Genomic DNA, 57,671 nt, shown 5'->3' on the forward strand with positions numbered 1-57,671 from the left:
CACCGGCGGGATGGGCGTGCCGGCCGGTCCGTTGAAGCTGGATGCGACCGGCCCGAGGATCACCACCGCTTGCCGGCACGAGAACGCGCCGTCGGCCATCGGCGCGTTCCCCGCGCGCAGGTTGGCGATGTGGATGTCCGACACGGCGGTCGGGCGCGTGCGCACGGCGTCGTCGCCGGCCGCGTAGTCGCAGTCGATGGTGACGATGGCGCCGCCGCCGGTGGCGATGCCCGGGCGCGGGCGCGCGTCGACGCCGTTCGGCACGGTCACGTCGCGCACGTACAGGTGGCGCAGGAAGCCGCCGCGGTTCATGTTGGCCTTCAGGCGGATCGCCGATCCGAGCGGCTCGGTGGCCCAGTGCGCGTTGCGGAACTCGATGCGCTGCGCGTACACATGCTCGATCCCGCCCGCCATCTCGCTGCCGAGCGTGATGCCGCCATGGCCGCTGTTCATCACGCTGTCCTGGATGACCACGTTGCGCGTGGCGCCGTATTGCGTGTCGCGGTTCTTGCCGGACTTGATGGCGATGCAGTCGTCGCCCGTGTTGAAGGTACAGCGGTCGACCAGCACCGTATCGCACGACTCGGGATCGAAGCCGTCGTTGTTCGGCCCCAGGCTTTCCATGTTCACCCGGCTGATGCGCAGGTTGCGGCACGCGACCGGGTGGTGCTGCCAGAATGGTGCGTCGACCACCTGGTAGTTGTCCAGCAGGACGTCGCTGCAGCCTATCAGCTCGATCATGCAGGGCCGCAGGTAATGGCCGATGCCGAACACGCGGCGCGCGACCGGGACGCCCGCTTCCGACAGCGCGGGCAGGTAGCGCGGATCGCCGTTCCAGCGCGGATGCGTGCCCTGGACCAGCGCGCGCTGGTCCGCCGTCAGCCAGGGTGCGACCTTCTCCAGCGGCGCGTTCAGCGGATTCACGGTGGCCGCGTTGACCCGGCCTTCCTTGCGGTCGACCCAGTCCCACCACGGACCCGTGCCGGCGCCCACGTCGACGCCGGCCTGGCCGTTCAACACGCTGGTCCAGTCCGCGCCCGTCAGCGCGATATTGGTCTGGTTGAAGGCGTACACCAGCGGCGAATAGTTCAGGAGGTCGTTGCCCTGCCAGCGCGACAGCACCAGCCGGCCCGCCGGGCCGCAGTCGATGTCGCCGTACTTCGCGTAGTCGGCCGGGTCGGCGCTGAAATAGATCTGCGCGTTCGCCGCCAGGTGCACGTGCACGTTCGAGCGCAGCACGATCGGCCCCTTGCAGTACCAGCTGCCGGCCGGGACCAGCACGCGGCCGCCGCCCGCCGTGGCGGCCGCGGCGATGGCGGCGGCGATCGCCGGGTAGCAGTCGGCGGCGCCGGGCGCGGGCGTCAGCACGTCTCTGCGCCTGCTGCGCCAGGCGGATGTTGCCGGCACCAGCGCGCAGGGCTTCGCGCCGAACGCGGTGATCGGAATATCGCGGTCGGGGAAGACGAGGGGACGCATGCAGCGCTCGACGATCCGTTGCGCGCGCTGCCACGGATCGTCCGGCGCCGGCGCCGGCGTGGCCGCCGCGGCGGCGCGGGAGGCCAGCAGCGCGCCGGCGGCCGTCGCGCCATGCAGGAAGCGGCGGCGTCTCATGGCAGCGGCTTGAAGCCTTCGGCCCGCACGACCCAGCTGCCGTCGGTGGGGAAGCCCGGCGCCGGATGCGCCGGCGCGCCGTCCCAGCCGCCCGCCATCATCGCCACGGCGGCCAGCAGCGCGCCGTTGCCGGGCAGGTAGACCGGGAGTTTCGTATTCGGATTGTGGCCCGCCTGCGTATAGCCGTTGTTCGGGCCGTCCGACTTGAGCAGCACGCCGACCGCCGCTTCCGGTTCGCCCAGCCGCGCCGCCGTCATCGCGATCATCGGGTAGTCCCAGCCCCAGATCTTGGTCTTCCAGTCCCAGCTCGCGAGCACCGCGTGCAGCGTGCGGCGCATCGTTTCGCGGTCGACGCCGTCGCCCGGCAACTGGCCCAGCGCCATCAGGAAGGACGGGTGGTCGTGGCGGCTGTCGACGTTGTCCCAGGTGTCGGGATGCGATTCCAGCGCCACGTACTTGCCGTCCTTCTGCGGCAGCGCGGACAAGTGGGTGCGCTTGTTTTCCCAGTCCGGATCGCGCGCCAGGCCGAGGCGCTCGCGCCATTCCTGCGCGATCTCCAGCCCGCGCGCCCAGTAGCTCAGCTCATACGTCGGATTCATGCTGGTGCGCTGGTCGTAGATCTCCTGCGCGATCCACAGCGGCGGCCCGAGCACGTAGCGCTTGTTGGCGGCGTCCCAGTGCAGCATCGACGCCATGCACTGCGCCGTCTCGAACACCAGGTCGCGGTAGCGCTCCAGCGTCGCGCGCGTCGGATTGTCGCGGTACAGCAGCTCGGCCAGGTGGATGGAATGGGGCTGGTTCCACACGATCAGCGGATTCCCGCCCGGACTTTCGCGGCCTTCGGGGCCCGTCATCTTCATCCAGCGCGCCCCTTGCAGGCCGCGCTCCTGTGCGACGGCGCGCGCCTGCGGGAGCGTGCGCCGGAACCAGTCCAGCGTACGCGCCGTGAATTCGGGCCGGCCCCACAGCGCGAAGTGGGCCGTGTGCCACCACACCATCTCGGTATGGTGCTTGCCGTACCAGGTGGACGTCGTCAGCCCGCTTTCCGACGCGGGCGTCGTGTCGCCCAGCTGGATCGCCGTCAGGTATTGCGACAGCACGACGCGGCGTTCCAGTTCCGCCGCGCGCGGGTCGGTGCTGCCGCTGAAATCGACCGCTGCGCCGCTGCGCCAGAAGCGCTCCCAGTACGCCCCGCTGGCCTGGACGACGGCGGCCGCGTCGTGCGCGGGCGGGCGGCCCTGCTGCGCGAAGGAGATCGTCAGCTCGAGCGTGTCGCCCGACCGGGGCATGATCTCGAACACGTGGGCGCCGGGATGCGCGATCGTCAACGGCGTGCCGCTCGCCAGCGTCAGCGCGTAGCGCGCGGCGTCGCGCACGTGTTCGAGCACCAGCGTGCGGTCGGTCTGCGCCAGCACCCGGGTGCGGTGCCCGTCCGGGTGCGACCAGTCGAGCGGCGGGTTGTGGTGGTCGGCCATCGTGTAGCCGTAGGGCAGGGCGATGCGCACCGCGATGCGGCCGCTGGCCAGCAGGGGCGACCGGATGCGCAGCGCGAGCGTATCGCTGTCCGGATCGACGGCGCTGCTGACGCTCACGGGCTGGCCCAGCAGCCGCACGCGGCTGTCCAGGCGGCCGCGCCACATGTCGAGGCGCTGGTCGACGCCGGTCACGTCGGCGGCGGTCAGCTTGCGCGCGCCGGCGCCCGCGAGCACGAAGCCGATCTGCGGCAGCGGTTGCAGGTGGGGGTTCTCGCGCAGCCACTGGCCGGCCGCAGTTTTCGTGTTGGTCGGGTAGCCGACGGTACGGCCCCAGGCCGTGTAGTCGCGGTTCGCATCGGCCAGCTTGTAGCCGTGCGGGTTCGGGTCCTCGTGCCAGGACCAGCGCGCCTGGGTCTCGGTCGGCGTGCCCTTGTCGTGGTACAGGTCCGGCAGCGATTGCAGGCCCGTCACGTCGGCCGTGAACGCGAAGCGGCCGTTGCCCACGCTGAGCGGCGCCATCGGGTCGATCGCCGTGAGGTGCGGATCGTGGCGTTCGACGAGGGCGCGGCGGTCGATCGGGGCCGACGCCGACGCGGCCGCCGCCGCCGCGTGCGCGTGCGCGTCCACCAGGGCAAACAACAGCGCCATGCCGGCGACTTTCGTGATGGACCGGATCATCCCTGCTTCTCCTGTGCGGCGACGGTAAAGGAACCCGGCGGCAGGCCGTCCACGCGGCTGTCGCGGCCCAGCGCCACGGGCGCATCGGCGGGCAGGCGCAGCGTCGTGCGGGAAAAGCGCCAGTCGCGGGCGTCGCGGATGTAGCCGCCGCTCGCGGCTTCGATGTCGATGCCGTCGAAGCTGAAGCGCTGCAGCGGCGCCTGCGCGAACGCGGCGATCTCGAACGCGGTCTTGGCGCCTGCCGCCTTGACGTTCCAGATCTTCACGTCGTGGAAGCGCGCGATGCCTTTGTCGGGCGGCACCGGCGTCGCCATCACCTTCCAGTGCGCCGGCACGTCCTTCACGTCGGGCGGAATGCTGGCGTAGCTGTACGCGGGGTTCCAGTTCATGTTGACGCGCATGACGACCGGCGTGCCCTGCATCGTGATGTCGTGCAGCCGGATGTCCTCGCCCCAGCCGCCGCGCGTGTGCGCGGACTTGAACAGGATGCCGACCGGCGTGTGCTGGTCGAACGCCAGGTTGTACGCCTCGATGTTGCGAAAGCCCCCCGAGGTCTCGCTGCCGAACACGATGCCGCCCTTCGAATAGCGCACCTTGACGTCGTGGATCACCACGTCCTCGGTCGGCCGGTTCACGCGCAGGCCGTCGGCGTCGCGGCCCGCCTTCAGCACCAGCGCATCGTCGTTGACGGTGATGTCCGCGTTCGCCACCACCACCTTGCGCGAGGAATCGATGTCGATGCCGTCGGTGGACGGCCCGTGGCCTTCCGCGTTGTTGTCGATCGTGACGCCGTCCACTGTCACGTCGTTCGAGTAGCAGACGTGCACCGTCCAGAAGCCGGAGCGGCGCAGCAGCAGGCCGCCGCCGACCTTCACGGCGGACGAGTCGTACACCTGCACGAGGCGCGGCCGGCCCGCGTCGTAGTCCGACGCCCAGCGCAGGCCGCGCGGCTCGTAGGCCTTGCGCAGCGCCCAGTAGCGCTCCCAGAACACCTTGCCGTCGCCATCGATCGTGCCCGCGCCGACGATCGCCGCGTGTGTCTGCCGGTAGATATTGACGAGCGCCGCCGGCCAGCGCATCTCGATGCCGGCGATCCGCGACGGCAGTACGGGATAATCGTCGAGATTGCGCGACCCCAGCAAGGTGACGCCCTTGTCGAGCTTCAGCGTCACGCCGGATTTCACGAAGATGGCGCCGGTCAGGTAGGTCCCGTCCGGGAACACGACGGTGCCGTGCTGCGCCGCGGCCGCGTCGATCGCGCGCTGGATCGCGCCGGTGTTCAGCGTCACCCCGTCGCCCTTGCCGCCGTAGTCGCGGACGTTGAAGTCGGCCGCGAGGCCGTGGGTGGTCACGAATGCGAGGGCGGCGGCGATGAGCGCTGGCTTCATGGTGGATTCCTTGGCGGGGACTGGGACGTCCGCGTGCGGTCTTTAATAAATTGTGAACGCAGTGTAATCGCGTTCTGCGGCGGTGGCGCAAAAAAACCGTTTTGCTCACGAAGGTGATCGGTTGGCGTGGCGGCGTAGCCCGCGCACATGCCTTCAGCGCGGCGCCGTGTTCTTTCCGGCCGGTCCTTCGCTAGCCCGGCGCGCGGCCGCCATGCTCGTGTGCTTCGCCAGTGCGAGAAAATTGTTCACCTTCGCCGACGCATCCGCTTCGCGCGACGCCAGCGCCAGTTGCGTGACGGCCTTGGCGTCGGTGATGTCGACGTACACCGCGCCTTCCGCGTGGATCTGGCCGACCGACGCCGGCACGATCGACACGCCGAACTCCGCGGACACGAGGTTGACCACGGACGACAGCTGCGGCGCCTGCTGGCCCAGCAGCGGTTCGAATCCGGCCTGGCGGCACGCCGACAGGACTTCATCGTGCAGCATCGGGCTCGCGATCCGCGGGATCAGGATGAACGGTTCGCCGGCGAGGGCCGACAACGGAATCCTGCGCCGCTTTGCCAGCGGGTGCGCGACCGGCAGCACGGCCTTGAACTGTTCGCTGGCGATCTGGTGCAGCGCGACGCCCGCGAACGAATGCGTGCCGGGGCGCAGCAGCGCCAGATCGAGCCTGCCGTCGGCCAGCAATTCCAGCAGTCGCGCCGACCTGTCTTCGGTGAGCGTGAGGCCGACGCCGGGATAGGCGCTGCGGTACGCGCGGATCAGCGACCTGACGATCGGGTGGAAGGTCGCGGACGCGGTCAGTCCCAGGTTCAGGTGGCCGGTCTCGCCGCGCCCCGCGCGCTGCGCATTCAGGAACGCGTCCTGCGCGTCGTTCAACAGGCGCTTGGCGTCGATGAGCAGCGTCTTGCCCGCTTCGGTCGGCACGACGCCGTGGCCCGTGCGGTGAAACAGCTGCACGTCGAGTTCGCGCTCGAGCGCGATGATCTGCTGGCTCAGCGGCGGCTGGCCGATCCCGAGCCGCTCGGCCGCCCGGGTGACGTTGCCTTCCTCCGCGACCGCGATGAAATAACGCAGGTGTCGTAGTTCCATGCCGGTATCTGTTTTAGATATGGATTCAAAACGATCCATATATTGGACAGTATAGCCGTTCTTTACGATAATGAGTGTTTCATCCCTCCAACCCACCATGGAAGCTGTGCCAATGTCCGAAGCTTTGCAAAAACGAAGGCAGCCGATCCGTAATGTGAGCATTACGGACATCACGATGAATTACAAGCAGCCGCCGTCGGCCATCGTGTCGATCCTGCACCGTATCAGCGGCTTCGTGCTGTTCCTCTTCCTGCCGTTCCTGCTCTACCTGTTCGAGCAGAGCGTGCGTTCCGAGATCTCGTTCGCGCACTTCGCCGGGATCGTCAGCCATCCGTTCACGAAGATCGTCATCCTCGGCCTGTCCTGGGGTTACCTGCACCACTTCTGCGCCGGCATCCGCCACCTGTTCATGGACAACCACATGGCCCTCGACAAGGACGCCGCGCAGCGCACCGCGCGCTACGTGCTGATCGTGAGCCTGGTCCTGACCCTGCTGGTCGCCCTCAAACTGTTCGGAGTGTTTTAATTATCATGGCTACCCCCAACAACATCGGACAGCGCCGCCTCGTCGTCGGCGCGCACTACGGCATGCGCGACTGGCTGGCGCAGCGCGTCACCGCCATCGTGATGGTCGTGTTTACGGTCATCCTGCTGGTCTCGTTCCTGACCGGGCAAAACTTCACCTACGAAGGCTGGGCCGGTCTGTTCGCCCGCCAGTGGTTCAAGCTTTTCACGATGGTCACGTTCTTCGGCCTGTTCTACCACGTGTGGGTCGGCATCCGTGACATCTGGATGGACTACGTCAAACCGGTCGGCATCCGCCTGACCCTGCAGATCGCCACGGTGCTCTGGCTGCTCGCCTGCGCCGCCTGGACTGTGCAAATTCTCTGGAGCGTGTAATCGTGGCAGCAATCAAACCCGCAATCCCCGTCCGTCATTTCGACGTGGTCATCGTCGGCGCCGGCGGATCCGGCCTGCGCGCCGCACTGCAGTTGTCCGAAGCCGGCCTGAATGTGGCCGTGCTGTCGAAAGTCTTCCCGACCCGTTCGCACACCGTCGCGGCGCAGGGCGGCATCGGCGCCTCGCTCGGCAACATGAGCGAGGACGACTGGTACTGGCACATGTTCGACACCGTGAAAGGTTCGGACTACCTGGGCGACCAGGATGCCATCGAATTCATGTGCCGCGAAGCGCCGAAGGTCGTGTACGAGCTCGAACACTTCGGCATGCCGTTCGACCGCAACCCGGACGGCACGATCTACCAGCGTCCGTTCGGCGGCCACACCGCCAACTTCGGCGAGAAGCCGGTGCAGCGCGCCTGCGCCGCCGCCGACCGCACCGGCCACGCGCTGCTGCACACGCTGTATCAACGCAACGTCCGTTCGCGCACCCACTTCTTCGTCGAGTGGCAGGCGCTGGACCTCGTGCGCAATGCCGACGGCGACGTCCTCGGCGTCGTCGCGCTGGAAATGGAAACGGGCGACGTCATGATGCTGCAGGCGAAAACGACCGTGTTCGCCACGGGCGGCGCGGGCCGCATCTTCGCCGCGTCGACCAACGCCTTCATCAACACCGGCGACGGCCTGGGCATGGCGGCGCGTGCCGGCATCCCGCTGCAGGACATGGAGTTCTGGCAGTTCCACCCGACCGGCGTGGCCGGCGCGGGCGTCCTGATCACGGAAGGCGTGCGCGGCGAGGGCGGCATCCTGATCAACTCGAACGGCGAACGCTTCATGGAGCGCTACGCGCCCACGCTGAAAGACCTGGCGCCGCGCGACTTCGTGTCGCGTTCAATGGACCAGGAAATCAAGGAAGGCCGCGGCGTCGGCCCGAACAAGGACCACGTGCTGCTCGACCTGCGCCACATCGGTGCCGATACCATCCGCAAGCGCCTGCCGTCGATCCTGGAAATCGGCCACAAGTTCGCCAACGTCGACGCGACCAAGGAACCGATTCCCGTCGTCCCGACCATCCACTACCAGATGGGCGGCATCCCGACCAACATCCATGGCCAGGTCGTCACCCCGGACGGCACCGGTTCGCAGAAGGTCGTCAATGGCCTGTACGCGATCGGCGAATGCTCGTGCGTGTCGGTGCACGGCGCGAACCGCCTCGGCACGAACTCGCTGCTGGACCTGGTGGTCTTCGGCCGCGCGGCCGGCAACCACATCGTCGCGCAGAACCTGAAGGAGCAGGGCAACCGCGCGCTGCCGGCGGACTTCGCCGACTATGCGCTGGGCCGCCTGAATCGCCTGGAGAATTCGAGCGGCGGCGAGAAGGTGCAGGACGTGGCCAACGCGATCCGCGCCACGATGCAGAAGCACTGCGGCGTGTTCCGCACGCAGGCGCTGATGGACGAGGGCGTGCGCGAGATCATGGCGCTGGACGAGCGCCGCAAGCACGTCTCGTTCAAGGACAAGTCGAAGGTGTTCAACACGGCGCGCATCGAAGCGATCGAACTGGACAACCTGATCGAAGTGGCCAAGGCGACCGTGGTGTCGGCGGCGGCGCGCAAGGAATCGCGCGGCGCCCACGCCCACAGCGATTTCGAGCACCGCGACGACGAGAACTGGATGAAGCACACCCTGTTCTACTCGGAAGGCAATCGCCTCGACTACAAGCCGGTCGTGACCAAGCCGCTCACCGTCGACACGTTCAAACCGAAGCCCCGCACGTTCTAAGAACCTGTCTCGGTATGCGCGAACCGGTAGGGTGGGCTCCCCGAGCCCACGCGGAAGCTGGCAGATCGCAAACGTCAGGCGTGGGCGGAGGGCCGCCCACCCGACGATTTAAGAATATGAGGTAACACATGGCACGCACAGTCCACCTGAAAATCTACCGCTACGATCCTGACAAGGATGCGAAGCCCTATATGCAAGACGTCACCGTCGAGCTGAAAGACACCGACAAGATGCTGCTCGATGCGCTGCAGCGCATCAAGGCCGACGTCGACGACTCGCTGGCGCTGCGCCGCTCCTGCCGCGAAGGCGTGTGCGGTTCGGACGCGATGAACATCAACGGCAAGAACGGCCTCGCTTGCACGACGAACCTGAACGAGCTGGCGCAGCCGATCGTGCTGCGTCCGCTGCCGGGCCTGCCGGTCATCCGCGACCTGATCGTGGACATGACCAACTTCTTCAAGCAGTACCACTCGATCAAGCCGTACCTGATCAACGACTCGATCCCGCCGGAGAAGGAGCGCCTGCAATCGCCGGAAGAACGCGAGGAGCTGGACGGCGTGTACGAGTGCATCCTGTGCGCGTGCTGCTCGACGTCGTGCCCGTCGTTCTGGTGGAATCCGGACAAGTTCGTGGGCCCGGCCGGCCTGCTGCAGGCCTACCGCTTCATCGCCGACTCGCGCGACGAAGCGACCGCCGAGCGCCTGGACAACCTGGAAGACCCGTACCGCCTGTTCCGCTGCCATTCGATCATGAATTGCACGGACGTGTGCCCGAAGGGTCTGAATCCGAACAAGGCCATCGGCAAGATCAAGGAATTGCTGGTGCGCCGGGCGATCTGAGCCGGTCGTCCATGCATGACGTCCGGGTGGGCACCCCGTGCCCACCCGGCGGTATCAAACGCCGCTGACGAACGCTTCGACCAACCGGTTGAATTCCGCCGCGTGCGTCACGTTCATCCCGTGCGAGGCGCCCGTCATGGTGCGCGCCTCGGCATCCGCCATCCACTCCGCAAGCGTCTCCACGTTCTGGCGATACACGCGCGGACTCTTCGCCCCGGCGATCAGCAACGTCCTGCACTTGATGCTTTCCGCCGCGGCCTGCGTGTAGGCCGGCAGCGGGTCGCGGAACTGCTTCGGCAGCGTGGCCGCGTTGTCGATCGCCATCGTGCGGAACGGCGCGGGGCTCTTGCGCCAGATGCCCGGCATGCTGACCGAGTCGACGAACAGCTCCAGGCCGGCCTCGACGTCGCCGTGCCCGATCAATTCCGCCGCCTGCGCGCGCAGCGCATCGGTCGCCGGTGCCGTCGGCGCTTCCGGCATGCCGTCGATGTGCAGCGGGCCGCCCGGATCGGCGAGCGTCAGCGATTTCACGAGGTACGGGTATTCGCGCGCCAGGTGGAAGGCGACGCAGCCGCCGCGCGAGTGGCCCACGAGGTGCACCGGGCCGATGTCCATCGCGGTGATGAATTCGGCAAGCTCCGCGACGTGCGTGCTCCAGCTGAACGTGCCCGTTATCGCGGTGTCGTCGGCCGGCCAGTAATGACTGAGGCTGACGGACACGCACAGGAAGCGTTGCGACAGTACGTCGGCCTGGCCGTTCCAGTAGCGGTAGTCGCACAGCGAGCCGTGGACGAACAGCAGCGGTGCGCCGGAGCCGCGCGCCACGTACGGCATGCGCACACCCGAGGGCAGGGTGGCAAAGTATGTTTCCGGCGTGGCGAGGGCTTGTTGATCGGTTCGTGCGTTCATGATTGGGCTCCTTTCCGCTACTATGCACCACACCCAATCCCAAGAAAATCGCATAATATTGATCGAATCAATCAGATTTTCTGATACCAATGAAAACACTCGATCTCGACGTCCTGGCCATGATCGTGGCCGTGGCCGATACCGGCACCATCAGCCGCGCGGCCGAAGTGGTGCACCGCTCGCAATCGGCGGTGAGCATGCAGATCAAGACGCTGGAGACGGCGCTCGGCAAGCCGCTGTTCGTGCGCGGGCCCCGCAGCGTCACGCCGACGCAGGACGGCGAGGTCCTGCTGACGTACGCCCGGCGCATGCTCGCGCTGCGCGACGAAGCGTGGGCCGCCGTGGTGCGGCCGGACATCACGGGGCGCGTCGTCATCGGCGTGCCGGACGATTACGCGTCGTCGCTGCTGCCCTCGATTCTCAAGAAGTTTTCCGCCACCTATCCGAAGGTGCAGATCCAGGTGGTGGGATTGCCGAGCGTGGCGCTCGCGCCGATGGTCAAGGACGGGTCGGTCGACCTGGTGTGCGCGACGCGCGTGAAGGGCCTGGCGGGAGAATTCATCCGCTTCGAGCCGATGGTGTGGGCCGCGCCCCCCGGCGCCCGCGCCATCTGGAGCGAACGCCCGCTGCCGATCGCCGTGTTCTTGCCCGGCAGCGTCGCGCGCGAGAACGCGATCCGCAGCCTCGAACGGGCGAAGATTCCGTATCGGACGTCGTACGAGAGCCCGAGCCTGATGGGGCTCCTCAGCATGGTCGAAGCGGGGCTGGCGGTGGCGCCCCTCGCGCGCTGCGCGGTGCCCGCCCACCTCACCCTGCTCGGCCAGGCGCAAGGGCTGCCGGAAATCGACCCGCTCGAAGTCATCCTCGCGCGCAGCACCAAATCGAAGCGGCCGCCGTGCGACTTCCTGGCCGAGAAGATCATGTCGGAACTGCGGCGCTGACCGTATCCGGAGGCCAGGCCGTGTAGACGGCACCCGCATCGCGATCGCCGGGCGAGCCGCCTGGGTGCGCGACCGGCGCGGGCAATCCGGTCAGGTCGGTGCCGCCGCGGCGCCCGCGCTGGATACGGGTACCGTGCGGGACGATCGGACGAGATCGTCCCGCAGGCAGACGACCGCGCGATTATTGCTGGGTAGCCTGGTAGATCTGGTAGCTGTTGCCGCCGACGCCTTTGACGCTGTAGATGAAAATCGCCGGCAGCGCCGTGCCGCGCCACATACGCGACCGCGCGGGCCATGCGTTCGAAGGCATCGTCGGGCAGGGCGCTGAATTGCATCAGGCCGCCGTCGTCGACGAACACCTTGCCCTCGTAGATGGCAGGGAGCGCCAGCGCGTCCATGCGGGCGACGATCTCCTTGCGCATCCGCCACGTCGCCGCCGAGGCCCCCACGATGAGTGCGTCCACGCGGGCTTTTTCCAGTCCGGCCAGTACCGCCCGCAACCGGGCGGCGTCGGCCACGTCGTAGTCGATCAGCGTGATGCCGCGCTGGCGCGCGTAGCGGTGGGCACGCGCGTTGCAGCCGCCATCCGGCGCGCTGCCGTCGTGCAGGAATCCCATCCTGCGCGCCGCCGGCAAGGAGTCGGCCATGAGTTCCACGAGCTTGTCGTCGAGGCAGCGATAGGTCGTGACGCCTGTGACGTTGCGGCCCGGACGGGCGTAGCTGGCGATGAGGCCGCGCGTCAGCGGATCGTCGTGGGCCCGGAACACCACCGGGACCGCCACCGCCGTCCGCGCGGCGACGACAGCGCTGGCGGCATCGAAATCGAAGCAGACGATCAGGTCGGGCCGGCGCCGGTCGAGGTTGCGCGCCAGCTGGCGGAGCCGCGCGGGGTCGAACGAGGCGAAGTCTTCGGTGAAGCGGGCGTTGGCCGTCAGCGCCGGATCGATGCGGACGAGCGCGGCACGCAACGCCGGCAGCAGCGCGGCGTCCGGCGGCGGCGAGGACAGACAGGCGATGTCGACCGGTGTCCCGGCGCGCACCCCGAACGGCAGCGCCCCCAGCGCCAGGCTGGCGAGGAAGGTGCGGCGCGGCATGGCGACAGGTAGGCTGGCCATCGTCGATGTCTCCTGGGGCATCGGCCAGGTGGCCAATGCATTCGGCCTATTGTCACCTTAACTTAACAATGTTTCAATACATTCACTTTTTTCGTTACACAACCTTCGTCGGGAGATCACCATGTTGCAATGCTTCATACAACGGCTCTGCGCGCTGGCACTGGCGTGCACCGCCGCGCTTTCCATCGCGCCTACCACCCCCGCTGTCGCCCAGCCCATCATCGACGAGGGTTTGTCGGCCGATTGCAGCAAGGGCTTGAAGGGTCCCGTCGTGAAACCGACCTCCGACAGCAAGATCACCCACCAATACATGTTGCTGCTCGTCTTCAAAAAAGGTACGGGGAGCAAGTATTTCGGCAACCCCAAGCCGGGGCAGTACGGTTGCATCCCCAACGCCGACGGCAAGCATGATGCGGACGGAAAGTTGCACGTCGAGGCCACGGGAACGCAGCTGATGGTCGCCACCTGTCCGAACGACTGCTCGTATCCGTTGGGGAAGCATGAAGCCATGAACGACGGTGCCGATCCGCTTGGATTGAATGCATGGGGCATCGCGTCGGCCGTCGATTCGGCGCCGCCCGGAGGCGGTCCGGACCGTCATATCGAAGTCTGGGAAGTCCCGGTATTCAACGCGTGCCATGCGCGCAGCCTGTATGCGTTCAGCACCGAGAAGGGCAGCGGATTATTGACCCACGCCTACGCGGCCGGCGACATGCTCGGCGAAATGCTCGTCGGTTACAGGAGCGGCGAGCACGGCATGCCGATTTTTACCTGCCCGTGACTGCCGTGCTCAAGCCGGCGCCGGCGCCAGCGCCGGCCCCACGGGCTCCAGCCCGCGCAGGCGCAGCGCGATCATCAGCGCGGCGCCGAGCAGCACGCCCAGCAGCGCCACGACGCCGCCCCAGCCGCCGTGTTCCCACAACACGCCGCACAGCCAGCCCACGAGACTGGAGCCCAGGTAGTAGAACGATAAATACAGCGCCGACGCCAGCGCCTGCTGCGTGCGGGCGCGCCGGCCCACCCAGCTGCTGGCGATCGAGTGCGACGCGAAGAAACCGAACGTGAACACGGCCATGCCGGCCACGATGACGGCGAGATTGTGGGCCAGGGTCAGCAGCAGGCCCGCCAGCATCGTCCCCATGACGGTCCACAGGACGTGGCGGCGGCCCAGGCGGTCGGCGCGGCGGCCGGCCCAGACCGAGCTGAAGATGCCGAGCAGGTAGAGCAGGGAGATGCCGCCGACGACGCTCTGGCGCAGTCCGAACGGCGCGCCCAGCAGGCGAAAGCCGATGAAATTGTAGGCGCTCACGAAGCAGCCCATCAGCAGGAACGACAGCGCGAACAGCCAGGGCAGGCCGGCGTCGCCGAAGTGGCGGCGCAGGCCGGAGAGCGTCGCCGCCAGTCCGCCCGACGCCGGCCGGAAGTTGCGCGATTCGGGCAGGCTGCGCCAGAATTCCCACGCCGCCAGCAGGCCCGCGACGCCCATCACGGCGAGGGCCACGCGCCAGGACAGGAAGTCGGACAGGATCGCCGCCAGCATCCGCCCGACCATGCCGCCGAACGCATTGCCGCTGATGTACAGCCCCATCGACACGCCGAGCGACGCCGGCTCGATTTCCTCGCTGAGATACGCCATCGCGACGGCGGGCATGCCGCCCAGCGCGAAGCCCAGCAGCGTGCGCGCCGCCAGCAGCTGCGGGTAGTTGCGCGCGAAGGCCGCCGCCACGGTCATGATCGCGGACACGACCAGGGCGACGACCATCATGTTCTTGCGCCCGAGGCGGTCGGACAGGACGGACGACAACAGCAGGGACACGGCCAGCGCGGCCGTCGCCAGCGACAGCGACAGGCTGCTCTGCGCCGGCGTCAGCGCGAACTCCTGCGCCAGCAGCGGCATCAGCGGCTGCACGCAGTACAGCAGCGCGAAGCAGGAAAAGCCGCCGAAGAACAGCGCGCGGTTGGTACGGCGGTAGGCGGGGACGGGAGGGGACATGGCGGTACGGAGCAGGATGCGATGTCCCATCCTAGGATTGCCGAAACTGACTGTCCAATATATATTTGTGGCGTTACTTATCGTTTAAACAGATAACATGGAACTCAGGCACCTGCGTTACTTCGTGGCCGTGGCGGAAGAACTGAGTTTTACGCGCGCCGCCGAGCGGCTGCACATCGGCCAGCCGCCGCTGAGCCAGCAGATCCAGGCGCTGGAACACGAGATCGGCGCCCGGCTGTTCGAACGCAACAAGCGGCGCGTCCTGCTGACGGAAGCGGGGCGCCTGTTCCTCGTGGACGCGCGGCGCATGCTGGCGTTGTCCGAACAGGCCAAGGAAACGGCGCGCCGTGCCCACCTGGGCGAGGCGGGCGAGCTGCGCGTCGGGTTCACCTTCTCCACCCCGTTCACGCCGCTGTTCGCCAAGGTCGTGCGGCGCTACCGCCAGCAGTATCCCGGCGTGCTGCTGACGTTCCAGGAGATGGCCACGCTGCCGCAGCTGGCAAGGATCGAGGCGCGCGAGCTGGACGTGGGCTTCGTGCGGCCGGCCTCCATGCCCTTGCCGTCCACGGTGGCGGTGACGATGCTGCGCCGCGATCCGCTGCGGCTCGTGCTGCCGGCGGACGGGCCGCTCGCGCGGAAAAAGTCGATCACCGTGAAAGACCTGGCGGACCAGGCGTTCGTCGTGTTTCCCAAGGAAGCCGGCACCGGCATCTATCACCAGATCCTCGACATGTGCCGCGCCGCCGGCTTCGCGCCGACCATCGCGATGGAGGCGGGCGAGCCGTCGACGATCATCGGCCTCGTCGCCGCCGGCTGCGGCATTTCCGTCCTGCCCAGTTCCTTCGAAGGGATCCACATGGACGGCGTCGTCTACCGGCCGCTGGTCGACGCCGCGGCCACGACGTCGATGCTGCTCGCGCGGCATGCCGACGGCGGCGGTCCGCTGGTGGACGCGTTCGTCGCCATTGCGCAGGCTGCCGTGGAATGACAGCCGGCGACGCCATCCCTAGTCCGCATAGCTGATACGGTCACGGCCTTCATTCTTCGACCGGTACAGCGCCTGGTCGGCGCGGTCGACCAGTTCGAGCGGATCGCGGCGGGTCCCGGGCGTAAAGCCGACGACGCCGAAGCTCGCGGTGACGGGCAGTGTCTTCCCCGTGCCGATATCGACCGGTTCGGCGCGCACGATCCCGCGCAACGCATCGATCCGGCCCGAATCGGCCGGCAGCGTCAAGCCGGGCAATACGATGATGAATTCTTCGCCGCCGTAGCGCCCGACCGCGTCGTAAGGCCGCACGGCCGACTTCAGGCGGCGCGCCGTTTCCACCAGCACCGCGTCGCCCGCCAGGTGTCCATGCGTGTCGTTGACCCGTTTGAAGTAATCCAGATCCAGCAGCACCAGCGCGAAACTCTCGCCCGAGCGCAGGCATTTCTCGATCTCGCGCTCGACGATTTCCATCGTCGCGCTGCGGTTCCAGCAGCCGGTCAGCCCGTCCTTCAAGGCGCGTATGCGCATCTCCTCGCGCGACAGTTCCAGCTCGTGCGTTCTTTCCTGCACCAGCGCCGCCAGCCTGGTTTCGCGCCGCGTCAGCGCGCGCAGGCGGACGCGATGGAAACCATAAAACGCACCCAGCGTGGCGACGACGCACAGTCCGTAGAAAAGGCCGCTGCGCCACCAGGGCGGGGTAATCGAGAAGGCCAGTTCGGCCGGTGCCGACTGCTGCCCGGTTTCATTGTCGACGGCGACGAGCTGGAAGCGGTAATCGCCGCCCGGCAGGGCCGCATAACGCACTTCCGGCTGCACCGTTTCATTCCACTGATCGTCGACGCCGAGCATGCGGAATCGATAATGGAATCCCTGGCGGTCCTCGTATTGCAGGTTGGCGAGGTGGAATACAAGCTGGTCCGCCGTCCACGGCAATGCCGCGGCGCCTGCCGCCAGGGGGCGGCCGCCGCGGATCGCCGCTTCGATTACCGGCTTGCGTGCCGAGGCATCGAACAGGCGTTCGGGATGCAGGACGTGCGACAGGCCGTTGCTGGTGATGAGCCACATCGAGCCGTCACGGTCTTCGTATGATGTGTAGCCGTTCGAATCGTTCCATGCCAGGCCGTGCGTCTGGTTCAGCAGGCGCCAGCGGTTGCGGTTCCATACCGCGAAGCCCACGTCCAGGCCCACCCAGATCCAGCCGCGGCTGTCTTCGGCCAACGAATGGATGGCGCGATCGCGCAACACCGGCGCATCGATACGCGTGGCGCGCGGGACGCCGCGGGGATGAAGCTGCCACAAGCCTTCGTACGTGCTCGCCAACAGCGTACCGTCGCGCGTGCAAGCGAATGCCACGATGTCACGGCCATGCAACGCTGCGCCAAACGGCAAGACCTCCCACTCATGGCCGTTGAAATGCAGGATGTCGGCCACGCTCGCGAACCACAGGTCGCCGTGCCGGTCCGCGCAGCCGAAGGTCACCGGATTTTGCGGGTGACGGCCGGCGACGGCGGGAATGGGCGCCGCTTGCGGTTGCGCGCCGGCCGGCGCGGTCTCGGACAGTACGCGCAGGCCGTTCGCGGTCGCCATCCAGATTCGTCCACGGTCCGCCAGCACGTGGCTGATCAGCGGCTGATGCGCGATCAACGTCGTTCGCGCGGCGCGGTCGCGGCGCAGCAGCAGGCCCGAATACGTGCCGGCCCATAACCGGTCCTGCGTGTCGATGTCCATGGCTACCCACTGGTGTCCGGCAAAGGCCGCCGGCCCGGCGTCGGCCGTGAACCGGCGCTCGCCCGGGGCTTGCGAGGCATGGCCCGAGCGCGTGCCGACGTGCAGGGTGCCGTGGCGGTCCCGCTGCACGGAGATGACGACGTCGTCCGGCAATCCCTGGGACGCGGTCCAGTTTTCCAGATTGCCATAGCCGAGCCAATGCACCAGGCCTCGTCCCAGGGTGCCCAGCCAGATGCCGTGCTCGTGGTCCTGCAGGATGGCCGTGACGCCCCCGCCGGCATGCAGATCCTGGTCGTTGCCGAAGGATTCCCATCCGCCCTCATGCCAGCGCACCAGGCCCGAGTCGGCATTGGTCATCACCTTGCCATCCGCGTCCACCTGCAGTTCGGTGCGCAGGGAATGCTTGCGTATCTCGTCCGGTGTGCGCTCCTCGAAGCGGCCGGCGCCTGCCGGCAGTGCGAAGACGCGTGTCGCGCTGCGGATCCACAGCGTGCCGGCGGCGTCGCGCGCGATGCTGGTCCATTTATCCGCGGGCAGGCCGGCGTCGCGCCCGTCGACGACGACACGGCCATGACTGACGGTGCACAAGGATTGCATGCATCCCATCCGCAGGCTGCCGTCCGCATCGACGTGGATGCTGGCGATTTTTGCCAGTTCCGGCTGGGCCCGTATCTGCGCGGGGGTGAAGTAATTGCGGACGCTGGTGTCGCCGCCGTGCCGCGCGATCGCCAGCAGGCGACCCTCCGTGACGAGCAGGACGTCCTTGTCCGGTCCCTCGGCGCCGACCTGTCCCGGCCAGACCGCGATCGGCTTGCCCTGGTACAGGACGACGGACAGCCGCCCGCCGTCGAGGCGGTAGAAATTCTCGTACGTGCCGACCCAGGTTCCCGCGGCGCGGCCGGCGAACAGGGCGGTCACATCGGTATCCGCGAGGCCGTCCGGCGCGCCGTAGCGGCGGAAATCCGCGCCATTGAAACGGAACAGACCGTTTTCCGTGCCGACCCAGAGATAACCCGCGCCATCCTGCGCCAGCGCCGTGACGGCCAGATTGCCCAGTCCTTCACCCTGGCCAAATTGCTTCAGTGATAATTGCTGGGCAGACGCCTGAATGACCAGACAGGTAAGGGCAAGCCCGGAAAGGCGTTGGGTCAACTTCGGATTCATGACATGGAGATAAATATGGCGTTACATTGTCCGATCTTACCTTATATTGCGTGATAGCAATATTGTTGTTGCCTCTTCATGTTGCAGCGCAGCGCAGCAAACTATCGTATGTTTTCAATTTATAGAATACAATTGGCGTACTACTCCAGTCAGCAGTAAAGGATCGTCATGTCCAGCACCACCCCAGCACAGGCCGGCAGCCTGCTGCTCATGTCTCGCGAGGACAACTGCCTCATCGCCCGCGTCGACCTCAAGGCCGGCGCCACGGTCGTCATCGACGACCGCGCCGTGGTCCTGCCCGGCGACGTCCGCCTCGGCCACAAGCTCGCGCGCCGCGACCTCGCGCCCGGCGACAAGGTGCTGCGCTACGGCGCCATCATCGGCACCGCCACGGTACCCATCGCGATCGGCGCGCACATCCACACGCACAACCTGGAAAGCGACTACATCCCGACGTACACGCTCGACCAGGACGGGCACCACTTCATCGGAAGCAAAGCACATGACCACTAACTCTACATTGGCCGACGCCCCCCTGGCGGGCTATCCGCGCGCGGATGGGCGCAAGGGCATCCGCAACGTCGTCGTCGTCGCCTACCTGGTCGAATGCGCGCACCACGTCGCGCGGCTGATCGTGAACGCGTTTCCCGGCCAGCCGGTGCACCTGATCGGCTTCCCCGGCTGCTATCCGAACGAATACGCGGACGCGATCATGCGCCGCGTGCTGACGCACCCGAACGTGGGCGCGGCGCTGCTGGTGTCGCTCGGCTGCGAAAGCTTCGACAAGGGCGGCGTGGCCCAGGCCGTCGTCGACAGCGGGCGGCCCGTGCACACGGTCACGATCCAGGACGTGGGCGGCACGCGTTCCGGCGTGAAGAGCGGCGTGGAATGGGTGCAGTGGGCCGTCGAGGACCTGGCGCGCCAGGAGCGCGTGCCGATGCGGCTGGACGAACTGGTCGTGGCCACGATCTGCGGCGGCTCGGACAGCACCAGCGGCATCACGGCCAATCCGGCCGTGGGCGCGGCGTTCGACCAGCTGATCGCGGCGGGCAGCGCCTGCATATTCGAGGAAACGGGTGAGTTGGTCGGCTGCGAATTCCACATGAAGCGCCGCGCCGTCACGCCCGAGCTGGGCGACGAGATCGTGCGCACGGTCGAGAAGGCGTCGCGCTACTACACGATCATGGGCCACGGCAGCTTCGCGCCCGGCAATGCGGACGGCGGCCTGACGACGCTGGAAGAGAAGTCCCTGGGCGCCTACGCCAAGAGCGGCGCGTCGCCGATCAGCGGCATCCTGAAGCCCGGCGACCTGCCGCCGGGCGGCGGCCTGTACCTGCTGGACGTCGTGCCGGACGGCGAGCCGCGCTTCGGCTTCCCGAACATCTCGGACAACGCCGAGATCGTGGAGCTGATCGCGTGCGGCGCGCACGTCACCCTGTTCACGACGGGGCGCGGTTCGGTGGTCGGGTCGGCCATTTCGCCCGTCATCAAGGTGTGCGCCAACCCGGCGACGTACGAGCGCCTGGAAGAAGACATGGACGTCAACGCCGGCCGCATCCTGACGGGGCACGCCAGCATCGAGGAGGTCGGCACGGAGATCGTCGCGCTGGTCGCCGGCGTCGCGAACGGGGCGTGCACGAAGTCGGAAGACCTGGGCCACCAGGAATTCATCCTCACCTATAAACAGTTCGAGCCGATCGGGCCGGGCTGCCTGCCGTTGAAGGTCGCCTGAGATGGAGATCAACGACACGGACGCCAGGCACGCGAAAGGCCTGCCGTTCACGCCGCTGGGCCTCGGCTGCGCGCAGCTGGGCGGCCTGTACGATCCGATGGCGGAAGCCGACGCGCTGGCGCTCGTCGATGCCGCCTGGGACCTGGGCATCCGCTATTTCGATACGGCGCCGTACTACGGCTTCACGCTGTCCGAGCGCCGGCTCGGCGCGGCGCTGCGCGCCCGCCCGCGCGACGCCTGCGTGATCAGCACGAAGGTGGGGCGCCTGATGTGGCCCGATGCGAACGTGCGGCCGGGCGAATGCGGCTGGGCCGCGCCGCTGCCGTTCCGGCCGCATTACGACTACACGCACGACGGCATCATGCGCTCGCACGAGGACAGCCTGCAGCGCCTGGGACTGGACCGCGTCGACATCCTGTACGTGCACGACATCGGCCGCGTCACCCACGGCGAGCGCCATGCGCATTACTGGAAACAGCTGACCGAGGGCGGCGGTTTCCGCGCGCTGGAGCAGTTGCGCGCCGAGGGCGCGATCAAGGCGTTCGGCCTCGGCGTCAACGAGTGGGCAGTGGTGGCCGATGCGCTGGACGTGTGCACACTCGACTGCGTGCTGCTGGCCGGGCGCTACACGCTGCTGGAGCAGGCGTCGCTGGCGCCGCTGATGGATCGCTGCGCACGCGCGGGGACGGCCGTCGTGATCGGCGGGCCGTTCAACTCCGGCATCCTGGCGGGCACGAACAAATTCAATTACGAGGACGCCCCGGCCGCCGTCGTCGAGCGGGTGCGGACCATCGCCGCCGTGTGCCGCGAGTTCGACGTGCCGCTGCAGGCGGCCGCGCTGCAGTTCCCGATGGCCCATCCGGCCGTGGTGTCGTGCATCCCCGGCGCCCAGAACATCGCCCAGCTGCGCCAGAACGCGCACTGGTTCGACCAGCCGCTGCCGGCATCGCTGTGGGCGGCGCTCAGGCAGGCCGGCGTGCTGGACCCGAACGCGCCCGTCCCGGCGGCGTAACCATTTAATGCAACCCGTACCAAAGGAATGACATGAAATTGCTTCGATTCGGCCCCAAGGGCGCCGAGAAACCCGGTCTGCTGGACGCCGGCGGCGTGATCCGCGACCTGTCCGGCGTGGTGCCCGACCTGACCTCGGCCCAACTGGCCGGCGGCCTGCTGGCCCGCCTGTCCGACGTCGACCCGAGCCGCCTGCCGGCAGTCGCCCAGCCGGTGCGCTACGCGCCCATCGTGGCCGACATCGGCAAGCTGATTTGCGTGGGCCTGAACTATTCGGACCACGCGGCCGAATCGGGCATGGCCGTGCCGGCCGAGCCGGTGCTGTTCACGAAGGCCACCAGCTCGATCATCGGCTGCAACGACCCGGTGGTCCTGCCGCGCGGATCCGTCAAGAGCGACTGGGAAGTGGAACTCGGCGTCGTCATCGGCAAGCGCGCCCGCTACGTCGACGAAGCCGATGCGCTCGACTACGTGGCCGGCTACTGCGTCGTGAACGACCTGTCCGAGCGCGAGTACCAGCTGGAACGGGGCGGCCAGTGGGACAAGGGCAAGGGCTGCGACACGTTCGGCCCCGTCGGCCCGTGGCTCGTGACGGCCGACGAAGTACCGGATCCGCAGAACCTGGACATGTGGCTGGAAGTGAACGGCAAGCGCTACCAGACGGGCAACACGCGTACGATGGTGTTCACGGTCGCGCACCTGGTCAGCTACATCAGCCGTTTCATGACCTTGCAGCCGGGTGACGTCATCAGCACGGGCACGCCGCCGGGCGTCGGGCTGGGCCAGAAACCGGATCCCGTCTACCTGGTGCCGGGCGACCGCATGCGGCTCGGCATCGCCGGACTGGGCGAACAGGAGCAGACCGTCCACGCCTGGAACGAGGCGCTGATCGACGGCTGACCGGTAGGGTGGGCACCCTGTGCCCACGCGTGACGTATGCGGGCTGTTGGCACTACGCGTGGGCACGGTGTGCCCACCCTACAGCCCAGCGTGATACAGGCCAGGCGCCGGCGTGATACAGGCCAGGCACCGGAACGGAGACTTAGCAGACATGACGGACCCCTCGACGCGGCAGTACCGGTTTTCCCTCGTGATGATCACCACATTGTTTTTCATGTGGGGGTTCGTCCATAATCTCGACCCGATCCTGATCCCGCACCTGCGGCGTTCGTTCAGCCTGTCGGTGCTGCAGTCCGCCCTCGTGGATTCGGCCGTGTTCATCGCGTACTTCGTGATGGCGCTGCCGGCCGGGCTGCTGATCCGGCGCGCCGGCTACAAGGCCGCCATCATCTGCGGCCTGCTGCTGTTCGCCACCGGCTCGCTGATGTTCATCCCGGCCGCGAACACGCAGCAGTACGTAGTGTTCCTGGCCGCGCTGTTCACCATCGCGTGCGGCCTGACGATCCTGGAGACGGCGGCCAATCCGTACGTGACCCTGCTGGGCAAGCCGGAACGGGCGGCCCAGCGCATCAACCTGGCCCAGTCGTTCAACGGCCTGGCGGCCACGCTGGCGCCGATCATCGGTGCGCGCCTGATCCTCGTGCATGGGGCGAACGACCAGCAACTGGCCGCGATGCCCGAGGCGGCACGCCAGGCCGCGCTGGCGGCGGAAGCGGCCAGCGTGAAGGGGCCGTACATGGTGCTGGGGCTCGTCATCCTCGTGCTCGCCGTCGTGTTCTACTTCCTCAAGCTGCCGGAGATCGGCGGCAGGTCGGGCAATGCGCCGGCCAAGAGTTCGGTCGGCGCGGCGCTGCGGGTGCCGTCCATCCGCCGCGGCGCCATCGCGCAATTCTTCTACGTGGGCGCGCAGGTCTGCGTGTTCAGCTTCTTCATCCTGTACGCCACGCGCTCGGCGGGCGTGTCGCCCGTCACCGCGGCCGATTACCTCGGGTGGGGCTGCGGCATGGCGTTCATGGTCGGGCGCTTCGTCGGCACGGCCCTGATGCGCGTCGTGGCGCCGGCGCGGCTGCTGTGGCGGTATGCGCTGGCCTGCACCGTCCTGGCGGCGGTGGCGATGCTGGCGCACGGCCTGGCCAGCATCGCGGCCGTGATCGGCATCGCCTTCTTCATGTCGATCATGTTCCCCACCATTTTCTCGCTGGGCCTGAACGGCGCCGGCCACCATGCCGACATGGGGAGTGGCCTGATCATCATGTCGATCGTCGGCGGCGCCTTGCTGCCGCTGGTGTTCGGCTTCGTCAGCGACGTGACGCACAACGTGCAGTTCGGCTACGCGGTGCCGCTGCTGTGCTTCGTCGTCATCGCCTGGTTCGCGCGCGCCGCGCTGGTGCAGGACAGCCGTGACGCCCACGCGGCGGCGCCATCTTCAATAGGAGTTACGAAACGTGTTTAGACTGAGCGACAAGACGGCCGTGATCACGGGCGGCGGCAGCGGCATCGGCAAAGCGATCGCCCAGTTGTTTGCCCGGCAGGGCGCGCATGTGCACGTGGTCGACCTGAGCGACGCCGCCTGCCTGCAGGTCGTGCGCGAGATCCGCGAGGAGGCCGGCCGCGTCACCTCGCACGCCTGCGACGTGGCGCGCCAGGCCGACGTGGAGGCGCTGATGGCGGCCATCGGCCCGATCGACATCCTCGTCAACAATGCCGGGATCGCCCACATCGGCAAGGCGGACACTACGAGCGAAGAGGATTTCGACCGCGTCATGAACGTCAACGTGAAGGGCGTCTACAACTGCCTGCACGCCGCGATCCCGCAGTTGCGCGCGAACGGCGGCGGCGTCATCGTCAACATGGCGTCCGTCGCGGCCTGGGTGGGCATCAAGGAGCGCTTTGCGTACTCCACGGGCAAGGGCGCCGTGATGGCGATGACGCTGTCCGTCGCCAAGGACTACCTGCAGGACGGGATACGCTGCAATTCCATCTCGCCGGGCCGGGTGCATACGCCGTTCGTGGACGGCTTCCTGGCGCGGACTTATCCGGGACGCGAAGCGGAGATGTTCGAACAGCTGTCGAAGACCCAGCCCATCGGCCGCATGGCCAAACCGGAGGAGGTGGCCGCGCTGGCGTTATACTTGTGCAGCGACGAAGCGGCCTTCATCACCGGCACCGACTATCCGATCGACGGCGGCTTCATCACCCTGAACTCTTGAGCCCCGCACGATGATCATTTCTTCCGCCACCGACTACCGCGAAGCCGCGCGCCGCAAGCTGCCGCCGTTCCTGTTCCATTATCTCGACGGCGGCTCGGGCACCGAGACGACGCTGCGCGCGAACGTCGACGACCTGCAGCGCGTCGCCCTGCGCCAGCGCGTGCTCAAGGGATCGGAAACGCTGGACCTGTCGACCGAGTGGTTCGGCGTGAAGCACGACCTGCCGCTGGCGCTGGCGCCGATCGGCCTCGCCGGCATGTATGCGCGCCGCGGCGAAGTGCAGGCGGCCCGCGTGGCGGCGGAACGCCATATCCCGTTCATCCAGTCGACCGTGTCCGTGTGCCCGCTGCAGGAAGTGGCGACGCAGTCGGCGCAACCGATCTGGTGCCAGCTGTACGTCCTCAAGGACCGCGGCTTCATGCGCGACTACCTGCGCCGCGCGCGCGAGCTGAGCATCAACACGCTGGTGTTCACCGTCGACATGCCGGTGCCCGGCGCGCGCTACCGCGACGCCCACGCCGGCATGAGCGGCCGCCACGGCCCGCTGCGGCGCGTGCTGCAGGCGATGGCGCATCCGCGCTGGGCGCTCGACGTCGGCCTGCTCGGCAAGCCCCACGACCTGGGCAACATCTCGACCTACCGCGGCAATCCGACCGGGCTCGCGGACTACATCGGCTGGCTGGCCGCCAACTTCGATCCGGGCATCAGCTGGAGCGACCTGCAGTGGATCCGCGACGAGTGGCAGGGGCCCATGGTCATCAAGGGCATCCTCGACGCCGACGATGCGCGCGATGCGAAATCGTTCGGCGCGGACGGCATCATCGTGTCCAACCACGGCGGCCGCCAGCTGGACGGCGCGCTGTCCACCGCGAAGGCCCTGCCGGCCATCGCGCAGGCGGTCAAGGGCGACCTGACCATCTTCGCCGACTCCGGCGTGCGCACCGGCCTCGACGTCGTGCGCCTGCTGGCGCTGGGCGCCGACGGTGTCCTGATCGGGCGCGCCTTCGTGTACGCGCTCGCGACGAGCGGCGCGGCCGGCGTGCGCAATCTGCTCGCCATCCTGGAAAAGGACATCCGGACCAGCATGGTGCTCACCGGCGTGCAATCCGTGCGCGATATCGACGCGTCCTGCCTGGCCTGAGCGGTTCCGGGCGGCATGCGACGGCGTCGCATTGCGCCCATGATTGTCTTAAATTTATAGAATACATAGAAAAAGGCGAAACGATGAACCAGATGAAAAGCATCGTGTGCGAGGGGCCCGGCGAACTGCGCCTGCGGCTCGGGCCCGTCCCGACGGCCGCTGCCGGCGAGGTGCTGCTGCGCGTGCGGCGCATCGGCGTGTGCGGGACGGACATGCACATCTTCCGCGGCACCCAGCCGTATCTGGCATACCCGCGCGTGATGGGCCATGAATTGTCCGGCGAAGTGGTGACGGCGCCCGCCGGCTCCGGCCTCCTGCCTGGCGACGGCGTGTTCGTGATGCCCTACCTGTCGTGCGGCGATTGCGTCGCGTGCCGCAAGGGCAAGACGAATTGCTGCACGCGGATCCAGGTACTCGGCGTGCACCGCGACGGCGGCATGGCCGAATACCTCGCGGTGCCCGCCGCTTTCGTCCTCAAGACGGAAGGCATCTCGCTGGACGATGCCGCCATGCTGGAATTCCTCGCCATCGGCATGCACGCGGTGCGCCGCGGAGCCGTGGCGGCCGGGCAGCGCGTGCTGGTGGTCGGTGCGGGACCGATCGGCGTGGCGGTCGCGCTGTTCTCCGCCCTCGCGGGCGCCGAGGTCACGGTGCTCGACGCGCGCGCCGACCGCCTCGGCTTCTGCAAGGACGTACTGCACGTCGCGCATGCCGTGACGGCGGGCGAGGGCGACCGCGAGCAGCTTGCCGCCATTACCGGCGGCGACTTCTTCGACGCCGTGTTCGACGCCACCGGCAACATCAAGGCGATGGAGCGGGGCCTGGATTTCGTCGCCCACGGCGGCACGTATGTCCTCGTATCAATCGTGCCGGAACGGCTCTCGTTCGCCGACCCCGAGTTCCACAAGCGCGAAACGACGCTGCTCGGCAGCCGCAACGCGACCGTGGACGACTTCCGCGCCGTGCTCGCGGCGATGAAGGCGGGCCTCGTGCCGACGCGGGCGATGAACACCCACCGCGCCACGCTGGACGAATTCATCGACGCGCTGCCGCGGTGGATGGATCCGGCCAGCGGCGTGATCAAGGCCATCGTCGAGGTGTGAATGACGCCGCCTCCCGCAATGACGCGCAGATCCGGTAGAATGACGGATTGTCCATATGGACTGGATTCCGGACTTCATGGCCCGACCTCCCACCATCTTCAAGCGCAGTGCGAACCTGCTGCTGCAGTATATTGCCGACCACGTGGCGGTCGGCGACGCGCTGCCGACCGAGCAGCACATGGCCGAACTGGGCGAGGGCAGCCGCACGGCGATCCGCAGCGCGCTGGCGCATTTCCGCGAGTGCGGCCTGATCAGCGACCTCAAGGAACGCCGCCTGCTGCGCAAGCCGCAGCGCACGGATTACTTCGACCTGGACGAACTGCGGACGGGCGCCGACCGCATCCGCGACGTGCTGATGGAGCGGATCTATCGCAGCGACCTGCCGCCCGGGGCGGAGTTCTCGGAAACGGAACTGGCGCGCGCGGCCGGCACGAGCACGATCAGCGTGCGCGAATTCCTGATCGGCTTTTCCCATTCGGGCCTGATCGAGAAGAAGCCGCGCGGCGGCTGGCGCCTGTGCGCGTTCGACCGCTCGTTCGCCATGGAGCTGGCCGACGTGCGCCAGATGTTCGAGTTCGCCGCCATCGACCGCTTCATCGCGCTGCCGCCGGACGATCCGGCGTTCCGCGAGCTGGGGCAGCTGATCGCGCGCCACGAGCAGCTGGGTTCCGTCATGCCCACGCATCACAAGGACTTCCCGGCGCTCGACCGCGACTTCCACGCCTTCCTGATGGGGCAGTTGGACAATCGCTTCGCGCAGGGCTTCTTCGACCTCGTGTCGCTGGTGTTCCACTACCACTATCAATGGGACAAGTCGCAGGAAATGGTGCGCAACGAGTATGCCGTGCACGAACACCTGGACATCCTGCGGGCGCTGGCGCGACGCGACGTCATGGCCGCGCGCGAGGCGATGCGCATCCACCTGAATTCGGCGCGCAGCACCCTGCTGCAGGCGATCCGCGTCCGCGAAATGAAGGCGCACCCGGGCTGACGCACGGGCCGGCGCGGGAGGGCATCTGATGCTCGTCGACGCCCATCAACACTTCTGGCGGCTGGCCGACCGCAACGGCGCGTGGCCGCCGCCCGCGCTGTCCGCCATCTACCGCGACTTCCTGCCGGGCGACCTGGCGCACCTGCTCGACCGGCACGGCGTCGCGCGGACGGTCCTCGTGCAATCCATGCCCAACGAGGACGACACGCGCTTCATGCTCGACCTGGCGCGGCGCCATCCGTTCATCGGCGGCGTGGTCGGCTGGGTCGACATGAAGGCGCCCGACGCGGCGGCGCGGATCGACGCGCTCGCGGCCGATCCGATGCTCAAGGGCTTGCGGCCCATGCTGCAGGACCTGGAGGACGACGACTGGATCGCCGACGCGGCGCTGGCGCCGGCCGTGGCGGCCATGCTGCGCCATCGCCTCAGCTTCGACGCCCTGGTCCTGCCGCGCCACCTGCCGGCCTTGCGCACGTTTGCCGAACGCCATCCCGATTTGCCGATCGTGATCGACCACGGCGCCAAGCCGCTGATCGAACATGGCGTGATGGCGCCCTGGCACGCCGACATCGCGCGCCTGGCCGCCATGCCGCACGTGTGCTGCAAGCTGTCCGGGCTCGTCACGGAGGCGGGGCCCGGCTGGGATGTCGACTGCCTGCGGCCGTACGTGGCGCATCTGCTCGCGAGCTTCGGCCCGCAGCGCCTGATCTGGGGCAGCGACTGGCCCGTGCTGAACCTGGCGGCCGATTACGCGGGCTGGATCGCCGCCTGCGCCGCGCTGCTGGACAGCCTGGACGAGCCGGACCGGCAAGCCGTGTTCGGGCTGAACGCCCGGCGTTTTTACCGTATCGATTGAGGAGGAGTGATATGCAGAGAATGGGAATGATGATCGGCATCGCGCCGGAAAAGATCGCGGAATACAAGGCGCTGCACGCCGCGGTCTGGCCGCAGGTGCTGGCGCGGCTGAGCGAGGCGAACGTGCGCAACTACACGATCTTCCTGCGCGAGCCGGAGAACGTGCTGTTCGGGTATTGGGAATACCACGGCGCGGACTTCAATGCCGACATGGGGCGCATCGCGGCCGATCCGGAGACGCAGCGCTGGTGGACGTTCTGCGGCCCCTGCCAGGTGCCGCTCGCGAGCCGGGCCGAAGGCGAGCACTGGGCGATGATGGAGCCGGTGTTTCACATGGATTGATGGATCAGATCGAAGCGGCCGGCTTTTTCCCGGCTGTCGTCGCGTCGTTCGGGTCGACGAGCGCAGCCGGCTCGTCCGGCTCGACGATGGCCGCCAACATCGCCGGACCGTCGCGCATCGCGCCGGGCACGAACCGGTGGCGCCATCTGAAGCTGGTCGTCCGGTGCACGCCGGTCACGCGGGCGGCATCGCGCACCGTCCGCGATTCGAGGACGGATTGCAGGAATGGCAGCCAGCACTCCTTTTTGCGCAGGCGCGCGAGCGGCGTGCCGGTCAGCGCGTTATAGGTGCGCCCGCAGGCGGCGCAACGAAAACGCTGCAGGCCGCTTGCCTGGCCGCAGCGGTGTACGCGGGCGCAACCGCAATGCGGACAGGGCCGGCCTCTGGCGGCCTGTTCGATCAAGGCGATACATTCCGCCGAATGCGTGCGGCTCGCGATCCACTCGCGCAGCCGGGTAACGTCGGAGGCCGACAGGGGCAACGCCGACAATGCGGCGAATACGTCGTCGAAGGGCAGGCCGCGCATCGTCATTCCTCATGAGTTGGCTCGATGATGCATATGACCTCTAGAACCGGATTCGGTTCACATGCCTGAGGAGACACTGGACAGCCCGGCAAGACAGCCGAGCCGGACGCCCTGGCCGGCGCCCCGTGGTCAGCCGTCGCTGCGCAGTGCCGCGATCGGGTCCAGCGCCGCCGCCTGGCGCGCCGGATACACGCCGAACCCGAGCCCCACCGCCACGCACGCCAGCACGGCCAGCAGCAGGCTCACGGGCGACCACGCGACGGACCACCCGGCCAGCGCCGCGATGCTGTAGGCCGCCACGGCGCCCAGCACCAGGCCCAGCGCGGCGCCGCTGACGGCGATCACGAGCGCTTCGGCGAGGAACTGCTCCACCACGTCGCGGCGGCGCGCGCCCAGCGCCCGTTTCAGGCCGACTTCCCGGCGCCGTTCCAGCACGTTGGCCAGCATGATGTTCATGATGCCGATGCCGCCCACCAGCAGCGACACGGCCGCGATCGAACTCATGACGATGGTGAAGATGCGCTGCGTCTGCTGGTTCTGGCGGTACAGGCCCAGCGGCACGATGAGGTTCGTGTCGTCGACGCCGCCGTGGCGCTGGGCGATCAGCGCCTGCAGCACGCGCGCCGCGTCGTCCGGCGCCACCTTGCCGTCCAGGCGGACGCTGAGGCCGTCCACCTCGTCGTCGATGCGGCGGAAACTGAACCGGGCGCGCCCCGTTTGCCAGGGCACGAACAGGCGTTCGTCGTCCAGCCCCAGCTTGACGCCTTCGAATTCCGATTTGCCGGGCGTGCGGTCGGCCAGCACGCCCACCACCTGCAGCCACACGTGGTTGACCTTGACCCGCTGGCCGATGGCCGGCGCGGCGCCGAACAGCGTGTGCGCGAGGCGCGCGCCCAGCACGCACACGGGCGCCAGCGTGGCGCCGTCGGCCGGGGTGAGCCAGCGTCCCGCCGCCAGCTGCAGGCCGCCGTGTTCGGCGTAGCCCGGCGACACGGCGAAGGCCTGTCCGCTCACGACCCGGGCGCCGACGATCAGCTGGTCGACCTTGATTTCCTTTTTCAGCGCCACCGAGCGGGCGCCCGGCACGACGGACAGTGCCGCCACCCCGTCCGCGGCCGACAGTCCGAGCGACCGGGTACGGACGTCCTTCAAGTGCTCGGCGTCGATGCCCTTGCTCTCGACCAGCACATTGTTCAGTCCCAGTTCGGCCACGAGCCGCAGCGCCTCGCGCCTGCTGCCTTCGCCCACGGCCAGCATGGCGACGATGGCGCCCACGCCGAAGATCATGCCCAGCAGCGTGAGGCCGGTGCGCAGTTTGCGCCGCCGCAGTTCGGCGACGGCTTCCAGTAACAGTGCGCGGTTCATTTGGTCTTCATGTGGTCTTGTCCTTCGGAGGCAGCAGCACGACGCGCGCGCCGGGCGCGAGGCCGCTCCTGATTTCGCTGCGCACCGGGCCGCGCAGGCCCAGTTCGACGGCGTGCTTCACCGGCCGGCCGGCGTCGATCGTGTACACGGCATAGGCGCCGCGGTCCTGCACCAGTGCGATGTTCGGCACCGTCAGTGCCGCCGCCTTCGCCACCAGGCGCACCGTGCCGTGCAGCGCCTGGCCCGGTTTCAGGCCGAGCTTGCGCGCCTGGTCGGTGCCGATGGCGGCGTCGAAATCGCTGTACTTGACGGGCGACTCGGGCGAGATCGTGCTGGCGCTGCTGCCGACCCGCGTCACCGTCAGATCGAGTTCGGTGCCGGTGCCGGCCAGGCGCACCCGCACGGGCAGGCCGGGCTTGAGACCGTAGGCCTGGCCCTCGGCCACGCTGAAGTGGGCCACGAGCTGGTCGAGGTCGGGCAGGGCGCCGAACGGCTCGCCCGCCATCTGGCTGGCGCCGACCTGCGGCTTGGCGCCGTCCCAGCGTGCGGCCAGCAGGAACACGCCGTCGTGCGGCGCCACGAGTTCCAGCGATTCCAGGCTCTTGCGCTGCTGTTCGGCGTTCTGCACGACGCTGTCGCGCTGCGAGTGCAGCACGGCGTCCTGCGCGGCGCTGCGGGCCTGGGCCTGGCCGCCTTTCCATTCCAGGTAGGTGCGCTTCTTCGTGAGGAAGCCGACGTCGGCCAGCGCATCCAGGATCGTGTTGCGGGCGAAGACGGAGAGGTCGACGCCGGCATAGCGCCGGGAGAGGCCGAGGTCGTCCTCGACCTTGGCGCGGTCGCCGGCGAGGACGCCCCGTTCGACGGCCGCATTCTGGCGATTGGCTTCCTCGGCCAGCGTCTTGCGCAGCAGTTCGACGTCGGCCTGCGACAGTTCCGCGCGCGCCTGCGGGGCGTCGAACCGGGCCACCACCTGGCCTTTCGTGACGCTGCTGCCGTCCGCCACCATGTGCACCAGCACGCGCGTGGTCCAGCCGCTGCCGGGCACCGCCAGCGGCGTGTTGGCGGCGGCCTTGATCTCGCCGTCGACGTCGAGCGTTTCGCTCCACGTCCGCGCGGCGAGGGTTTCGGCGGGGCCCGACGCCGCCGTCGACGCCGCGCCGCAGCCGGCCAGCAGGGCGGCCAGGGCGGCCAGGGCGAGGCCGGCCGCCAGCGCGGCGGCGCTCTTGGGAAGATGTGGCATCGGGTCTCTCATGGCTGGGGCGCGGCGGCGGCCACGCGGCGTACGGCGTCCGGCAACAGTTCCACCTGGACGGCGGCGCCGGGTTTGAGGTCTTGCGGCGGCGCGTCGAATTCGAGCCGGACGTCGCGCACGACGGCCGCCTGCGCCGCCGACTTGCTGTGGAAGGCGCGTCCGAGGCCGGTCACGCGCGCCGCCAGCGCCTGGCGCGCGCCGCCCACGGTGACGCGCGCGGCCTGGCCCATCTGCACGCCGGCCGCCTGCGCTTCGGGCACCTTCGCGTCGACACCCAGCCGCTCCGGATCGGCCAGCGTCGCGACCGACAGGCCCATCCAGACCTGGCTGCCGATGCTGAATTTATTGCCGTCCATGCCGATCCGGTGCAGCACCATGCCGCGCTGCGGCGCCACGACGGTCAACGCCGCCTGGCCCTTGACCAGGTCGGCGATCTGGCCGCGCATCTGCGCCACGTCGGACGCGAGGCCCGCGCGCTCGGCCTGGCGGGCGCGCCGCTGGGCCTCGAACTGCGTCTGCATCAGCTGCGCCAGCCTGGCCTTTTCGGCACGTTCGATCACCAGCTTGTCGTAGTCGACGCGGCGGATCAGATCCTTGGGCTGGCTGGCCTTGCGTTCGGCCTTGTCGGCATTGCTCTGCGCCTCGGCCTGCGCCAGCGCGCCGGCGCGGTCCGCCTCGGCCTGGTCCAGCCGCAGCTTGTCCAGCGCCCGCTCGCGTTCCTGCAGCGCCGCCCGCAGCGCCATCAGCCGGTTCGTCACCTCGCTCGCCTCGAACACGGCGATGGGCTGCCCGGCCTGCACCATCGTGCCTTCGGGCGCGAGGAACGCCAGCTTGTACTGCCAGATGAACGGGATGGTGGGCGGCGCCACCGGCGTCGAGCGGCGCGATGCGATCTCGCCTTCGATCGTCAGTCCGGCGGCGGCAGCCTTTACCGGCTGCCCCGACGCCAGCGCGGCCACCGGCGCCAGCGGCTCGACGAGCACGCTCATGCCCGCCGCCAGCGGCAGGCCGTGATGGTCCGGCAGTGCGATCCTGGCGCGGAAGTAGCGTCCCTGGCCCCAGCGGGGCCGCGCTTCCGGCGCGCTGGTGATGGTGGCCAGCGTGCCGGCCAGCGCCACGCCGGGCAGGGCGTCGAAGCGCAGGCCGACGGCCTGGCCGGTGCGCAGGTAAGGACGGTCCGCTTCCAGCACCCAGGCCGTGACGATCATCCGGCCGTCGCCCAGCACCGTGCCGGCGGCATTGCCCGGCCAGGCCGTCGATCCCTCGTCGAACCGCTCGCCGCGGAAGGGACTGTAGCCGTGCACCACGATGCCGGCGCGCGTGGCCCGCACTTCGGACTGGGCGAGCTGGGCGAGCTGGAATGCCTCGTTGATCTGCATTTTGCGCACTTCGAGCGCGCCGTCTTCCCGGCGCCGCGCGACGGCCGCGCGGGCATTCCCGAGGCTTTCGCGCTTGATCGCGAGGTCGCGCGTGGCGCGGTCCAGTTCGGCCTGGTGGCGGTCGTAGTCGAGCGCCGCGATCTGGCGCTTCGGCAGCGCCGCATCGACCTTCGCCTTGTCCAGCGCGGCCTGGGCGCTGACCAGCGCCTTTTCGGCTTCGACGGCCGCGACTTCCAGCGTGGCCGTCTCGCTGTCGGCCTTGGCGCGGGCGCGGTCCCGCTCCATCCTGAGCTGGTCGAGATTGGCCGCGGTCGCCGATTCCGTCCGCAGCACCACGTCGCCCGCCTTCACCAGCGTGCCCTCGGGGAGGAAGTTGCGCAGGACGATGGGCTGCGTGTTCGACGGCGGCACGAAGATGGTCTGCGAATCCTCCGCTTCCACTTCACCGGTCAGCATCACGGGGCGCGCCGCGGTGGCGGCAAGGCCCGGCGCCGCGGCGGCGGCCGGCGGTTTGGCGGCGGTCCAGGCATGCGAGACGGCGGTGCCGATCGCCAGCGCCAGGGCCGCGCACCACAGGGCGATGCCGCGGCGCGTCATGGCTGGCCGCCCGCGACGCGGCCGTCGCGCAGGTGGATGGTGCGCTGCGCGCTCGCGGCGATGGCCGGATCGTGGGTGACGAGCACCAGCGTCTGGCCACCGGCATGCAGTTCGCGCAGCAGGGCCATCACGTCGGCGGCGCTGTTCGAATCGAGGTTGCCGGTCGGTTCGTCCGCCAGCAGCAGGTCGGGCTCGTTCAGCAGCGCGCGCGCGATCGCGGCGCGCTGCAGCTGCCCGCCGGACAACTGGCCCGGCAGGTGGTCGAGCCGCTGCCCCAGGCCGATGCGTTCGAGCAGGGCCCGCGCGCGGGCCGGCGCCTGCGCATCCGGCACGCGCGCGTAGCGCTGCGGCAGCAGCACGTTTTCCAGCACGGTCAAACGCGGCAGCAGGTGGAAGGACTGGAACACGAAGCCGATGCGGCGGTTGCGCACGGCGGACGCGGCGTCGTCGTCGAGGGCGCTGACCTCGTCCTGCGCGAGGCGGTAGCGGCCGCTGTCGGGGCGGTCCAGGCCGCCCAGCACATTGAGCAGCGTCGACTTGCCCGAGCCGGACGGCCCCATGATCGCGACGAATTCACCCTGCGCCACGTGCAGGTCGATGCCGTCGAGGGCGTGGATGTCGCTGCCGCCGAGGCGGTAGGTCTTGCGGATGGCACTGAGTTCTATCATGCCAAAAAGTATTTCCGAAGACACAACAGCTTGTCAATTGTCAAAAGCACCAGCCGGTATATTATTTTCTTGTTGCAACAATCTCACATTGCCGCACGAGGTCGGCCAGCCGGCGGCAATCCGCCGCCAGGCGGCGTTCGTCGACATTGGTCACCCCGAGCAGCAGTCCCTGCGGTCCGGGCGCATGGGCGTGCCACGGCGACAGCGGCACCGGTGCCATGCCGGCCCGGAGCGCGCGGGCCGCGACCGCGACGTCCGACACGCCATCGGGCAGCCGCATGACGACGGCCATGCCGGCCGTCGCCTGCACCGCGATCACGTCGCCCGCTTCCGCGCGCAGGCATTGGAGCAGCGCGGCGCGCCGGGCCGCGTACAGGCGTTTCATGCGGCGCAGGTGGCGCAGGTAGTGGCCTTCCTGCAGGAAGTCGGCGACGGCGCGCTGGATGGGCGCGCCCGGCGCCGGCGCCAGGCACGCGGCGACGTCGCCGAACAGCCGGGCCAGTGCGGCCGGCACGACGAGGAAGCCCAGGCGCAGCGCCGGGCTGATCGTCTTGCTGAACGTGCCGATGTGCAGCACCCGGCCGCCGTGGTCGAGCGATGCCAGCGCCGGGGCGGCCCGTCCTTCCAGTTGGAGTTCGCTCAGGTAGTCGTCCTCGACGATCCACGCGCCGCGGGCTAGGGCCCAGGCCAGCAGGGCGCGGCGCCGCGCGAGCGTCATCGTCGTGCCGAGCGGCGCCTGCTGGCCCGGCGTCACGACGGCCAGCACCGCGTCCGGCGCCAATCGGACGCCGGCCCCGACGTCCAGTCCTTCCGCGTCGACGGGGACGGGCGTCACCGCCATCCCGCCCAGGGAGAGGGCGGTGCGGGTCAGCGGAAAGCCCGGGTCCTCGAACCAGGCGCGCCGGCCGTGGAGCCCGAGCGCGCGCAGCACGAGCCCCAGCGCGCCCGCGAAGCCCGACGTGATCAACACCTGCTCCGGGCCGCAGCGGATGCCGCGCGCGATGCCCAGGTAGGCCGCGACTTCGCGCCGCAGGTCCGGGTCGCCGCGCGGATCGGGATAGCCGACGGCCGCCGCCGCCGCGTGCCGGGCCGCGCGTGTCAGCATGCGCGACCACAATTTATAAGGGAACGCGTCCTGGGCGGGCACGCCCATCTGGAATGCCAGCGGCGCGGCGCCGAACGCGTGGAACAGGTCCGGCATCGGCAGGGCCGACGGGGCACGGTCGGCCGCGGGCGCGGCGGCCGGGCGCTCGGTGACGCGGGTGCCGGCGGCGCCGAAGCTCGCCGCGAGTTGCTCGTCGACCAGGCGTTCGTACGCCAGGCGCACGGTGCCGCGCGACACGCCCAGTTGCGCGGCCAGGTCGCGCCACGACGGCAGCTTCGCATCGAACGGAATCTGGCCCGATTCGATGGCGGCGCGGATGGCCGCGTAGATCTGCGTGGCGAGGGGGATTTTCTTGGCGCGGTCGAGGCCGATGGGCAGCGAGGTCATGGTCGATGGTACATTAAAAATCGCTAAACTTGGCCCTGTTTTTTGGCCAACCGAAGGCGCATGATGCGTCTGCGGCATGAGCCGTTCAGTGTCAAACAGGAGAATGGAATGACGCAGCGCATGGATTACAACGCGGCCACCCCGGCCGGCATGAAGGCACTCGGTGGCGTGTACGGCCACATTCTGCACAGCGGCCTGCCCAAGGTCCTCGTCGACCTCGTCTACCTGCGGGTATCGCAGATCAACGGCTGCGCCTACTGCATCGACATGCATTCGCGCGACCTGCTGAAGGAAGGCGTCACCGTCGACAAGCTCGTGCTGGTGCCCGCATGGCGCGAAGCGGGCGCCCTGTTCGACGCCGCCGAGCGCGCGGCGCTGGCCTGGGCCGAGACCGTGACCCGCGTGGCCGAGACGGGCGTGCCGGACGCCGACTATGCGGCCGCGGCGGCCGTGTTCGGCGAGCAGCAACTGGCCGACCTCACCATCGCGATCGGCCTGATGAACGCGTACAACCGCATGGCGATCAGCTTCCGCGCGGTCCCGGCCGCGGCCGCCCGCTGAGCCGCGCCGATTCCCGGCCTTGCCTGTTCGAAATCAATCAGGTAACGTTGGAGCCGTGCGCCCGCAGGGCGGGGAATCGGAATCGGGATGCAGAAAACAAGTACGTTGACGGAAGTGGCGGAAGCAGCGGGCGTGTCGCTGATCACCGCCTCGCGCGCGCTGCGCGGCGTCGGGCGGGTCGCGAAAGAGACGCGCGAGCGCGTGCTCGCGGCGGCGGCGAAGCTGGACTACACGCCGGACATGATCGCGCAGAAGATGCGGGGCGGGAACTCGGGCCTGATCGGCGTGTTCGTCAACGGCTTCCGCTCGCTCGTCATGCACGAGCTGCTCAGTGCCATCAACGACGAGGCGCGCCGGCTCGGCTTCGACCTCATCGTGTTCAACGCCGACCATTTCGACGATGCGCGCCGCGCCGGCACGGCGGAGATGCTGCGCAAGCTGTGCGACGGCCTGCTCCTGCTGCTGCCCGATGCGAACGACGGCCTGCTGGTCAAGCTGGAACGGGCCCACGCCCCGTGCGTGCTGGTGAGCTTCGCGGGCCGCCAGATCGACCTGCCGGTCGTCCTCGGCTCGAACCGCCTCGCGGCCCGCGCCGCCGTCGACCACCTGCTCGGCCTGGGCCACCGCCGCATCGCCTTCATCGCCGGCACCTCGTTCACGGGCCAGAGCGAGGAGCGCCAGCGCGGCTACGAGGATGCGCTGCGCGCGGCCGGCATCGCGATCGAGCCGGCCTACCTGCGCCAGGGCGATTTCAACGATGCCAGCGGCTTCGTGGAGACGCAGGCGCTGCTCGCGCTGCCGCAGCCGCCGACCGCGATCTTCGCCGCCAACGACGCGATGGCGTTCGGCGCGCTGGATGCGATTTCCACGGCCGGCAAGAAGGTGCCGGACGACCTGTCCGTCGTCGGCTTCGACGACGTGATCCGCGCGGCCTTCGTCCACCCGAAGCTCACGACCGTGCGCCAGCCCCTGAACGAGATCGCGGTGCGGGCCGTGGCGGAGCTGGTCAATGCCATGCGCAGCGAGCGGGCCGACGGCTTCCGCATCGAATTGCCGGCCCGCCTCGTCGTGCGCGACTCCACGGGGCCGGCGCCCAGGGGCTGACGATCTGCCGCGGCAGCGGCATGGCATCGTTACCATCCCGCGCCGCCTGACTTTCTCTCCGTGCACGCCCCCACTTCGACCATCGGCTTGATCGAAAATCTATTGTCATTTGCCAAGACGAGTGGTAACGTTGTCTCACCTCATACGGGAGACGACATGAATCGAAGGGATGCGCTGACCCGCGGGCTGGGCGCGCTGGCGCTGCTGGCCGGTCCGCGCGCGGGCGCGGCGGCGGGACAGGATGCGGTGCAGGGCGCCGCGGCGCTCGGGCCGCGCGTGCCCAAGCGCTACCTGCGCACCGTCGTCGACGAAGCGCTGCTCAGGCGGCACCTGCTGCCCGCGGACGCGTGGCATCCCTATCCGCAGGCGGGCGACCGCGCCGCGTGGGCGCGCGTGCCGGCCGACGTGGCGGCGGCGCTCGTCGCCCGCGCCGATGCCTGGCTGGGCACCGAGTGGCCCCAGCTGCCGGCCAGCCTGTTCCTCGAATTCGCCGAAAACGGCAACCGCACCCGCTACGAACAACGTTATTTCGAGCGCCGCAGCCGCCTGGCGGGCCTGGTGCTGGCGGAGTGCGTGCAAGGCCAGGGGCGCTATCTGCACGCGATCGCGGACGGCGTCTGGCACGTATGCGAAGAAACGTTCTGGGGCCTGCCCGCGCACAGCGGCATGCAGAAAAGCGGCGTCGGCCTGCCCGATGCGCAGGAACCCGTGATCGACCTGTTCGCGGCGGAGACGGGCGTGACGCTGGCCTACGTCCACTACCTCGTGGGCGCGCAGCTGCGCAAGCTGTCGCCGCTGCTGCCGCTGCGCATCGCGGCGGAAGTGAAGCGGCGCATCCTCGATCCGGGCTGGCAGCGCGACGATTTCAAGTGGATGGGCCTGACGGCCGAGAGCGACGGGCGCCGGGCGCCGCTGAACAACTGGACGTCGTGGATCGGGTCGAGCTGGCTGGAAGCGAACCTGCTGCTGGAGCCGGACCCGGAGCGCCGCATCGCGGCCACGCTCAAGATCTGCGGTTGCCTCGACCGGTTCCTGGAAGATTATTCGGACGACGGCGCCTGCGAAGAGGGGCCCGGCTACTGGGCGATGTCCGCCGGCCCCTACCTGGACTGCCTGATGGCGCTCGACTCCGCGCTCGGCGGCGCCGCGAATCCCGGCGCGGGCCTGGCGGCCGACCCGTTCGTGCGCCGCATGGGCCATTACGTGCTGGACGTGCACGTGGCGGGCGACTGGTTCGTGAATTACGGCGATGCGCACGCCAGGGTCCACCATTCGCCGCCGCTGCTGCACCGCTTCGGCCGGGCGACCGGCGACGGCGGACTGGCCGCGTTCGGCGCGTTCCGCGCGCCCGCGCATGGCATCGCCCTGTCCGATCAGGGGCGCCTCGCGCGCGACGTTGCCGACGTGCTGGAAGTCGCGCGGATGCGCGCCACGGCCGCCAGGGACGCGCTGCAGCGCGCGTCGTGGTATCCCGCCCTCGGCCTGATGACGGCCCGGGCGCAGGCCGGCTCGGCGCAGGGCTTCTTTCTCGCCGTGCAGGCGGCGTCCAATGCGCGCAGCCACGGCCACCACGATTCCGGCAGCTTCATCGTGTTCCACGACGGCCTGCCCGTGTTCGTCGATCCGGGCGTGGAAGCGTACACCGCGAAGACGTTCGGCAAGGACCGCTACACCATCTGGACCATGCAGTCGGGCTTCCACAACCTGCCGATCGTCGGCGGCCATATGCAGCGGGGCAGGGATGCGCGCGACCGGGCGGGCCGGCTGCGCGTCGACGACAGTCGGGACGAGACCGGCATGACGATGGACCTGGCCACGGCGTACGGTCCCGGGGCCGGCATCGAGACCTGGGAGCGCCGCGTCGCGCTGCGCCGTGACACGGAGACGGTGAGCCTGCGCGAGACGTTCGCGCTGTCCCGCGCGGCGCCCGTGGCGCTCGTATTCATGACGCCGCGCCGGCCCGACGCGGCGGCAGCGGGCGTGGTGGCGCTGCCCGTGGCCGGTGGCCGGACGGTGCGCCTGCGCTTCGATCCGCGCCGGTTGCGCGCGGACGTCGAGCCGCTGCCGCTGGCCGACCCGGGCCTGGCACACGAATGGGGTGGGACGCTGTACCGCATCCGCCTGGTGGCGCAGCAGCCGCTGGCCGCGGGCGACCTGGACGTAACGATCGAACATGAAACCTGAAGGAGTCAAATTGAACAAGCGAGTGATGGCCTGCGTCCTGGCCGGCGGCATGCTCCTGCTGGCCGGCTGTGCGGACATGGGCGGCAACCATGCGGCCGTACCGGCGCAAGAGACACGTGCGGCGCTGCCGTCGCGGGCGGAGGCGCTCGCGGTCATCGACAAGGTGAACGGCTACTGGCAGCGCAAGACGCCGGCGACCGAATGGGCGTTCTGGAACGTGGCCGCCTACCACACGGGGAATATGGCGGCCTATGAAGTGACCCACAACGAGGCGTACCGCCAGTACTCCGAGCGCTGGGCCGACTACAACGGCTGGAAGGGCGCGAAGTCGGACGACAAGGCAGAGTGGAAGCTCACCTACGGCGAGACGGACGACCACGTGCTGTTCGGCGACTGGCAGGTGTGCTTCCAGACCTATCTCGACCTGTACCGCCTCGGCCCGCAGGACCCGCGCCGGGTCGCGCGCGCGCGCGAGGTGATGGGCTACGAGATCGGCACCGGCCGCAACGATTACTGGTGGTGGGCGGACGGCCTGTACATGGTCATGCCCGTGATGACGAAGATGTACAAGCTGACTGGCGACCGGCGCTACCTCGACAAGATGGTCGCCTATTTCGAGTACGCGAACGGCTTGATGTACGACGCCGACACGCACCTGTATTACCGCGACGCGCGCTACGTCTACCCGCAGCACAAGAGCGTCAACGGCAAGAAGGATTTCTGGGCGCGCGGCGACGGCTGGGTGTTCGCCGCGCTGGCCAAGGTGCTGGCCGACCTGCCGCGCGAGGACCCGTACCGCCCCATGTTCGAGGAACGCTTCCGCGCGATGGCGCAGACGCTCGCGACGATCCAGAGCCCGGACGGCTACTGGACGCGCAGCCTGATCGACCCGGCCCACGCGCCCGGCCCGGAAACGAGCGGCACGGCGTTCTTTACGTACGGCATGCTGTGGGGTATCAACAACGGTCTGCTGGACCGGACGACGTACCTGCCGGTCGCGGCGCGCGGCTGGCAGTACCTGACGCACACCGCGATCCAGCCGGACGGCAAGGTGGGTTACGTCCAGCCGATCGGCGACCGCGCGATTCCCGGCCAGGTGGTCGACCGCGATTCGACCGCGCATTTCGGCGTCGGCGCCGTCCTGCTGGCCGCGTCCGAGATGGCGAAGCTCGCGCGCTGATTCTCTCCTTCGCGGGCCGCGCGCCCGCGTTCGGCCTGCCCAGGGATGGCAGGTCTTTTTTTTGGGGAACGAAAAAGCTTGCGGTTTCTTTAAGCTGGGGCGATGCTTTAGCTCTTGTTAGTGGGAAACGCGTCCATGTTGGAAGACAAAAGCGCCTACGCCGTCGGCACCTTGCGCTATACCGCGGCGGGCCTCGGCATCGTCCTGTTCTGGCTGTTGTTCGGCGAATTCGCCATCGCCTTGCGCGACCGCTCGGCCATCCCGGGCGTGATGGAACTGCTGCGGCAGCACCACGCGAGCGACACCATGATCGCCGTGCTCGTGTCGGCGCTGCCGGCGCTGCTCGGCAGCGTGCTCGTGCCCATCGTCGGCTTCCGCTCCGACCGCTTCCGCAGCCGCTGGGGGCGGCGCCTGCCGTTCCTGGTCGGGATCACGCCCGTCGCCGCGCTCGTCCTCGTCGCGCTGGGCAACTGCACGGCGTTCGGCCGCGCCACCGACCGTTTGCTCGGGGCGTTGTCGCCCGGCGCGGACGCCTGCGTGCTCGCGTGGTTCTGCGTGTTCTGGACCGTGTTCGAGGGCGTCGCGCTCGTCACGCTGGCCCTGTACGCGGGCCTCGTGAACGACATCGTGCCGCGCAGCGTCCTCGGACGCTTCTACGCGGGATTCCGCATCGTCAGCCTGGTGGCCGGCATCCTGTTCAACCTGTGGTTCTTCCGCCTCACCGAACATCACCTGCGCGAGGTCTTCCTGGGCATCGGCCTGTTCTTCGGCGCCGCCTGCATGCTGATGTGCGTGCGCCTGAAGGAGGGCGAGTACGGCCCGCCGGCGGTGGACGGGCCGGGCGCGCCGGGCAGTCCGAACTCGTGGCGCGCCATGGGCCGGGCCTATTGGCGCGAATGCCTGTCCGACCGCTACTTCCTGCTCGTGTTCCTCGCGCTGACGGCATCCGAGCTGACGTTCATGCCCTTCAATACGTTCTCGCAGCTGTATGCCGACTCGCTGGGCATGGACAAGGCCGTGCTGGGCAAGCTGCTGGCGACGTCGTACGCGCTGTCGATCGGCCTGTCGTCCGTGATCGGCTGGATGGTCGACCGCTACAGCGCCGCCAGCGTGACGGTGTGGACGATGGGGCTGTACCTGTGCGTGGCCTGCGGCGGTTTCCTGGCCGTGCACGACCTGCCGAGTTTCGCCGTCGTCTACGTGCTGCACGTCGTGGTGGCGGGCACGTATTACACGGCGGCCGCGTCGCTGCCGATGGCGCTGTTCCCGCGCGCCCGCTTCCTGCAGTTCGACGGCGCCAAGCGCTTCCTGTTCTCGACGTCCAACATCGCGCTGAGCTTCCTGCTCGGCCCCATGCTGGATTCGACGGGCCACGACTACGGCCTGACCCTGTTGTCCGGGGCGCTGCTGGCGGGCGCCAGCCTGGTCATGTTCCGGCGGCTGTCGCGCGCGGCGCGCGGGCGCGTCTGCGCGGCGTCGTCGGTGTGACGTCCGCGTGCGGCGCGGGCCCCGTCGATCCGCGCACGACCAGCTTGGCGGGGAAGGCGATGCGCGCGGGTTCCGTCGGCCGTCCCGCGATCATGCCGACGACCTCGCGCACCGCGTACGCGGCGATGGCGTCGAACGGCTGATGCATCGTCGTCAGTTTCGGGAACACGCAGCTGGACGTCGGAATGTCGTCGTAGCCGATCACGGAGATGTCGCCGGGGACGCTCAGGCCGCGGCTGTTGACGGCGTCGATGGCGCCGAACGCCATCTCGTCGTTGGCCGCGAAGATCGCGCTCGGCGGGACGGGCAGTGCGAGCAGCTGCTCGGTCGCGGCATACCCGCCCGGCTGCACGAACGCGCCGTTGACGACGAGCGCGGGGTCGGGCGCGATGCCGGCTGCAGCCAGCGCGTCGAGGTAGCCCCGTTCGCGCTCGGCGCTCTGGCCGGTGCCGGGATTGCCGGCGATGTAGGCGATGCGGCGGTGGCCCAGCGCCAGCAGGTGGTCGACGGCGGTACGCGCGCCGAGGCGGTTTTCCGCCGCCACGACCGGCACGGCGAGCGGGCGCGCGTCGAAGCAGAGCACGACGCTGGCCAGCTGCTGGCGTTCGATGGCGTCGAGATAGCGGTCGTCCGCGCTCGGCATCACGAGCAGCAGGCCGGCGCACAGCTTGCCGAGCAGGTCGCAGGTGGCCATGCGGTCCGGGCTGTCGAAGCGGTCCGCGTTGAACAGCAACAGGTCGTAGCCCTGGGCGCGCGCATGGGTGCTGAGAAAGCGGATGATCTCGTGCAGCACGACGGGGCCGTAATTGTTGACGAACACGCCGATCAGGCGGCCGCGGTCGCCGCGCATGCGCCGCGCCAGCGGGTCGGGCGTGTACTGGAGCTGCGCGGCGGCGGCGAGGATGCGTTCGCGCGCCTCGGCCGAGACATAACCTTCGCCGCGGATGGCGCGCGACGCCGTGATCGGCGCAACGCCCGCGAGCCGGGCGACTTCACTGAGTTTGCTGACTTTGCGCATGGGGCATCCGTAAAACACGAAGTTTGACGGAATAATGAGACAACGTACATCACAAAATTCATCAAAGGTATGACTCTTTGGTATGCCTGTCGTCGTTTCGCGACACAAAAATTGCCGAAACCTCGACTAATTCGTCGAAAAAACAACGGGTTACGAGAAATTTGACTGCATTGGTGCGCTATTGCTCTTTAATAATCGCCTGTGGTAACGTGACCATCAGCCGGCGTAAAGACTACCGTGACAATGCCCCAGTCCGGCACGAACAGGCCCAACAACGAGACAAGGATGGAGACAAGATGAACAAGAAGTTGCTCGCCACGCTGCTGCCGGTGGCCCTGGCCGCCGCCTACGGGAACCCGGCGCTGGCGCAGGAAACCACGCCGCCTGCCGCCCCCACGACCGAGCCGGCCCCGCCGGCCCAGGACGCACCCGCCACCACGACCGTCGTCGTGACGGGCTTCCGTTCCAGCCTGCAGAAGGCGCTGAACCTCAAGCAGCAGGCCGTCGGCGTGCGTGATTCCATCGTCGCCGAGGACATCGGCAAGTTCCCCGAGGCGAACGTGGCCGAGTCGCTGCAGCGCGTGCCGGGCGTGATCCTGAACCGCGACGAAAGCTCGGCGGAAGGCCAGCGCATCTCGATCCGCGGCCTGCCGACCGAATACTCGGTGACGACGCTGAACGGCGCGCCGGTGAACACGACGTCGACCAGCACCATCGGCAGCGCCGCGCGCGGCTTCAACTACGACGTGTTCGCATCCGAACTGTTCGGCCGCGTCGACTTCTACAAGACCCCGCTGGCCGAGCTGACCGAAGGCGGCATGGGCGGCGTCGTCGACCTGCAGACGCCGCGTCCGTTCGACAACCCGAAGCGCAACGTGCGCTACGCCGTCTCGGCCGCGTACAACACGATGTCGGAGAAGGCCGATCCGACCGGCTTCGCGCTGTATTCGAACACGTGGGGACACTGGGGCTTCCTGGCCGGCGTCGCGCATTCGAAGGCCGTCAACAACCGCTCCGGCTTCGAGGCGACCGGCGGCTACAACAGCTCGCGCCGCGGCAGCGCCTCGCCGGTGCTGGGCAACTTCGCCATGCAGCTGGACTACGACGATCCGCGCGCGAACCTGTCGGGCTATACGCGCGACCAGGTCGACAACGCGCTGCTGCCGCGCATCTACCGCTTCTACGGCTCGCAGAACCGGCGCTCGCGCGACGGCCTCGTGTCGTCGCTGCAGTTCAAGGAAGGCGGCCTGAATATCAGCCTGGACGGCCTGGCCTCGCAGCTGAAGAACAGCCGCGACGAGCTGTATTACGGCCTCCTGATCCGCAACAGCAAGACGACGAACCCGAGCGCGCCGGCCGGCCAGGCCGGCCACAACGGCCTCGTGCCGCTCGACGTGCACATCGATCCGGCGTCGGACCTGTTGACGGGCACCTTCGGCAATACGTCGTACAGCAGCGGCGTCACGTACGGCGAGGACAAGACCAAGTTCGGCTACCTCGCGCTGAACGGCCGCTGGGAAGTCAAGAAGGGCACGGTGCTGACCGGCCAGCTGTCGGCCAACAACAGCGACGCGACGAGCTACCAGGACACCTTGTCGGGCCAGATCTTCGGCGTCGATACCACCATCGATTACGGTCCGGACCACGTGTATCCGTCGATGTCATCGCCCGTCGACTACACGAACCCCGCCAACTTCACGGGCTTCGACATCAACACCGGCTGGACGCGCGAGACGGACAAGGCCCGCCAGGCGCGCCTCGTGCTGGACCAGGACTACGACCTGTGGGGCGACTGGACGGGCCACTTCAAGGGCGGCCTCGTGTACGTCGACACGACGAAAAGCGTCGAGAAGCGCAATGGCACGTCCGCCATGGTGGCCAAGCTGAAACAGGCCGGCGACGCGGGCCTGCGCAGCAATATGGTGTCGAACCTGCCGATCTCGAACCTGGACATGGGCGACGGCTGGCCGCACCAGTTCGGGACGTTCACCCGCAGCTACACCATGGGTACGTACGATCCGCTGGCCTACAACACCAGCGACGCGTTCACGCCGGCGCAAAGCTTCGGCGCGGAAGAGAAGGTCACGACGGGCTTCGTGCAGTCCGACTTCAAGGGCGAGGTGCTGGCCCGCGAGCTGCGCATCAACGCCGGCGTGCGCTGGGCGCAGACGAAGCTGGGCATCGACAACTACAAGAAGTCGGGCGCAGGCAACACCTATGCGCCGAACGAGGAGCACGGCAAGTACACGAACGTGCTGCCGGCCGTCAGCGCCGCCTACGACCTGACGGACGACGTGATCTGGCGCGCGTCGTACGGCAAGACGATCAGCCGCGCGTCGCTGTCGATCATCGCCGCGCAGACCGTCATCCCGAACCCGTTCGACAACACGGCCACGGCGGGTAATCCGAACCTGAAGCCGCAGCAGTCGAAGAACCTGGACACCAGCCTCGAATGGTATTTCAAGCCGGGCAGCCTGCTGTCGGCCGCGTACTTCAAGAAAGAGCTGACCGACGCCACCGTCTCGAGCACGACGCAGACCACGTTCGGCGCGCTGGGCCTGCCCGACACGGCGCTGGGCGCGATCTTCCACGACGCGAACGGCCACGTCGACCCGAACCTGCCGATGACCCTGCGCACCTACGGCAACGCGGGCCAGCAGACGCTGAAAGGCTACGAGCTCGCGTACCAGCAGGACTTCACCTTCCTGCCGGAGCCGTTCAAGGGCCTCGGCGCGCTGGGCAGCTATACGCACATCGACCCGTTCAACAGCCAGAAATGGATCACGAACGCCGGCAAGGAAATCGCGGTCAACTCGGTGCCGAAGTACGCGTACAGTTTCACGACCTATTACGAGCGCGGCCCCCTGGCCATGCGTCTCTCGTACAATTACAAGGGCCGCTCGCTGCACCCGGATAATCCGAAGAACAACGGCGATGACCTGATCCGCTGGCGCGCCGCGCGGGGCTACCTGGACGGGAACATCAGCTATAAACTGTCGGAGAACCTGGAACTCCGCATCGATGCGCTGAACCTGTCCAACACGCTGTCGTACGATTATTTCGAGGACGCGACCGGGCAGTACGGCGACGGTCACCGTAGCCGCATGGATTATGCGAAGTACGACGGCCGCACGATCAAGATCGGCATCCGCGGCAAGCTGTAATTTTCGAACCTCGACGACGACTACATGACCATCAGTTTCCAACGCCGGCGCCTGCTGCAAGGCAGCGCCGCTGCGCTGGGCGGCGCGCTGCTGCCGCTCACCGCCACCGTCCACGCCGCGGCCTCGCACCGCTTCGCGATCGGCGACCACGACTTCCTGCTGGACGGGAAGCCCCTGCAGATCCGCTGCGGCGAGATGCACTTCGCCCGGGTGCCGCGCGAGTACTGGTCGCACCGCCTCAAGACCATCAAGGCGATGGGCCTGAACGCGGTGTGCGCCTACCTGTTCTGGAATTACCACGAGTGGCGCGAAGGCCGCTACGACTGGGCCGCGCAGCGCGACGCCGCCGAATTCTGCCGGCTCGCGCAGGAAGAGGGCCTGTGGGTGATCCTGCGCCCCGGCCCGTACGCCTGCGCCGAGTGGGAGATGGGCGGGCTGCCGTGGTGGCTGCTGAAGCACCCCGGCGACGCCTTCCTGCGCACGCGCGACGAGGCCTACCTGGCGCCCGCGCGGCGCTGGCTGGCGGAAGTCGGACGGGTGCTCGGGCCGCAGCAGGTGACGCGCGGCGGGAACATCCTGATGGTGCAGGTCGAGAACGAGTACGGCTTCTTCGGCGACGACGTCGGCTACCTGCGCGTGCTGCGCCAGGCGTTGCTCGACGCCGGCTTCGACGTGCCGCTGTTCCAGTGCAATCCGACCAACGCCGTCGCGCGCACCTACATCCCCGAACTGTTCACGGTGGCGAACTTCGGCAGCGATCCGGCCGCCGGCTTCAAGGCGCTGGACGCCGTGCAGAAGGGGCCGCGGATGTGCGGCGAATACTATTCCGGCTGGTTCGACACCTGGGGCGCGCCGCACCGCCGCGGCGGCGTGGAAGGGGCGACGGCCGACATCGCGGCCATGCTCAAGGCGAACGGTTCGTTCAGCCTTTACATGGCGCACGGCGGCACGACGTTCGGCCTGTGGGGCGGCTGCGACCGCCCGTTCCGGCCCGACACGACGAGCTACGACTACGACGCGCCGATCGGCGAAGCGGGCTGGATCGGCGACAAGTTCGACGCCTACCGCGCCGCCATCACGCCGTTCCTGGCACCGGGCGAAAAGCTGCCGGCGCCGCCGCCGCGCATGCCCGTGATGACGATATCTCCGTTCGCGCTGGCCGAATCCGTGGCCGTGAAGTCGGCCATGCCGACCCGCGTGATCAAGGACGTGTCGCCGCGTCCGATCGAGCAGTACGACATCAGCCGCGGCCTCGTGTCGTATCGCGTCACGTTGCCGGCGGGGCCGGCGGGCGTGGTCGAAGTGGCCAGGGCCCGCGACCTGGCGTGGGTCCACCTGGACGGCAAGCCGATCGGCACGCTGGACACGCGCTACCGCCGCTACAAGGTCGACGTCCCGGCGCGCAGCAAGCCGGCCACGCTCGAGATCCTGCTCTACACGATCGCGCGCGTGAACTTCGGCGTCGAGATCCACGACCGCAAGGGCCTGCACGGCCCCGTGACGTTCACGCCGAAAGGCGGCGCCGCGCAGCCGCTGGAGAACTGGGAAATCCGCGCCATCGACTTCGACGCGGACGGCGTGCTGCCGCCGCTGGCGTTCAAGAAGGGACGCGGCAAGGGCGCCGCGTTCTTCCGCGGCGGCTTCGATACCGCGCGCACGGACGACACGTTCCTCGACATGTCGGCGTGGGGGCAGGGCGTCGTGTGGGTCAACGGCCGCTGCCTGGGACGCTTCTGGAGCATCGGCCCCACGCAGACGATGTATTTGCCGGGACCGTGGCTGCGCAAGGGCCGCAACGAGGTCGTCGTGCTCGACCTGACGGGGCCGCGCGGACAGGGACTGCCTACGATCGCCGGCCTGGCCATGCCGATCCTCGACCAGCTGCACCGCGAACGGGATTTCCCGCGTCCGCCGAGCACCGCGCGCCTGCACCTGGACGGCGTCAAACCGGTGTACGACGGCGAATTCGCGCCCGGCTCGCAGACGCAGAACGTGCGCTTCGCCGCGCCGAAGGCCGGCCGCCAGTTCTGCCTGGAGGCGCTCGACGCGTTCGACGGCAAGCCGTATGCCGCCGTGGCGGAACTGGCCCTGCTGGACAAGGACGGCAAGTCGCTCGACCAGTCCAACTGGACCATCGCCTGGGTCGACAGCGAGGAAGCCACGAAGGAAGACGGCGGGGCGCTGAACGCGATCAATGGGCAGAACAGCGACTACTGGCACACGGCGTTGAAGGGCGATGCGTACCCGCACCGTCTCGTGATCGACCTGGGTCGTTCGATGGACGTGGCCGGCCTGCGCTACGTGCCGCGCCAGGGACCGGATGGCGTCACGGGACGCATCCGCCATTTCCGCGCCTATGTCGGCGACGGGCTGGTGGTCGAACAATGAAGAATAAGGAAATCGCATGAAACGACGACACTTCATGGGCAGCGTCGCGGCAGCCGCCGGCGCGCTGGGCCTGGGCGCCGACGCCGCCGCGGCGACGGCGGCAGCAACACCGGCGGCCCACGCGCGCCCGGGCGCAGAGCGCGAGTGGATGCTCGGCCTGCTGCAAAGGATGGCCGAGCCGGTCCTCTCCGCGATGGCGCGCGGCGAACTGAAAAAACGCTTCCCGCTCGAACTGAGCCCCACCTGGGATGGCCGCAGTCCGAACGTGGCCTACCTGGAATGCTTCGGCCGCCTGATCGCCGGCATCGCGCCGTGGCTGGCGCTGCCGGATGACGCCTCGGCGGAAGGGCGCCTGCGGGCGCGCCTGCGCCAGCTCGCGCTGCAAAGCTATGCGCACGCCGTCGACCCGGCCAGCCCGGACTATCTGGGCTGGCACGCCGGCGGCCAGGCGCTCGTCGACTCGTCCTACTTCACGAACGCCCTGATCCGCGCGCCCAAGGCCTTGTGGGAACCGCTCGACGCGAAGACGAAGCAGCGCATCGTCGCCGAGATCAAGGGCCTGCGCAGCATCGAACCCCCGTACATCAACTGGATGCTGTTCGCGGCGATGAACGAGGCCTTCCTGCTGTCGGTGGGCGAACAGGCCGATCCGATGCGCACGAACGTCGCCATCCGCAAGGTCAACGAATGGTATGTGGGCGACGGCTGGATCAAGGACGGCGAGACCTTCCACTTCGACTACTACAACTCGTACGTGATGTACCCGATGCTGGTCGAGATCCTCGAAGTGCTGGAGCGGCACAACGCGCCATTCTGGAACGGCAAGCCGGCCGACCTGCGCGCCCAGGCCGTGAAACGCATGCAGCGTTATTCCGAACACCTGGAGCGCTTCATCTCGCCCACCGGCACGTATCCGCCCATCGGGCGCTCGCTCACCTACCGCACGGCCGTGTTCCAGCCACTGGGCCTGCTGGCCTGGCGCAAGCAGCTGCCCCCCAGCCTGCCCGAAGGCCAGGTGCGCGCGGCGCTGCAGGCCGTGCACGAAGCCGTGTGGACGGACCCGACCAATTTCACGAAGGATGGCTACCTGACCATCGGCTTCGTCGGCCACCATCCGGAATTGGCCGACATCTACTCCAACAACGGCAGCATGTACATCGCGTCGGAAAGCCTGCTGGCGCTCGGCCTGCCGGCGGACGATTCGTACTGGACGAGCCCATTGCAGGACTGGACGCAGAAAAAAGCCTTCGCCGGACGGCCGTTCCCGAAAGACTACGCCGTCAATTACTGAACCCGCAACGGCATGCGATATGCATCGTCCTATATGTTTATGGCATGCCAGACGGTAAAGAATCAATAGTGGTAACGATTGCACTGCTACGTACAATTATTTCGTGCGCCCCTTAAACAAATACAAGGGCGACACGTAATTCCGCGAAGACCGATGCGCGCCGCCCGTCCGTAAGCCGGACGGCATCGGCGTAAAGCCCCCGCTTTTGCGCCGTAATGCGACAACGTTACCGCTAACGCCTGTCGCATCGGGCGCATGGGTCGATCGAAAACCAAGCAGTCATATAAACGGAGCAAGGGAGATAACAGACATGGACAACAGCAGAATCTATAAAACCGTACTGGCGGCGCTGATCGCCGAACTGTGCGTGACCGCCTACGCCGGCGCGCAGACCACGACCGAGCCGGCGGCGCAGCCAGCGGACAGCTCGGTGCAGCAGGTCGTCGTCAGCGGCATCCGCGCGTCACTCAGCTCGTCGCTGATGACCAAGCGGCTGCAGGAAGGCGTCGTCGACGCCGTGTCGGCCGAGGATGCCGGCAAGTTCCCGGACACGAACATCGCCGAGTCGCTGCAGCGCGTGACGGGCGTGCAGATCCAGCGCAACAACGGCGAGGGCCGCTATATCTCGGTGCGCGGCCTGGGCCCGGAATTCAATAATGTGCTGATCAACGGCCGCACCATGACGAGCGACACGGGCGGCCGCGAATTCTCGTTCGACGTGCTGTCGTCCGACCTGATCTCGAAAGCCCTGGTGTACAAGACGTCGCAGGCCTTCCTGCCGGAGGGCGGCATCGGTTCGACCGTCGACATCCAGACGGCGCGCCCGCTGTCCGGAAAGGCCGGCCAGTCGACGGTGGTCAACGTGTCGGATTCGTACGACTCGAATTCGAAGAAGAACACGCCGAACGTCAGCGCCCTGTATTCGTACGCGAACGCGGCGAAGAATTTCGGCGTGTCCGGTTCGCTGTCGTACACGGACCGCGCATCGCGGCAATATAAAGCCCTCAACGACGCCTGGAACCTGCTGGACGTAAAGACGATCAACGGCGACCTGAATTCCAAGGGGCTGACGGCAGCGGACGTCACGACCCGTAAGCTGCTCATGCCGCAAAGCTACGGCTTCCAGAACGAAGACGAAAGCCGCAAGCGCCTCGTCGCCAACACGACGGTGCAATACAATCCGTCGTCCACCTGGAAGATCACGGCCGACGCCCTGTATTCGCGCCTGAACCAGCGCAACAACGTGATCGCCATCAGCGACTGGATGAATCCGACCCAGCTGAACGTGAAATACGACGCGAACGGCCAGGTGACGGGTTTCGATCGTCCGGGTTCGGCCTTCGTCGCCAACAATCCGGGCCTGGCCGCGGCGGGCATCCTGACCGACGCCAATTCGAACGACATGATCGTCAAGGGCGGCGACCGCCTGTCGACCACGTTGGCCTATGGCGTGAATTCGAAGTGGACGCTGTCGCCGGACTGGAAACTGGACGCCGACCTGTCGACGTCGCGCACCGCGATCGGCTATCCCGACCTGTGGATCGTGGCCGGCATGGTGCCGAAGAACGGCGACGTGCTGACGTTCGGCTCGACCCCGACCGTGACCTTCGGCGATGGCATCGCAGACCCGTCGGCCGTGCGCGCGCACGCCGTCGGCAACAACATCGACACCAACCACGACAACCTGCACGAAGGCCGCCTGAACGCGTCCTGGACGCCGGACATGGGCGTGTTCAAGGGGCTCGACATGGGCGGCGCGTACTCGCAGCGCAAGGTCGAGCACATTTCGTGGAGCGCCGATTCGTGGAACGCCTTCTCCGGCTACCACGTGTCGCTGCCGTCGTCGCTGTTCACGGTGACGCCGCTGGGCAATCCGTTCGGCGACGGCGGCGGCGTGCCGCCGAACTTCCTGAGCTTCGACCCGTACGCCTACATGGCTTACCTGAACCAGCCGTCGCTGATCCCGCAATCGAACGACCCGGCCCATTACGCCGACAAGTCGATCTATCCGAACGGCCCGATGGCGATCGACTACACGAAGCCGTCGCTGTGGGCCGTGCAGGAAAAGGTGGCGAACGCCTTCGTCGAATCGAAGTGGGAAGGCGACGGCTGGTCCGGCGACCTGGGCCTGCGTTACATGCACGTGAAATCGGAGTCCTCGGGCACCAGCCGCGTCCTGCTGTCGGCCGTGCAGAGCCCGAACGACACGACGTACATCCAGAACTGGGGCCCGATGCAGACGAATTCGGTCGGCAGCAGCTACAACGCCTGGTTGCCGTCCGCCAACGTCAAGTTCGACCTCACGTCCGACATGCTGCTGCGCTTCGGCGCATCGAAGACGCTGACCCGTCCGACGCTGGGCCAGATGGGTGTCAGCAATTCGTACGGCGGCCGCGTGGGTTATGTGACCAGCGGCGGCGGCAACCCCTACCTGAAGCCGATGCGTTCGAATAACTACGACGTGTCGTACGAATGGTATCTGTCGAAGACGAACTACGTCAGCGCCGCCCTGTTCATGAAGAAGGTGTCGGACTTCCTGGAGACGACGCTGGAGGACACGAAGGTCGCGCAGTATCCGACCGAGATCGTGCACGACACCCGCATCCGCAACGGCCAGACGGGCACGATCAAGGGCGCGGAACTGGCCGGCCAGTTTGCGTTCGATAACATCCACCCGCTGCTGCAGGGCTTCGGCGTGACGGCGAACTACACCTACGTGGATGCGGAAGCGAACCGCGATACCGACTCGGGTCCGGTGACCTGCGGCTATCCGGGCCTGTCGCGCCAGTCGTACAACGCGTCGCTGTTCTTCGAAAACAGCAAGTTCCAGGCACGGGCCAGCTATAACTGGCGCAATCACTTCTCGATCGATTGCGGCGGCGGCAGCACCTTGCCGCGCAACCGCGCGGCCTACGGCCAGACGGATGCGAGCCTGCGCTACAACCTGACCGCGCAACTGTCGCTGTACCTGGACGCCATCAACCTGACGAACGCCAAGGTGCACGAGTACGCCAACAACGACAGCCAGTTCCTCACGCTGGAAAACGACGGCCGCCGCATCAACCTCGGCCTGCGGATGGCCTTCTAAGGCTGGCGGGGCCGGAGCCTGCCGCCGCGGCGGCGCGCCGGCCCCGATCGATCAGGCTACCGCGCTCAGAGCGCGAGCCCGTTGGCCCCGCGGATCAGCGCATCGAGCGCCTGCTGGTCGAACACGGTGCCCGCGTTGCGGTCGAAGATGGCCGAGCCGTTGTTGCCCGTCCCGCCGGCGTCCCAGTAGAACGGCAGCAGGCCGTTGGCGACGGCTTGCCGCGACGCGTAGTTGAGGAAGTAGGCGCGCGAATTCAGGTGCAGTTGCAGGTTGTCGCCCGACAGCGTCGTCGAGCGGCGGATCGCGCCGAACTCGCCCATCACGACCGGAATGCCCTTGTCGACGAATTTCTGCTTCATCTTCGCGAACAGGGCGTCCAGGTCGGCTTCCTCGCCCCACGTGGCGTTGTGCGCCGTATCGGTGGTCGAGTGGTAGCCGGTGCCCCAGTAGTAGAACTGGTTGCCCCAGGTGGCGTCGGCCGTCATCAGCGTGAACTGGTACGGCGTGTAGTAGTGGATTTCCGCCATCTGCCGCGCCGTCACGGTGTCGGTCGGCATCGTGTTCATCAGGTTGTAGGTGAGGTCGATGTCCGTGCTCGGTCCCTGGACGACCAGCACGCGGTAGGCGTTCCGGCCGCCCGTCGAGCGCACGGCGTCGACGAACGTCTGGTGGTACGACATCAGGATCGCCATCTGGGTCGCGTCCTTCGCCGGCGGCTCGTTGGCGCTGGCGAACATCAGGTGTTCGTCGAAGCCGCGCAGCGTCGTGGCGATCTGTTCCCAGTACGCCTTCTGCTTCATGTTGACGGACGCCTGGGCGCTCGACGTGATGTTGTTGTCCAGCCAGCCGCCGTCCCAATGGATGTTGACGATCACGTACAGGCCGCTGTCGACGCACCATTGCACCACCTGTTTCACACGCGCCAGCCAGGCGTCGCTGATCTTGCCCGTGCGCTGGTCGGCGTACTGGTCCCAGGACGTGGGCAGTCGCACGGCCGTGAAGCCGTTCTGCTTGATCAGCTGGATCTGGGCCAGCGTGATCGGCGGATTGCCCCAGGCGGTCTCGCCGCCGATCGCCTCCAGCGAATTGCCGATGTTGATGCCGACCTTGATCTTGCCGGCCAGCGTGACCGCGTTGCTGGCCATGCCCGTCGCGTCGGCGGGCAGGGGGTTCGTGTTATAGCTGGGGAATCTGGCTTTCGCGGCTGCGACCGAGGACATCGATGCGGCCGTTTGCGTGGGACTGGCGGGGTCGGTGGCCGAGCCGCCGCTGCAGCCCGCCAGGGCCAGTGCGAGCAGCGTCGCGCTCAGGATTGCTTTGCATTTCATGGCATGTCTCCTCATTACGTTAACGTGTCGTCGTACGGGATGGTGCAAGACAGCATGGTGCGGTGGCGATGGTCGTCGGGGCGTGCGCCTCCTTTCGGGTCATTGGAAATGCGATGGGGCCGGTGCGGACCGGCCCGGGGAATTACTGGATCAGCTTGCGGTCGCGCAGCCATTCCTCGGCGCGCTGCGGCCACAGCGACGCGTCGCCGTGGCCGGCGCTCATGCCCATGCCGTGGCCGCCGCGTTCGAAGATGTGCATCTCGGCCGGCACGTGGGCGCGGGTGAGGGCCTGGAAGAACAGGATGCTGTTGTCGACCGGGACGGCGCCGTCGTCCTGCGAATGGACCAGGAACGTGGGCGGCGTCTGCGCGCTGACGCGGGTCTCGACCGACATCCGCTTCACCAGGTCCGGCGCCGGGTTCGCGCCCAGCAGCGCGTGGCGCGAACCGGCATGCGCGGATGGCGGCATCAACGTGATCACCGGGTACATCAGCAGCAGGAAGTCGGGCCGTGCGCTGACGGCGTCGAGCGCCGCGCCCGTGCGTCCGGCCGGATCGTCGAACATCGTGGCCGCGCTGGCGGCGAGGTGGCCGCCGGCCGAACTGCCCATCACGCCGATGCGGTCCGCCGCCACGCCGTAGTCGGCCGCATGCGCGCGCACGGTGCGCAGCGCGCGCAGCACGTCCTGCAGCGGGGCGGGGTGGCCGAAATCGGACAGGCGGTACTTGAGCACGAAGGCGGCGACGCCCAGGCGGGACAGCCATTGCGCGTACTGCCGGCCTTCGTGGTCGAACGCCAGGAATTCGTAGCCGCCGCCCGGGCAGATGATCACCGCCGTCCGCGCCGCGCGGCCGGACGCCGCCGGGTAATAGGTCAGCGTCGGCTGCGAGACATGGCTGATGAGCTCGCCATCGAGCTTTTCGGGACCGGGATTCGCCTTCGCGTTCGGCACGCCTTCCGGCCAGAGCGGGATCACGGTGGTCTGCGCCTGGGCGCCGGCGGCGATGAAGAAGAATAGTGTGAGCAACAGCTTGCGCATGGAGAGGCCTTGAAAAAATCCGGTGAGGAGGGATTGTGGCCATCGGCCGCCGCACGGCGCAATTATGAAATCGGCGAACGCGGCACATGATTTTTGCCGGAACCGCCCGGCGCTGCGATTTCATCCCGCGCACTCGCGATTTTCGCAATTGCCGCGCCGTGGCGATGACCGGAGAATGGTTCCCTTTTTCTCCCGAGGTAAGCCAGTGCACCGTTTCTCCACATTGAAGAAGGCGATCGCCATGTTGTACGCCGCCACCGTCTGCTGCGCCAGCGCGACGGCGGCCGAGCCGTGGATGAACACGAAGCTCCCTGCGGACGAACGGGCCGGCCTCGTGCTGCGCGAGATGACGCTGGACGAAAAGCTGAAGCTCGTCTTCGGCTACCTGGGCGCGGACCAGGCGTCGAAGAACACCAAGCGCCCGGCGCCTTCCCACGACCAGTCGGCCGGATTCGTCTACGGCGTGCCGCGCCTGGGCATTCCGCATTTGTGGGAAACCGACGCGGGCCTCGGGGTGGCGAGCCAGGGCGGCCCGAACGTGCGCTACGCGACGGCGCTGCCGTCCGGCCTGGCCACGGCGGCCACGTGGGACGTCGCCACGGCGTACGCGGGCGGCGCCATGATCGGCGCGGAAGCGCGCGCCTACGGCTTCAACGTGATGCTGGCGGGCGGCGTCAACCTGCTGCGCGAGCCGCGCAACGGCCGCAATTTCGAATACGGCGGCGAGGACCCGCTGCTGGCCGGCCGCATCGTGGGCGCGCAGATCAAGGGCATCCAGTCGAACCACGTCGTCTCCACGCTGAAGCATTTCGCGCTGAACGACCAGGAATCCGGCCGCACCACCGTGAACGTGCGGATCGACGACGCCGCCGCGCGCATGTCCGACCTGCTGGCGCTGCAGATCGCGTACGAAGCCGGCGATCCGGGCGCCGTCATGTGTTCGTACAACCGCGTGAACGGCGTCCACGCGTGCGAGAACGCCCACCTGCTGAACGAGGTGCTCAAGGACGACTGGGGCTTCGCGGGCTGGGTGATGTCGGACTGGGGCGCCGTCCACAGCACCGTGCCGGCCGCGAATGCAGGGCTGGACCAGCAGTCCGGCATGCCGTTCGACGTGTCCGACTACTTCGGCGCGCCGCTCAAGGAAGCCGTGTTGAACGGCTGGGTGCCGCGCACGCGCCTGGACGACATGGCGCGCCGCGTCCTGCGCTCGATGTTCGAACACGGCGTCGTCGACCATCCGGTGGCGCCGGCGCCGGACACGATCCCTTTCAAGGCGCATGCCGCCGTGTCGTTGCAGGACGCGCAGGAAGGCATGGTCCTGCTCAAGAACGACGCGCATGTCCTCCCGTTGAATGCGGCCGTCAAGCGGATCGCCGTGATCGGCGGCCATGCGGACAAGGGCGTGCTGGCCGGCGGCGGCTCGTCGCTCGTGTACCCGGCGGGCGGCAACGCCGTGCCGGGCATCGCGCCGACGACGTGGCCCGGTCCCGTGATGTACTACCCGTCGGCGCCGCTGGACGCCATCCGCAAGCGCGCGCCCGGGGCCACGGTCACCTATGCCGACGGCGCCGACCGCGCGGCCGCGGCCCCGCGGGCGCGCGACAGCGACGCCGTGATCGTGTTCGCGACCCAGTGGACGGGCGAAGGCATGGACGTGCCCGACCTG

The 57,671-nt window shown here is 68.2% G+C and carries 44 protein-coding genes and 1 pseudogene (2 of these 45 cut by a window edge); 28 read left to right on the forward strand and 17 right to left on the reverse strand.

The window, feature by feature from the left end; all coding sequences use genetic code 11:
* The 4 genes from ACEN9Q_RS07505 to ACEN9Q_RS07520 form a co-directional block, all read right to left on the reverse strand.
* Positions 1 to 1,611, reverse strand: the 5' portion of a protein-coding gene (locus ACEN9Q_RS07505; RefSeq protein ID WP_495627892.1) for a glycoside hydrolase family 28 protein. Its footprint begins 132 nt before the window's first position; only the first 1,611 of its 1,743 coding nucleotides appear in the window; the start codon lies at positions 1,609 to 1,611; its stop codon lies beyond the left edge, outside the window.
* A complete protein-coding gene (locus ACEN9Q_RS07510; RefSeq protein WP_495627893.1) occupies positions 1,608 to 3,764 on the reverse strand; it encodes a hypothetical protein in 2,157 nt (718 codons plus the stop codon). Before ACEN9Q_RS07510 ends, ACEN9Q_RS07505 begins: the two co-directional genes overlap by 4 nt.
* Positions 3,761 to 5,152 carry a glycoside hydrolase family 28 protein gene (locus tag ACEN9Q_RS07515; protein WP_495627894.1) on the reverse strand — a complete coding sequence of 464 codons (1,392 nt, stop codon included), beginning with the start codon at positions 5,150 to 5,152 and terminating at the stop codon, positions 3,761 to 3,763. The genes ACEN9Q_RS07510 and ACEN9Q_RS07515 overlap by 4 nt, the downstream gene beginning before the upstream one ends.
* A 153-nt stretch (positions 5,153 to 5,305) precedes the next feature.
* A complete protein-coding gene (locus ACEN9Q_RS07520; RefSeq protein ID WP_495627895.1) occupies positions 5,306 to 6,247 on the reverse strand; it encodes a LysR family transcriptional regulator in 942 nt (313 codons plus the stop codon).
* Between the two features lie 112 nt (positions 6,248 to 6,359).
* On the opposite strand from ACEN9Q_RS07520, the gene sdhC reads away from it, so the two are divergent.
* The 4 genes from sdhC (at position 6,360) to ACEN9Q_RS07540 (ending at position 9,767) form a co-directional block, all read left to right on the forward strand.
* Complete coding sequence (sdhC, locus tag ACEN9Q_RS07525) at positions 6,360 to 6,773, forward strand: succinate dehydrogenase, cytochrome b556 subunit (protein ID WP_449405785.1); 414 nt, start codon at positions 6,360 to 6,362, stop codon at positions 6,771 to 6,773.
* A 5-nt stretch (positions 6,774 to 6,778) separates the two neighbouring features.
* Complete coding sequence (sdhD, locus tag ACEN9Q_RS07530) at positions 6,779 to 7,147, forward strand: succinate dehydrogenase, hydrophobic membrane anchor protein (protein ID WP_322404968.1); 369 nt, start codon at positions 6,779 to 6,781, stop codon at positions 7,145 to 7,147.
* A 2-nt stretch (positions 7,148 to 7,149) separates the two neighbouring features.
* Complete coding sequence (gene sdhA, locus ACEN9Q_RS07535; RefSeq protein ID WP_495627896.1) at positions 7,150 to 8,928, forward strand: succinate dehydrogenase flavoprotein subunit; 1,779 nt, start codon at positions 7,150 to 7,152, stop codon at positions 8,926 to 8,928.
* A gap of 128 nt (positions 8,929 to 9,056) precedes the next feature.
* Complete coding sequence (locus tag ACEN9Q_RS07540) at positions 9,057 to 9,767, forward strand: succinate dehydrogenase iron-sulfur subunit (RefSeq protein ID WP_495627897.1); 711 nt, start codon at positions 9,057 to 9,059, stop codon at positions 9,765 to 9,767.
* A gap of 54 nt (positions 9,768 to 9,821) precedes the next feature.
* On the opposite strand, the gene ACEN9Q_RS07545 is transcribed toward ACEN9Q_RS07540, so the two are convergent.
* Positions 9,822 to 10,676 (reverse strand): alpha/beta fold hydrolase, encoded by an 855-nt coding sequence (locus tag ACEN9Q_RS07545; RefSeq protein ID WP_495627898.1) that lies wholly within the window; start codon positions 10,674 to 10,676, stop codon positions 9,822 to 9,824.
* 89 nt (positions 10,677 to 10,765) lie between these two features.
* Between ACEN9Q_RS07545 and ACEN9Q_RS07550 the strand changes: the two genes are divergently transcribed.
* The gene (locus ACEN9Q_RS07550) at positions 10,766 to 11,617 is read left to right on the forward strand and encodes a LysR substrate-binding domain-containing protein (protein ID WP_200958326.1); all 852 of its coding nucleotides are present in this window, start codon (positions 10,766 to 10,768) and stop codon (positions 11,615 to 11,617) included.
* 401 nt (positions 11,618 to 12,018) lie between these two features.
* Here the strand turns inward: ACEN9Q_RS07550 and ACEN9Q_RS07555 are convergent.
* A pseudogene (locus ACEN9Q_RS07555) lies at positions 12,019 to 12,753 on the reverse strand (ABC transporter substrate binding protein); the annotation flags it as partial.
* Between the two features lie 100 nt (positions 12,754 to 12,853).
* Here ACEN9Q_RS07555 and ACEN9Q_RS07560 point away from each other — a divergent pair.
* A complete protein-coding gene (locus ACEN9Q_RS07560) occupies positions 12,854 to 13,513 on the forward strand; it encodes a hypothetical protein (protein ID WP_495627899.1) in 660 nt (219 codons plus the stop codon).
* 9 nt (positions 13,514 to 13,522) lie between these two features.
* On the opposite strand, the gene ACEN9Q_RS07565 is transcribed toward ACEN9Q_RS07560, so the two are convergent.
* Positions 13,523 to 14,725: an MFS transporter gene (locus ACEN9Q_RS07565; protein ID WP_495627900.1), complete on the reverse strand. Its 1,203-nt coding sequence runs from the start codon at positions 14,723 to 14,725 to the stop codon at positions 13,523 to 13,525.
* A 97-nt stretch (positions 14,726 to 14,822) separates the two neighbouring features.
* On the opposite strand from ACEN9Q_RS07565, the gene ACEN9Q_RS07570 reads away from it, so the two are divergent.
* Positions 14,823 to 15,713, forward strand: coding sequence for a LysR substrate-binding domain-containing protein (locus tag ACEN9Q_RS07570; protein WP_495627901.1), 891 nt, complete (start codon positions 14,823 to 14,825; stop codon positions 15,711 to 15,713).
* 18 nt (positions 15,714 to 15,731) lie between these two features.
* On the opposite strand, the gene ACEN9Q_RS07575 is transcribed toward ACEN9Q_RS07570, so the two are convergent.
* Positions 15,732 to 18,593: a ligand-binding sensor domain-containing diguanylate cyclase gene (locus ACEN9Q_RS07575; RefSeq protein WP_495627902.1), complete on the reverse strand. Its 2,862-nt coding sequence runs from the start codon at positions 18,591 to 18,593 to the stop codon at positions 15,732 to 15,734.
* Positions 18,594 to 18,773: 180 nt separating this feature from the next.
* On the opposite strand from ACEN9Q_RS07575, the gene ACEN9Q_RS07580 reads away from it, so the two are divergent.
* The 11 genes from ACEN9Q_RS07580 to ACEN9Q_RS07630 all read left to right on the forward strand — a co-directional run bounded on the left by ACEN9Q_RS07580 (position 18,774) and on the right by ACEN9Q_RS07630 (position 28,890).
* Positions 18,774 to 19,118, forward strand: coding sequence for a UxaA family hydrolase (locus tag ACEN9Q_RS07580; RefSeq protein ID WP_495627903.1), 345 nt, complete (start codon positions 18,774 to 18,776; stop codon positions 19,116 to 19,118).
* Entirely contained in the window at positions 19,108 to 20,337 is a 1,230-nt protein-coding gene (locus ACEN9Q_RS07585) for a UxaA family hydrolase (protein WP_495627904.1), read from the forward strand. Before ACEN9Q_RS07580 ends, ACEN9Q_RS07585 begins: the two co-directional genes overlap by 11 nt.
* A gap of 1 nt (position 20,338) precedes the next feature.
* The gene (locus ACEN9Q_RS07590; RefSeq protein ID WP_495627905.1) at positions 20,339 to 21,349 is read left to right on the forward strand and encodes an aldo/keto reductase; all 1,011 of its coding nucleotides are present in this window, start codon (positions 20,339 to 20,341) and stop codon (positions 21,347 to 21,349) included.
* Between the two features lie 32 nt (positions 21,350 to 21,381).
* Entirely contained in the window at positions 21,382 to 22,248 is an 867-nt protein-coding gene (locus ACEN9Q_RS07595; protein ID WP_056442697.1) for a fumarylacetoacetate hydrolase family protein, read from the forward strand.
* 151 nt (positions 22,249 to 22,399) lie between these two features.
* The gene (fucP, locus tag ACEN9Q_RS07600; RefSeq protein WP_056442700.1) at positions 22,400 to 23,701 is read left to right on the forward strand and encodes an L-fucose:H+ symporter permease; all 1,302 of its coding nucleotides are present in this window, start codon (positions 22,400 to 22,402) and stop codon (positions 23,699 to 23,701) included.
* Complete coding sequence (locus ACEN9Q_RS07605) at positions 23,694 to 24,458, forward strand: SDR family NAD(P)-dependent oxidoreductase (RefSeq protein ID WP_495627906.1); 765 nt, start codon at positions 23,694 to 23,696, stop codon at positions 24,456 to 24,458. Before fucP ends, ACEN9Q_RS07605 begins: the two co-directional genes overlap by 8 nt.
* Before the next feature lie 10 nt (positions 24,459 to 24,468).
* On the forward strand, positions 24,469 to 25,599 hold the full coding sequence (gene lldD, locus ACEN9Q_RS07610; protein ID WP_056442706.1) for an FMN-dependent L-lactate dehydrogenase LldD: 1,131 nt from the start codon (positions 24,469 to 24,471) through the stop codon (positions 25,597 to 25,599).
* A 92-nt stretch (positions 25,600 to 25,691) separates the two neighbouring features.
* Positions 25,692 to 26,702, forward strand: a complete 1,011-nt coding sequence (locus tag ACEN9Q_RS07615; protein ID WP_056442914.1) for a zinc-binding alcohol dehydrogenase family protein — start codon at positions 25,692 to 25,694, stop codon at positions 26,700 to 26,702.
* Between the two features lie 76 nt (positions 26,703 to 26,778).
* Positions 26,779 to 27,693 (forward strand): GntR family transcriptional regulator, encoded by a 915-nt coding sequence (locus tag ACEN9Q_RS07620; RefSeq protein ID WP_056442917.1) that lies wholly within the window; start codon positions 26,779 to 26,781, stop codon positions 27,691 to 27,693.
* 28 nt (positions 27,694 to 27,721) lie between these two features.
* A complete protein-coding gene (locus ACEN9Q_RS07625) occupies positions 27,722 to 28,549 on the forward strand; it encodes an amidohydrolase family protein (protein WP_495627907.1) in 828 nt (275 codons plus the stop codon).
* A gap of 11 nt (positions 28,550 to 28,560) precedes the next feature.
* A complete protein-coding gene (locus tag ACEN9Q_RS07630; protein WP_056442712.1) occupies positions 28,561 to 28,890 on the forward strand; it encodes an L-rhamnose mutarotase in 330 nt (109 codons plus the stop codon).
* 4 nt (positions 28,891 to 28,894) lie between these two features.
* On the opposite strand, the gene ACEN9Q_RS07635 is transcribed toward ACEN9Q_RS07630, so the two are convergent.
* From ACEN9Q_RS07635 to pdxR, 6 genes are all read right to left on the reverse strand, one after another.
* Positions 28,895 to 29,416: a transposase gene (locus tag ACEN9Q_RS07635; protein ID WP_495627908.1), complete on the reverse strand. Its 522-nt coding sequence runs from the start codon at positions 29,414 to 29,416 to the stop codon at positions 28,895 to 28,897.
* 129 nt (positions 29,417 to 29,545) lie between these two features.
* Positions 29,546 to 30,781 carry an ABC transporter permease gene (locus ACEN9Q_RS07640; protein WP_495627909.1) on the reverse strand — a complete coding sequence of 412 codons (1,236 nt, stop codon included), beginning with the start codon at positions 30,779 to 30,781 and terminating at the stop codon, positions 29,546 to 29,548.
* Positions 30,782 to 30,788: 7 nt separating this feature from the next.
* Positions 30,789 to 32,021, reverse strand: coding sequence for an efflux RND transporter periplasmic adaptor subunit (locus ACEN9Q_RS07645; RefSeq protein ID WP_495627910.1), 1,233 nt, complete (start codon positions 32,019 to 32,021; stop codon positions 30,789 to 30,791).
* Between the two features lie 8 nt (positions 32,022 to 32,029).
* The gene (locus ACEN9Q_RS07650) at positions 32,030 to 34,009 is read right to left on the reverse strand and encodes an HlyD family secretion protein (RefSeq protein WP_495627911.1); all 1,980 of its coding nucleotides are present in this window, start codon (positions 34,007 to 34,009) and stop codon (positions 32,030 to 32,032) included.
* Complete coding sequence (locus ACEN9Q_RS07655; protein WP_056442728.1) at positions 34,006 to 34,677, reverse strand: ABC transporter ATP-binding protein; 672 nt, start codon at positions 34,675 to 34,677, stop codon at positions 34,006 to 34,008. The genes ACEN9Q_RS07650 and ACEN9Q_RS07655 overlap by 4 nt, the downstream gene beginning before the upstream one ends.
* A gap of 61 nt (positions 34,678 to 34,738) precedes the next feature.
* Positions 34,739 to 36,169, reverse strand: a complete 1,431-nt coding sequence (pdxR, locus tag ACEN9Q_RS07660; protein WP_495627912.1) for a MocR-like pyridoxine biosynthesis transcription factor PdxR — start codon at positions 36,167 to 36,169, stop codon at positions 34,739 to 34,741.
* Positions 36,170 to 36,277: 108 nt separating this feature from the next.
* Here pdxR and ACEN9Q_RS07665 point away from each other — a divergent pair, with 108 nt between their 5' ends.
* The 5 genes from ACEN9Q_RS07665 to ACEN9Q_RS07685 all read left to right on the forward strand — a co-directional run bounded on the left by ACEN9Q_RS07665 (position 36,278) and on the right by ACEN9Q_RS07685 (position 42,686).
* Positions 36,278 to 36,730, forward strand: coding sequence for a carboxymuconolactone decarboxylase family protein (locus ACEN9Q_RS07665; protein ID WP_056442733.1), 453 nt, complete (start codon positions 36,278 to 36,280; stop codon positions 36,728 to 36,730).
* Positions 36,731 to 36,817: 87 nt separating this feature from the next.
* Positions 36,818 to 37,834: a LacI family DNA-binding transcriptional regulator gene (locus ACEN9Q_RS07670; protein WP_495627913.1), complete on the forward strand. Its 1,017-nt coding sequence runs from the start codon at positions 36,818 to 36,820 to the stop codon at positions 37,832 to 37,834.
* A gap of 156 nt (positions 37,835 to 37,990) precedes the next feature.
* Complete coding sequence (locus ACEN9Q_RS07675; protein ID WP_495627914.1) at positions 37,991 to 40,018, forward strand: heparinase II/III domain-containing protein; 2,028 nt, start codon at positions 37,991 to 37,993, stop codon at positions 40,016 to 40,018.
* A 10-nt stretch (positions 40,019 to 40,028) separates the two neighbouring features.
* Entirely contained in the window at positions 40,029 to 41,198 is a 1,170-nt protein-coding gene (locus tag ACEN9Q_RS07680; RefSeq protein ID WP_495627915.1) for a glycoside hydrolase family 88/105 protein, read from the forward strand.
* Between the two features lie 135 nt (positions 41,199 to 41,333).
* The gene (locus tag ACEN9Q_RS07685) at positions 41,334 to 42,686 is read left to right on the forward strand and encodes an MFS transporter (protein WP_495627916.1); all 1,353 of its coding nucleotides are present in this window, start codon (positions 41,334 to 41,336) and stop codon (positions 42,684 to 42,686) included.
* Here ACEN9Q_RS07685 and ACEN9Q_RS07690 read toward each other — a convergent pair.
* Positions 42,625 to 43,704, reverse strand: a complete 1,080-nt coding sequence (locus ACEN9Q_RS07690) for a LacI family DNA-binding transcriptional regulator (RefSeq protein ID WP_056442746.1) — start codon at positions 43,702 to 43,704, stop codon at positions 42,625 to 42,627. The genes ACEN9Q_RS07685 and ACEN9Q_RS07690 overlap by 62 nt on opposite strands.
* Positions 43,705 to 44,000: 296 nt before the next feature.
* On the opposite strand from ACEN9Q_RS07690, the gene ACEN9Q_RS07695 reads away from it, so the two are divergent.
* The 4 genes from ACEN9Q_RS07695 (at position 44,001) to ACEN9Q_RS07710 (ending at position 53,635) form a co-directional block, all read left to right on the forward strand.
* Positions 44,001 to 46,868 (forward strand): TonB-dependent receptor, encoded by a 2,868-nt coding sequence (locus tag ACEN9Q_RS07695; protein ID WP_495627917.1) that lies wholly within the window; start codon positions 44,001 to 44,003, stop codon positions 46,866 to 46,868.
* A gap of 24 nt (positions 46,869 to 46,892) precedes the next feature.
* Positions 46,893 to 49,256: a beta-galactosidase gene (locus ACEN9Q_RS07700; protein WP_495627918.1), complete on the forward strand. Its 2,364-nt coding sequence runs from the start codon at positions 46,893 to 46,895 to the stop codon at positions 49,254 to 49,256.
* A 16-nt stretch (positions 49,257 to 49,272) separates the two neighbouring features.
* Positions 49,273 to 50,547 (forward strand): DUF2264 domain-containing protein, encoded by a 1,275-nt coding sequence (locus ACEN9Q_RS07705; RefSeq protein ID WP_495627919.1) that lies wholly within the window; start codon positions 49,273 to 49,275, stop codon positions 50,545 to 50,547.
* Positions 50,548 to 50,857: 310 nt separating this feature from the next.
* A complete protein-coding gene (locus ACEN9Q_RS07710; protein WP_056442763.1) occupies positions 50,858 to 53,635 on the forward strand; it encodes a TonB-dependent receptor in 2,778 nt (925 codons plus the stop codon).
* Between the two features lie 65 nt (positions 53,636 to 53,700).
* On the opposite strand, the gene ACEN9Q_RS07715 is transcribed toward ACEN9Q_RS07710, so the two are convergent.
* Complete coding sequence (locus ACEN9Q_RS07715) at positions 53,701 to 54,963, reverse strand: glycoside hydrolase family 5 protein (protein WP_495627920.1); 1,263 nt, start codon at positions 54,961 to 54,963, stop codon at positions 53,701 to 53,703.
* A gap of 142 nt (positions 54,964 to 55,105) precedes the next feature.
* Positions 55,106 to 56,002 carry an alpha/beta hydrolase gene (locus tag ACEN9Q_RS07720; protein ID WP_056442767.1) on the reverse strand — a complete coding sequence of 299 codons (897 nt, stop codon included), beginning with the start codon at positions 56,000 to 56,002 and terminating at the stop codon, positions 55,106 to 55,108.
* 241 nt (positions 56,003 to 56,243) lie between these two features.
* Here ACEN9Q_RS07720 and ACEN9Q_RS07725 point away from each other — a divergent pair, with 241 nt between their 5' ends.
* A protein-coding gene (locus ACEN9Q_RS07725) for a glycoside hydrolase family 3 C-terminal domain-containing protein (RefSeq protein WP_495628925.1) crosses the window boundary here: on the forward strand, positions 56,244 to 57,671 show its 5' portion. 783 nt of this gene lie beyond the right edge of the window; the window shows 1,428 of its 2,211 coding nt (coding positions 1-1,428); its start codon is at positions 56,244 to 56,246; the stop codon falls past the right edge of the window.

This window comes from Massilia sp. Masssp93 (assembly GCF_059491295.1).

Bases quoted from the DNA above. Each gene is read 5' to 3' on its own strand.
- ACEN9Q_RS07630 (WP_056442712.1), top strand. From the start codon at position 28,561: ATGCAGAGAATGGGAATGATGATCGGCATCGCGCCGGAAAAGATCGCG.
- ACEN9Q_RS07685 (WP_495627916.1), top strand. From the start codon at position 41,334: ATGTTGGAAGACAAAAGCGCCTACGCCGTCGGCACCTTGCGCTATACC.
- ACEN9Q_RS07565 (WP_495627900.1), bottom strand. From the start codon at position 14,725: ATGTCCCCTCCCGTCCCCGCCTACCGCCGTACCAACCGCGCGCTGTTC.
- ACEN9Q_RS07540 (WP_495627897.1), top strand. From the start codon at position 9,057: ATGGCACGCACAGTCCACCTGAAAATCTACCGCTACGATCCTGACAAG.
- ACEN9Q_RS07700 (WP_495627918.1), top strand. From the start codon at position 46,893: ATGACCATCAGTTTCCAACGCCGGCGCCTGCTGCAAGGCAGCGCCGCT.
- ACEN9Q_RS07645 (WP_495627910.1), bottom strand. From the start codon at position 32,021: ATGCCACATCTTCCCAAGAGCGCCGCCGCGCTGGCGGCCGGCCTCGCC.
- lldD (WP_056442706.1), top strand. From the start codon at position 24,469: ATGATCATTTCTTCCGCCACCGACTACCGCGAAGCCGCGCGCCGCAAG.
- fucP (WP_056442700.1), top strand. From the start codon at position 22,400: ATGACGGACCCCTCGACGCGGCAGTACCGGTTTTCCCTCGTGATGATC.
- ACEN9Q_RS07650 (WP_495627911.1), bottom strand. From the start codon at position 34,009: ATGACGCGCCGCGGCATCGCCCTGTGGTGCGCGGCCCTGGCGCTGGCG.
- ACEN9Q_RS07545 (WP_495627898.1), bottom strand. From the start codon at position 10,676: ATGAACGCACGAACCGATCAACAAGCCCTCGCCACGCCGGAAACATAC.
- ACEN9Q_RS07695 (WP_495627917.1), top strand. From the start codon at position 44,001: ATGAACAAGAAGTTGCTCGCCACGCTGCTGCCGGTGGCCCTGGCCGCC.
- ACEN9Q_RS07510 (WP_495627893.1), bottom strand. From the start codon at position 3,764: ATGATCCGGTCCATCACGAAAGTCGCCGGCATGGCGCTGTTGTTTGCC.
- ACEN9Q_RS07675 (WP_495627914.1), top strand. From the start codon at position 37,991: ATGAATCGAAGGGATGCGCTGACCCGCGGGCTGGGCGCGCTGGCGCTG.
- pdxR (WP_495627912.1), bottom strand. From the start codon at position 36,169: ATGACCTCGCTGCCCATCGGCCTCGACCGCGCCAAGAAAATCCCCCTC.
- sdhC (WP_449405785.1), top strand. From the start codon at position 6,360: ATGTCCGAAGCTTTGCAAAAACGAAGGCAGCCGATCCGTAATGTGAGC.
- ACEN9Q_RS07615 (WP_056442914.1), top strand. From the start codon at position 25,692: ATGAAAAGCATCGTGTGCGAGGGGCCCGGCGAACTGCGCCTGCGGCTC.
- ACEN9Q_RS07655 (WP_056442728.1), bottom strand. From the start codon at position 34,677: ATGATAGAACTCAGTGCCATCCGCAAGACCTACCGCCTCGGCGGCAGC.
- ACEN9Q_RS07625 (WP_495627907.1), top strand. From the start codon at position 27,722: ATGCTCGTCGACGCCCATCAACACTTCTGGCGGCTGGCCGACCGCAAC.
- ACEN9Q_RS07705 (WP_495627919.1), top strand. From the start codon at position 49,273: ATGAAACGACGACACTTCATGGGCAGCGTCGCGGCAGCCGCCGGCGCG.
- ACEN9Q_RS07585 (WP_495627904.1), top strand. From the start codon at position 19,108: ATGACCACTAACTCTACATTGGCCGACGCCCCCCTGGCGGGCTATCCG.
- ACEN9Q_RS07670 (WP_495627913.1), top strand. From the start codon at position 36,818: ATGCAGAAAACAAGTACGTTGACGGAAGTGGCGGAAGCAGCGGGCGTG.
- ACEN9Q_RS07690 (WP_056442746.1), bottom strand. From the start codon at position 43,704: ATGCGCAAAGTCAGCAAACTCAGTGAAGTCGCCCGGCTCGCGGGCGTT.
- ACEN9Q_RS07590 (WP_495627905.1), top strand. From the start codon at position 20,339: ATGGAGATCAACGACACGGACGCCAGGCACGCGAAAGGCCTGCCGTTC.
- ACEN9Q_RS07640 (WP_495627909.1), bottom strand. From the start codon at position 30,781: ATGAACCGCGCACTGTTACTGGAAGCCGTCGCCGAACTGCGGCGGCGC.
- ACEN9Q_RS07635 (WP_495627908.1), bottom strand. From the start codon at position 29,416: ATGCGCGGCCTGCCCTTCGACGACGTATTCGCCGCATTGTCGGCGTTG.
- ACEN9Q_RS07515 (WP_495627894.1), bottom strand. From the start codon at position 5,152: ATGAAGCCAGCGCTCATCGCCGCCGCCCTCGCATTCGTGACCACCCAC.
- ACEN9Q_RS07580 (WP_495627903.1), top strand. From the start codon at position 18,774: ATGTCCAGCACCACCCCAGCACAGGCCGGCAGCCTGCTGCTCATGTCT.
- ACEN9Q_RS07720 (WP_056442767.1), bottom strand. From the start codon at position 56,002: ATGCGCAAGCTGTTGCTCACACTATTCTTCTTCATCGCCGCCGGCGCC.
- ACEN9Q_RS07570 (WP_495627901.1), top strand. From the start codon at position 14,823: ATGGAACTCAGGCACCTGCGTTACTTCGTGGCCGTGGCGGAAGAACTG.
- ACEN9Q_RS07710 (WP_056442763.1), top strand. From the start codon at position 50,858: ATGGACAACAGCAGAATCTATAAAACCGTACTGGCGGCGCTGATCGCC.
- ACEN9Q_RS07620 (WP_056442917.1), top strand. From the start codon at position 26,779: ATGGCCCGACCTCCCACCATCTTCAAGCGCAGTGCGAACCTGCTGCTG.
- ACEN9Q_RS07665 (WP_056442733.1), top strand. From the start codon at position 36,278: ATGACGCAGCGCATGGATTACAACGCGGCCACCCCGGCCGGCATGAAG.
- ACEN9Q_RS07550 (WP_200958326.1), top strand. From the start codon at position 10,766: ATGAAAACACTCGATCTCGACGTCCTGGCCATGATCGTGGCCGTGGCC.
- ACEN9Q_RS07595 (WP_056442697.1), top strand. From the start codon at position 21,382: ATGAAATTGCTTCGATTCGGCCCCAAGGGCGCCGAGAAACCCGGTCTG.
- sdhD (WP_322404968.1), top strand. From the start codon at position 6,779: ATGGCTACCCCCAACAACATCGGACAGCGCCGCCTCGTCGTCGGCGCG.
- ACEN9Q_RS07560 (WP_495627899.1), top strand. From the start codon at position 12,854: ATGTTGCAATGCTTCATACAACGGCTCTGCGCGCTGGCACTGGCGTGC.
- ACEN9Q_RS07520 (WP_495627895.1), bottom strand. From the start codon at position 6,247: ATGGAACTACGACACCTGCGTTATTTCATCGCGGTCGCGGAGGAAGGC.
- ACEN9Q_RS07715 (WP_495627920.1), bottom strand. From the start codon at position 54,963: ATGAAATGCAAAGCAATCCTGAGCGCGACGCTGCTCGCACTGGCCCTG.